We start from the raw sequence: 57,671 nt of genomic DNA on the forward strand, positions 1-57,671 counted from the left end.
CTGGTCAAACAATGCGATTGCGGGGCACCGAGCCAAAGGAACAAGCTTAAAAAAGCGGGTTGGTGCGATGATTATCGGGCAAGAGTTTTCTTTGGATGAATAGCAGTCAAAGTATGCTCGTGCCCTGGGAATTTGGGGAGTTACAGAGCGAGTGGCTTAAACAATACACGCATTTTACTCACGGTATTCCCCGTAGTCACTGTATTGCTAATATTATCAAAATGATAGAGCAAGATGCACTGGTTGAAGCCTTTTATGCCTGGATCAACCAGCGTCGGGTCAGGGCAGGAAAAAGTCTTATCGCCATTGATGGAAAAACCCTGAGAGGAACCTGTAAGGGGACATTATTTGAAGCCCTGCATGTGGTCAGTGCTTATGATGTTGAATCCGGTGTAGCCCTATACCATCAGGCAGCCGAAAGCAAAGCATACTTGTTGAGTAATGTTCGCCACAGAGCTTCCCGGAGAGGAATAGTTTCATTCATCATATAAGGCTACCTGTGTATAAGTCCTTAGGACTTATACACAGGTAGGTGTAGAAAGTCAAATAATTATTTTCCTTGATGCTCATCTAATTCCATGAAATTATGGATAATATTAAATATCTTGACAAATAAGTTGGTATTTATACAATGACGTCCTAAGGACGTCATTGTATAAATACTAATATGCTATTTTTAATACTGTCGGGTTGTCAATGCTAGCCCGCAGAACGGAGCAACAGTAAATCCTTAAACCACTTACTAGCAAATATTTGCTTGGATAAAGAAGAAAATTATGGAAGGTAAATTACAATCACTTTTCCTACACCTAAAAAATAAGACAGATTGAACATGAAACATAACGTGGAGAAATCATATTCAATCTGCCATCTGACTAATCTCGTACAGACTTGATTGGTATATCTTACTCATTATTATTACTCATTGAATAATTTATTCTAAAAACAATTCCAACTCCCTTTTAAAAGTTCGTCAATCTAATGTAAGTCCACTGGATAGAAATGCTAAATTTACGCACCAGATCATTTTGGTCATTAAGCTCATTGAAAATCGCATAGTCGAGTACACTGATTTTCCAAACAAATACTATGGGAATACCCTAAAATCCACATCATACCGCTTTTACCTCAAAGATATTTCTTAAAAGTACTCATCATCACAGTAATAGCAATCCCTAATAGGAGAGCTGCGGGTAACAATAATAAATTGGGATACACAGCCGATGGCCAGGAGAGATATAACAGACAGGGTACACAAAACGCCGGTTTCACAAACCGTTTGGCGTGATGATAGACAAAACTCGACTCATAAGCAGCACCATAACGTCTCAAGTCACGTCGACTTAGCCCTTCAACAACAGCAACACCTATAACCATCACAAACAATGGCAAAGACAACACCAGAATAGTGAGCCGGATAATAAAGGTTACGGTCACATATACCGTTGCCAGCAGGTACTTCCGCAAACTTTCCGCCAGTAATACACTCCAATCGCTCAACTCTCTCACCATCTCATAGTGGCTCCGAGCTTGTACTGTATGCTGTTGGTTAATCCAGTCCAGTGCACCACTGTCTACAAACACCCACTGATAACTCCATTTTAACCCGATACTGAGCGTAGTCGCGGGCTCTGATAACAGTAAGCTGCGGGTAAATTCTTTAGACAACCAACCGCTTTCCGTGATCATCACTTGCTGGCTGTGTCTCTCTCCCTGTTCCGTCCAGAAAAAGGCTATCCCAAGGTATTCAATCACCAAACTAAAAAACAACGATACCAGCAGGAAGCCAATGAGCATCCATGGCATATCCCACAGGACCGTTTTTAACGGACCTGATTTTTTCGCTGGCATCTGCTGCGATTTAGTGTTCTGTTGCGTCATCGTCAGCTTCCCCATCAGGCGTCAGCAACGCTGGATTTAACATCACATTGAAATCAATCTGACTGTCACTTGGCATTGATCCCGCTGACCACCAGGATTCACTGGTACGGTAATGTTTACGCATATCATCAGCGATTTTTTGCAGACTTATCGGCATCAGGTCATCATCATCGGCTGCTGGCAACGGCATGCGGATCTTCCATAACCGCCCCCCTTCAAGCAGAGCAAATGCCTGACCTTTCGGCAAGTTAATCACTTCGGCAGGCGTAATTAACGGCGTTCTGATCGTGCTAACCCGATCCTGAGTATTAGAGGTAAAATGACCGCCTTGCTCTGGACTGGAAATATCGGTAATCCCGGAGACCAAAGTTTTAGTGTACACTTCCACCTCTGGCAATTGACGGGTTAGCAGCTCGGCGGTGTTATTTTCCCTGACCCGCAGCATAACCAGAGTATTAAAATTTCCTGTTACCTGCGCCGCTTTAGCACTGCTGCCAATACGTGCTTCAATATCAGACAAAGTCTGGGTGTAAGCGGTTACCTCTATCCCGGCACCACCACCCTTGTTAATCAGCGGGATAAATTCATCGCCCATCAGCTCATTGAATTCATCACAATGTAAGCTAATGGGGAGTTTTCTCGTTTTACCTTCTGGTAAACCGTCATCCAGACCAAATTTGTAAATGTGACCCGCAACAGAAACTAAGTCCGCGAACATGGAATTACCCACTGCCGAAGCGACTTCTGCATCCGACAAAGCATCCAGTCCTACATAGACAATACCTTTCTTACGTATGACCTGTTGCCAGTCAAAGATGGGACGCTGATCGTTCATATCCGTGTAATCTGGTGCCAGCAGTGCAGCTGTTTTCCCCGTGGTCAGCTTTTCCAGTAATGGCAACAGGGATGCCACAATTTTGTCAAAATAGGTGCGATCATAGCGAACCGCACTGCGCAACCCGTCCAGTATCGGATCGTAGAGTTTTTTCCCCGCTTCTGAGCTTAGTGCCATTTCAATCGCCCAGATTTTCACTGCATTCGTCTGCCCCTGCATATTGCGTGGCAAATCGTCTTCCGTCAGCAGACCCAGACTTTTCTCTAACCTGCTCCCATAACACAGGCAGGCATTGCCTGATAATTTTTTCAGCATAAGTTTCATACAGTTCGCCAATATTGGTGACATAACGTAATATCAGGGTGTAATCTGGTCGCTGCCCCAGAGCCACCAAAGCACGAGTAACGATATTGACAAAACGCCAGGCAAACTCACGAAAAGCGGCACTGTTACCCGCCCCACTCAATTGTCCTGCTATACGAGAAGCGACTTCTGAAACCCGACCAAAACGCCCAACAGCATTGTAGCGAGCACTAATATCCGGCCAGCCCAGATGAAACACCTGGAACTCATCTTCCCGCCCGGCACGATGCGCTTCCGCCCACATGCGTTTTAGCAGGTCTGCATCCCCTTTCGGATCAAACACAATCGTGATATTACCCCGCCGGATATCCTGCGTGATGAGTAACTCTGCCAGCCGGGTCTTACCAACACGGGTTGTACCGAGGACCAACATGTGCCCGACCCGCTCACGCAAATCCATTGACACATTGACTTCATCCGGTTCAATGCCATGCAATGCTGGATTGCCCCCCACCGGCGGCAATGGCCTCACCGGGTTCCACGGGGAATCACGTTGCGTCAGACGACATAAAGAGGGCAATGGGTACTCAAACCGCTGCTCAAATGCCCTCGCTAATTGATAATACCGGGAAGGTTGAACATAACGTTCGACTTCCGGGCGCAGGGTATCCAGAAATCGTTGTGTATGTTTTTGTTGCCAAAGAAACCCTTTCCCCAGAAACAATCTCTGATGACTGACGGGTACCTGGTGGCTGGCCATCACATAACGGGGCAATCGCCGGATATTGCGCCGGTAGTTCAGTATATGTAACCCCTGCCGGAATCGGAGACCTGATAACATGCCAAAACCTGCCGCCATGACATAACTGACCGATGGTGACAATGCCACAGCCCACGGCGCTACGATACAGACACCGGCGGCAACCGCCGAAACAACAGCGGTATTCAACTCAACAGCCGGACGTAACCGTGCTTCAATCACATAACGATCGCTCATCTAGCCCGCCATAACACCACAATTGCCAACAACAATCCCAACAAAAGCACCGGGAAACTGTATGGCAACATCAGTTCGGATAGTATAGGGTGACGGGGCCACATCAACGCACCTGCTGAGTTAAACCGATATCGGTTATCAACACTGGGTAATGCCGCAAATTCAACCGCCGGGCCAAATCACTGCCGGAAGCGGGGGCTAATACTAATCCCTCTGCAAGCTGACGCAGTTCATCCAGTTGTGCTTTATCCCGCACACTGACCAGCAACCCCACCGCCTGCTTTTTCCGAAGGCCAACCAAATTTTCCTTCAACCACTGTTTTGACCGGGCATCATCCCCAATCATGAACAACGCTCCCATTCCTGGCAATTGCAACGGACGAGCGTCAACAGGTCCGGGAGACAATTCCGGCGTTTCCACCGGTAAAATGCCCCCTTCGGTCAAATCTGGCGGGGTCGCCTCCGTATTTGAAGAAGTCGTCGGTTCATTGTCCTGAGCGTTAATGGCATCAAAATACGCTGCTGTAGATTGTCCACCTAAATCAGCCACAATAGTCAGTGCAGCCTGAGAACAGGGCGTCAATATCATCATCATTAAAAATAAACGGCAGCGATAACGGATTAAGTTATGGATTAACATCTTCTTTATTTTTCCTTCGGTTCAATCCAGGTCTGTGTCGTATTAACTACAGCAATATTGGTGGACAAAACAGGATATCGGGTCTCTAGCGTACTCAGTTTACGTGCGACGATTTTCCGATACTTACTCGCGGGTTGACCGCCAGCGGGATGGTGATAACAGCCTGCCGCATTCAACCAACTACCCGGATTGGATTGATAACAGGTTTTCAGAATACGAGCTGCCACATGAAGATTAGTATAGGGGTCCAAGGCATCCCAATAAGAACGAAAATAATGGCCGTTCCAGCCTAAATTCACTTGAGTAATCCCCACATCAATACGTTTGAGGGGTACGCTGCGCATAAATCCCTGCAACGCCTGCCAGACCGCTTGTCGGGTTGCATAACGATAACCTTTTCCAGCCACATTGAGCGTCCACGGCCAGGGGCGTTCATGTTTCTCCTGTGGCAAACGTTTTGCCGATTCAGCCAGTGCCAACGCATAAAGCACTTCAGCAGGTACGCCATGCACCCGCGCAATCTGCTGGTACCCAGGCGGGACGACCTGTTTTACCGCCGCGGCCATACCTTCTGTCACCCAAAAGAGGCTGCCCGCAACAACGAGACTCAAAATGCCACCACACGCCATCCGTCATTCTCATGTTGTAGTACGACCGGCATTTTCCCCTGACCAAATTGTCGCCAGCGCCCTTTGTCATGATTAAGCGTGATTTTTCGGCTACGGACTTTTTCTGATGGAATATGATGTTTACCTGCCCAGGTACGTAAAACATCATCGTTGCTTTCGCTATCTACCAGGTAAATATCCACCTCACGGTCAGCGGACAAGGCAGCAGCCAGCCGGGCATCACAAGCCGCGCAATCCTCTTTCACAAATAACGCCAGCCGCCCTTGATTACCCTGTGCGATTCCGTCCCCCTTCCCTAAATTAACCGGCAAAATATTCGGCGCCAGACGCTTCCAAGCCGCATCCACCGCCCGCTGGAACGCCAGTTCCTTTTCAGTACGAACATATTCCTGCCTAACCCACAGTTCGGCATAACGTTGACGCTCCTGTACTGTTTCTGCCTCAATGCCCAATGCACTCAACGGATCGAGCCCAGGAGACTGAATGCCCCGTTGCCCCTGCATCAATTGCTGATAACGCTGAAACTCTGCTTCTGTCAGCCCCCACATTTGCGCCTGAATACGGTGGTTTTCAGCCTGCGTGACCTGTTGCTGAGTCGCTTTCATTCCCGTTTTTGTCTGTTCAGAGATAGCAACCTGTGCTGCCGAAGCTGACAGAGACATAACAACGCCAATCAGCACCACCCCCTTCCTCTGGCTGAAAAAATCTTTTCTCATCATTACCCTCCATTGACTGACAGGGTTTGACGATGCCCTTGTACCTGGAACAAAGCCTGATGATCGGAGATACTGACCAACGTCCATTCAAATGCACTTTCACCCGGGGTCAGTAAGCGCATTTGAGATATTTGAGAATGAGGATCTGTGTCTCGTGGAATAATAACGGCATAAACTTGTTCTCCCCGACGTTCAATACCAGAAAGCATGAAAGGAGCCACTATCCGTTTCTTTGTTCGAAGAATTTCCCGATCAGGTGTGCCCGCTTTTTTACCCGCATGCTTTTCCTGCTGAGATTTCCACGTGATTAATGCGTCAACGCGCATTTCCTGCTGTTTCACGGTATTTTTCAATACACTTACTGCTTCGGTAAGATCCTGATGCGCACGGCTTAAATCAGCCACTGACTGTACCAGCGGTTTCTGTTGGTCGTTGACGGATCTCTGTTGCGCTATCAATGCCTGATGAAACCGGTCATTTTGCATTTGCCAGTCCTGACAGGAGATAAAGCCGGTATCCGCTTTATCAAGCCGTTCGTGCAGATTTTGCACCTCATCAGGCAAATGCCGGAATGATCCATTTCGCATCAATGACTGAAATTCCACTAACTGATGATGTTGCTGCCGTACCACGAATGCCAGCAATGCGATGCTGACAATAACAAGCAATATTGACAGATATCTCAGACATTTTTTTAGCAACAACCTGGGTTGGGTCTTTTGAGAAACCGCCTGCCGCAAGCTGTCAATTTCAGCTTCAGACGTCGGCGACAGAGGAGGGATTTCAGTTGTCATACACAACATCCTTGTTTGTTTTATTTAGCGCTGTGCTTGGCGTACTTTTAGTATTATCGGGTTGCTTGACAAAACAACCGACACAGAAATGCGACTTATTCAGGTCGTGATTAGAGTCTAATCATATGATTACCCGATACAGGGAAGCATACTGGGCAAAACCAGAGAGGATGACGATAAAAAATTCAACATGAAAAAATGAAAATTACACTCCAATATAGAGCATAAAATCTGTGGGGCACTACATTGGCGTTTATGCCGCTATGGCTAATGTAGAACCATCAACCATATTCCAACTAGCTCATTAATTTTGATGCTGGGATACCAACGTTCAAATTGTGCCTTTTAGCTCGCCATTCAGAACGGCCATCCGAGGGGAGCATTTAAATGATTGCCCCACGGTTTTTTATGCTTTCATTAGTCAGTCCTGAATAATTTCCTCGATGTCCTGATCGTCGAGTTCAACCTTGCGCTCAACAAATCCCTCACCCTTATAATATTTAACTGGAAATACAGTCCTCATAATTTGTTACCCCTCTGATTTAAATTAGCTTACAGGTTAATTTTCATTGCCATTTATTAGCCTATACACTAATATAATTATAAAAGAGAGGCCATATGTTTAACGTAGTTTATCACCCGGAAGCTAGGGAAGAAGCCACGGCATTGCCCGTGAGGATTCGGGTTAAATTTGACCGACTTATCGGTAAGCTTGAATCTGACGCGCGATTATTGCGGGAACCGGACACTAAGCCCCTGGGCGATGGACTTTTTGAGATCCGCACGATGGGAACGGACATAGCCAGAGGTATCTGGGTATATCATAAAGGCAATACAATCATCATGCTCCGGGTTTTCATCAAAAAGTCACAGAAAACGCCAGCGAAAGAAATCGAACTCGCCAAAAAGCGGTTAGCGGAGGTACTTAATTAATGAAACTGGTAAGTCATAAAGAACTGCATAACGAGTGGATGCAGGATGACAAATATCGTGCTGCATGGCATGAGGAAGAACGCAAGGAGAAGCTCAGAGAGCTGCTTGCAGAATGGCGCAAACATGACAATCTGACAAAAGCTCAGGTCGCTGAACGGATGGGGGTTACACCTCCGGTTATTTCCCGCATGGAAAATAACATCACGAAAGCCAGCATCGATACGCTGACCCGTTATGCTCACGCCTGTGGTATTAAAAAGCCTGTCATCGTCCTCTACTGAATAGCCAATTAATGCTAATGTATGCATACATTAGCATTAATTAAGAAAAAATTATAACTTTTATAAAGTTCTACAGGAAATTCAATATATTGGAGAGCATAAAAATCTGTGGGGCAGTCGTTTAAATGCTTTCCACATCAGAATTAATGAGCTAGCCGGAGTACGGTTGATGGTTCTACATTAGCCATAGCAGCATAAACACCAATGTAGTGCCCCACACAATTTCATGCTCCCGTATCTGAGCAGGCCGCATCAAATGAGAACGAAACAGAATATCCCTGTCTGCCCGCAAAAATGCCCCCTCAAGTTCGCGAACAAATGCCGCATGAAAACACCGGGTCCGGCTTCGCGTCAGACGCCCTATCCTGTCAGTCGGGGACAGATGAATGATATAATACCGTTTTTTTCTGTGTCGGAAACCCGAACAGATAAATCCCCGCCAGGGCGTTAATCTACTCACCAGTGCAAAACAAGGACAACACAACACCACCAAAATAAAAATCAGATATACGCACATGTTACGTTTTTATTTACAGCAGGTAATGACATAGGCTGATTCGCTGCGTTGGTGACCCACAAATTTAAGTCCCGCCGCATAATATCCAGGCTTACATCGGTGTTCAGCGAAATCACGTCCGCCCCAGTTTCCATCCTGATAACATTGATTCTGCTGCAAGGTGGTCTCCGCTTTTGTCCACAGACCGGACTGGCAGGACAGTATGGCGCCTTTGCTGTCGCGGCTAACCAATCCGTTGGGTAAACAGGCCGTACCCGCCACAGCCACTTTATCAAGTTGTAAAAACTCCCCTGTTGACAGACGACCATCAGCCCGGAGGGTGCCGCCTTTGATTTGCCCCTGCGTATAAATGCTTTTATTATTGACGCTGCGAAGCCAATTACTGTCCGACATCATCCAACCACCACCATAAGTTTCATTTAACCAGCCTTTATTCTTTGTCGTCACAATCCAGCCATCGTGGCTACGAATATCCCCCTGAAACTGGCCGGCATTCGCCCGGATATCGCCACTAAAATATCCAGCCTGTGCATTCACGGTAGCCGTATTGTTCAGGTTGTTGCCTCCCATGTTAATGTCAGTATGCATTTTGTTCAGCTCCGGACGACCGGGGACAGCAAAACGGTACAATCGGTCACTCTCCTCACGAGCAGTAGATAACTCATCTGCGCTCAATAACACGGCCAGGTGACCTTCACCACTGTTTATCCCAAAATCCTTTAAAGGCACGGTCCATGTACTCATTGCGCCGGTAGCCGTCTTTCCATCCCGAATATATCCCCCCAATCCGGTAGAGATATCCATCGATATCAGGCGCAGGGCTTTATAAGGTAATTGGCTCCCTTCTTGTGTCACCACCATTGCCTGCAATAGTGCCGGATCCTGGGTATTGCGCACTACAGCGGTCTGATAGCGCTGTCCTGAACTGTTGGTGTCTTTGAATCCGGATGGCAACAGCCCAGTTTTTCTCAACATATCCGGGGTGATCATCACCGGTTGGGTTGTCGTTGCTGAATTTCGCAACCTACCATAATAACGGCCAATATAAGCTTTCGACGCGGCACTGAAACGACTGCTTTGCGCCGCCATGACCTGCCAGGACTTCATCTGTCAGATAATCGTTGTAAATGCGGGTTCCCAACGCCGACAGTACCAGCAATATCATGAGTCCGGCAGCTGTGCCCAGCATCATGTATCCCCTATCCGGCTCTGGCCCCCTGCTGCTGCCACAACACCCCTTTCTTTCTGTCACTATTAGATTACCCATATTGGCTGATATAATCGTTCCAACAACATGACCACACTCCCCAAGCTAAGCCAAGGTCCCAGCGGCCCGCCTTTCGTACCTTGATGAGGTAATTGTGCCAAATGCCACAGCACGAAACCGGATAAACCAATCAAGCAACCTATCAGTGCCGGTAACCCTGTCAGCCAGGCACACAGTGCCCCCATCAGCCAGACATCCCCCATTCCCAGTACTTCACATTGAGAGTACCGGTTCATCAGCTCACGTAACACTCCCGTCCCAGCAAGCATAAGCACCGTAGCCAAAAGAGTTATTGATACTGACGGCAACGAAATATTGATCAATACACCGGACACCAGACAAGCCAATGTAAACTGACGAGGAAGCCAGCCACTCAAAACATCCATAACCGATAATTGCAGCAAAAAACTCAGCAGCAACAGTGCGGCTATCCGCTCCATCAGCGGCGCTGGTGATAACAACATCAATGTGCCCGACACCACGTACAAACAGATAGCTATTCGTGGTGCCGGATGCACTGAACACATCAACAGACCGTATTCCTGCAAAAATTTACTCACCGGACTAAGCAGCACGCATCCGATGACAAATAACGTCATCATAACCAGAGGGGTATATTCTGTAGGAAAGCTAACCGCAATCAGTGTCTTCATTTAACCATTAATCGTAAAGATCAGTTTATTGGTCCCGGTACGACCGTTGTTCCTTGTGCATGCTGTACTGGCACTTTCCAGTGTCACCTTGCCATCAGCGTGATGAGTATTATTAATAGTGATCTCTGACGCACTTCCTCCCCGGCTCATCCCAGTCGCCAGTGAAACACAGGCAGACTGAGGGACTCTCTCGTAAGTTACCGTGAATCCATTATTAAATCCCCCCGTGCTGCTCGGTCCGACCTTTACCTGACCACCCCAGATATTCCACAGCGTGGCATTACCGACAGTCGTATCTCCGCGAACCGTCATACTCTTCGGTACGCCACCCAACTGAATCAGGACGCCGGTCATCTTGTCTGCATGACTAAATTCATACCCGCCGCTGCCTTTCATTAACCCCTGAGTACTGGAGATGACAGTTTGCAGATTCGTTGTTTCCACAACCGCATCCTTGCGGTCATACAACATATAAATGCCCCCCAAAACTACAGTAATCACGGCAATCACAACCAGAGCGACCGCGCCATTTTCCAAAATAGCCCAACCCCGTTCAGGGGAACGGACCATTCGGTCTTGTTTCTGTATCATCATGTACTGCATTGATTTATTCCTTATATAAAGGGTTCTTTACGGAGAAAATCGTTAAAAGGAGGTTTAATTTAAAGGGGTTACGGCATGATGTTAGCCATGTTCTGTATTTCCATAACGGCCAGCAGGATCAACATAAATGTCCCGACAACCAGCAACAGGGAACACAACATGACCAAATTGGCCCGCCTGTTCACCCGAACAATGGTTTGGTCCAGCCACCGCTCACCATAGCGTCCAATCATCTCAGGAGTACCATCACCTTCCGTCAGCAATGACAGAAAATTCACCGCTTCCTTTGACGGAAAGTCATAACCACAGTGATGCAATGCCCGGCCAAAGTGATCCCCTTCGCGGACACAATCAGCAATAGACTCCAGACGAATCTGTAACCAGGGAGATGCAAAGCGTTGCAGGGTAATTAACGCATCTAGCGTCTGAACCTGGGCACGCAAAAGGGAAGCCATGTTCAGTAAAAAAATGGCGCCCTGAATATCGCTATAGACCGACCAGGGGATAAGATGATCCGCGATGCGACGCAGACGGTTGACCCACCGCGGGAGCGAATACGCCACGCCCACAATAAAAGAGAGCAGTAAGACACCACACCACAGAAAAGCATGCTCAAAGAATGTCGCCATCCCGTTCAGCCATGCCAGCACCCCCTGCCAGTTTTCCGGATCTGCAATATTTTTTAGTGTTGGTACCAATTCTGTTGCGGTGATCACCAATAATCCTGCCATCAGTAACACCAACAGCAAGGGATAAATCATCATTCTGAGCGACACTATCAGAATACGCTGACGGCAACCTATCAGTGTAATGGCCTGACTCAATGCTTCAGGCAAATGACCGCTGCGCATACCCGCACTAATTAACGCCGCCTCTTCTACCGGTCCCCAAACAGCCAGCACATGTTCCAAGGTATTCGTTTGACTGTTATCAGTGAGCGCCGAGATGCAATCGTCAATGAGTTCAGCAAACGGATGCCAATGGGTATCGAAATGCGTATACACATCACGTATCTGCCGCAACGCTTTCAATAACGGTATCTTGTTTTCCAGTAAAAAACGCAACGCCTCATAGAAAATGATACGATAACTCGGTAAGAACGTGTGGCGAACTAACACATAGCGCAGACGGCTAACCCATGACATTTCACGCATCACACGGCTCCATCAGCAAATAATCATCTTCATCCAGCGGACAAACTAAGTCGGCTTCCAATGGATCAATCAGCCCGGCATTCAGCTTATGCAGTAGATGCTGGCAACGAGTTATTCCACTTAAATTCGATACCCAGTGTTGTCTCGCGGCCTCTTTGCCCTCAGTCATCAACAAGGTAAAAAATCGAGCATCTGGCCTAATGACTTCTGCCACCACGCTACGACCGGTCACTCCCCGGTTAACAATCCGTCCGCTCAGGGTAATCGTCTGGCAACAATGTTCACATCCTTCGGGATGACGAAAATACAAATTCTCTATGCAACAGGTACCGGGAGCATGGCAATAACGCATCAGATAAGCCCGTTGTTCCTCATCCAGTACCGCCTGTTTCTGTGCCCAAGGTACTCGACAGTACGGACATAATGTCTGTACTAAACGCTGACTAATCAACGCAATCAAAAGCTGTGCATCGGCAATCAACCCCGCATTCACCCCCATGGTTATCATGCGTTCAGGAATACCGACTGCGCTATTGGTATGCAGCGTCGTCATGACACTATGTCCCGTTTGCGCAGCATAAATTGCCGTTAGCATGGAAGTCAGGTCTCGCATTTCGCCTGGCATAACGGCATCAGGATCAAGACGCAGCGCAGAGGTGAGCGCCCGGTGCCAGGCAAGCCTGACCGCCTCTTCATCACTTTTGTCACACACGATGGGCGTTTGAATCGCACCGGCAATCCTCCCCTCCGGAGGGTCTTCAACGGTCAATAACCGCTTTTTACCTCTTGTCCTGTCAAGATACTGGCGACAAAAAGTGCGTAATGTCGTGGACTTCCCAGAACCGGTTGGTCCCGATAACACAATCAGGCCCTCGGGCAGTCGCAAAATACGGGAAACCAGTTTGATTTGCTGCGGCAAAAAACCTAATTGTGTCAGTGTAGGCACTTTGTCACCATCATCAGCAATCACACGCATCACAACATACAAACCATCTGCGGTTGGCGTATGGCTGTACCGGGCACCATACAAATGTACCCGACGCAGAAAATCCGCTTTAATCCTCCCGTCCTGCTGACGGCCGGGAAAAAATTGCGTTTCAGTGACATCACACATCGACAGGATGATTGTGGATGCGAGTGCCATTCCCTCCTCTTCCGACAGTTCATTGACGACTTCCAGCTCACCGTGAATACGCATTTCAATTCGGGTTAACCCTGGACTGATAGTCAGGTGAATATCTGACGCATTCAGTTTTTTTGCCAGTTCAAAACAGGTCAGTACCTGCTTCTGGCGTTCACTCACATCAGTTAAGTCCGACAGACACACGCCCTGTTCATTCGTCCGCTGATTTTGTTTCTGGCGGTTCGCCTGCAATTCTGACAAATTGACAAAGCGAATTTCTGCTTCTGGTATGGCTTCAAGTAATTGCATGACCCGAGTCTGGACCTGTGGATCGCCCCGACGATTGTTGTCAATTAATACCGTAGCCTGCTGTTCTTCACATAACAGCAACACAGCATCATTAACCTGGATGTTTTCTTTCATTCCCTGTCTTCCCTCAGAACGTGAGTACCGAACCATCACTTAGCGTGACCGCAGAAAGCGTGATCACCTTAACTTTGAACTGAGTGCCAAGCACTGCGTCACCGACAGCTAACTCCATCACACCGCGGCCCGGCAGGCTTACTTTCGCCCGCAATGCATGCCCCCGACCATAAATCTCCTGAACCACCGGACGGGTCACAGGTTGTCCCGCCGTTATCACGGGCGATACGGTCACCGGCAGATCGATATTATTATTGCCCGTCAACCCCAAAGGCTGACTTTCTGTCAGTTGGCGTTGTAATTTAGCCCGCTGCAATTCTGCTTCCAGCAGCAGATTTTTCGCGTGTAAATGCTCTAACTGTCCCACAGTCACACCCGCAGATGCCTCTGTAATCCCTATTACCGAAAGAGCGCTATCTTCTGTTGCCCATACGGGTGAACTGATAAAAATTAGCCCACTTAACACACTGATCCACAAGGCAGTATTATTTCCGGGCATAAATGTATCCCTCAGTCTGATAGGTTAACTGTCCCTGTGAGGTCAGGGTAAACGTGAGGCTGTTCATTCGCAGCCCTGTATCATCCAGTTCAGCAAATAGCCATGCTGGCATCACCCGACTACTGAAGCTGAACAGGTATTCTCGCCAATCCTGGGAAGGTATAGATTGCCCGTCGCCCGGTAATGCCGATGCGGGAGTAAGTTCATTTAACGTCAGAGGGATCTGCCATTGCTGGAAATTCGACACCATCTTCATCAACTGTACTGAAACAGCAGGCACCGTTTCATTGCGAACCGGCAAAGGTTTCCACGGCAGGAATACCCGGCCTTCTTTTGCGCCCTGAACCAGGTCAAAAACCGGTGACTGCTTAAATACACTCTGTACACGCTGAACAAAATGCGCTGCTGTACCGCCAGGCATAATCTCGTAGTGAAGGCGGACGCCATCTTTTCGGCATGAACCTGCCGTCAAGCGCCAACCCGCCAATAACACCGGGATCGTCCGACTGGTCATGACACAACGTGCCAAAAACGCGGGTAACAACGGCTTATCGGCCCACGGATGAGGTAAGTCAACAGGTTTTGGCGTTTCTTCAAACAATCGTGACGCCCTGACTTGAACGGTTTCAGTCATCGGTAATCTCTCATCGGGAGATTTTCCTGACTGCAACAACACTCCTACGACTATTAACAACATGATAAATACGGCCATCAACAATAATGGTGTCCGCCACCGCCGTTGCAGGCGACACATCCGATACTGATGAGCCGACAAAGCAGAAATTATTGAGCGCCAGTGGGCCGGATTATCAGGGTCAGATACCACCCGCCAGCTTTTATCTGGAGCCGGGTTAAACGTTAAAAAACGGGACAGTGCTGCATTGACACTCTCGCGGGTTCCGACAATATCGGCCATCACGGACGGCAAACCCTTCTGCGTTGCCAAAAATAACCATTGCCCTTCGCCCAAATCATAGATCCCGTACCCGTTTGGGCCGGAATGCGATAAAAAAGCGATGGCTAAAGAATACGGTGTGTGACGGCAATACAATTTCCTGATTATTCCCGTCCCCATCATACGAGTAGTCTGCTGACGTCTCCCCGAACGATTGCCCACGACCCGATGTACATCGGTGTATTGAGATCGACTGGCTACCGGACGAACACGTTGCCTTCTGCGGGGTCCCCGTTTTACTTTCACGTACGGTGACCAACGCAGGCCACCGATCCAACAATGGCGTCCAGCCTGTACAACCGTGACTTCGGGTATCTCACCGGGTATTTCTAAATCGATGCTTTTCATTGATTCATGCAGCCTTTCATTCCTCAATCCAGTAATACGGGGGTGATCAAAATAACCAACGTGCTGCGCTGATTCTCTCCGGACTGTCCTCCCCCAAGCAGGAAATTACCTGGTGTAAAGGTTCCCGTCTTAGTCACCCGAGTATCAGCCTGTTCAAATCCGGTGAGTACCAGCGCCTGCCCGGCACGTATATTCACTTTCTGACTCAGTGAACGCAGCCGGGTATACGGCATCTCGATATAAGAATTGCCTTCTTTAGATGTGAATGAACGGATAGTCGGCGGATCAGACAGGTTAAAAGCCACTTGTAACTGAACATCCCCATTACGCTGTATCAACGGCAACAAAGTCATATTAAACCCGGTAGTAATCATCCCGGGCGTCAGAGCTGTGGAGGCTCCCACATCCGTAGCCATCGTTGTACTGCTTTGAGCCACATACACCGTCTGATCAGCCATCTGTATCGGAATGGGGGTCAAATTAGTGGTCGCACTTCCTTGAGAGGTCACCACACTGACATTACCTTGCTCGCTCAACGCCTTTATCAGCAGGCTGGAACCGGAGAGTTTTGCCGCCTTCCCTGTGGCGCTTTCCAGAATACTGACACCCGCAGACGTTGCCCCACTGCCCATACCGCTAAAACTGCCGGATAACGTAGCCCCCAAATTATGCAATGAGTTATAAACTAATCCCCAGTCCAGTCCCATTTGCTCTTTACGGGTAGTGCTGACACTCAGCACCTGAACATTCAACAAAACCTGACGGTTAAGAACAGTATTTTGCTCTTCCACATAACGGGATACCGAATCCAGTACCGCCGGCGTGTCTGTTACCATCAGCGTTCCACTGGAGCTTGACAGCCAGAACCGACCCCGCTCGGGCGTCAACATATTCTCGACTGTCTTACGGATGTCTTCGTATAAATCACTGTTCAGATCAACCGTCGTTTTCTGTGAAGAGCTGGCCTCCCCAGAGACAGAATTGTTGACGTTACCACTACCCCCTGATGTCCCCATACTACTGGTTGAACCTGAGGCAACACTGGCATTACTGCTGGTACGGGTGTTGAGAACATTCAACTGAAATGTCCGGGTTTCGAATCGATAAAACACGACGGCCCTGTTATCCATCTTCCATACAATCCCTAACCGGCTGGCAATATTGTCTAAAAGCCCCGTTAGCTCCCCTTGCCAATTGAGACCCGTGAGGACTTCTGGCTCTCGACGCTCATCAGCATTAATTGAGTGTATATCTCGATCATCCAGCCAATCCAATGGCATACGCCCCTTATCATCAGCTGTCGGTAATGCCCTATTCGTCTGGCGCGTCAACCCACCCGCCGTGGTTGATACTCGTGATAAAACATCGGGCGCTACCGTGACCCGAATACCACAAAGTTGGGTAATGCGTTGCCCCAGTTCCGGTAATGTCAGCCCGACTTTACTGTTAATCGTTATCTGGCAGGACGGTAACTTTACTGACGCGACAGGCTGAACTACCGGTTTCAGATTCACCCAGGGTTTATCTACCCAGGTTACCCCCGGTTGTTTCAGGCTATGCTGTTGGTGCAAATGTTGTTGTACTACCCGACTTTGCACACTGGCCTCACGCGCCATATTATCCACTGTCGGCAAGGTACAACCGGACATTAGCGCCATGCCTGTTACCGCCGCCAGTGGAGCAAGGCAAGTACAAAGCCTGAGTGAACACCGTTTATTTTTCATCACATCCTGTCCGTTTTTTCAGTTGAAATACACCACATCACCATCGCTAATCCCGTCAGGAAGAGTGAATCCTATTGCTTGGCCAGATAAGCCATACAACCGTCCCTGCCGGACTTCACCAATCAACATGGACCCCTTAGTGCGTTCGCGCAGAGCGGTGACGAGACCGGGTATTTCCGGCACCCACACCCAGAGCCGGCCTTGACTGATAACATGCCGGATACGGGCATCAGGCTGAAAAGGCAGAATGAGCTTACGGAGATCCACCGTGCCATTTTTAGATGCATAGCCGCCACGCCAGTGATTAATGGCACTGGCTAATAGCAACATTTGATCTGCCAGTATCCGAGCTGTTGTGTTGTCATGATCGACGTGCAGTTGTTCTGCCTGTCGCAGCTGTATGCCACCTGCAATCAGCAAAAAAACCAAGGCAAACGCACTAATGACGTACCCCATTACGGCTTACCGGGTCACGGGTTTATCACTGACTGAAATCAGGCACTGAAGGCGACTGACTTCGGCAAACAACGGCTTCTCAGCCTGTCGGTAAAGATCAAACACTTGTACCAACAAGGACTCAAAGTTGCCTTTAAACGTCAGCGGCGCATCAATGCGGTAATCCGTCGGTGACGACCACACCACTACCCAATGTCCTCCTACCGGGCAATCCGTTGTATTAGCCCACCGCTCCAACGTTCCACGCAAAGTAGTTCCTGTTTCCGCACGCCAGATGTTGCCTATCGGTACCGTTGCCACGGGTGTACTGCCGCTGAGTAAGGATTTAACGGGCTGAGTGGGCAATACAGAAGAAATGGCAGTAGGTTTTCCTCCTGTCACAGGAGATTGAAGAATTTCTATTTTTTGTCTTTCAGCCATCGGCTGCTTCACCGGTAACGGAGTGGTTGATGTTCTGTTGGATAATGAAAGTGCCGATAACGCCTGTGAAGAAGATCTCTGCAACGGTACCCGCATTTTGGGTGGTGTTATCCGACCAACCGTTGTCTCAGAAAATTGACAATATTCATCACGTAAAACAAAACACACTTCACGATTCACCTCATCTACCCGGATACGCCATGCAGACCCGGCAACAATCTGTAACGCCTCATTGAGCCGTATCGGCCCAATTTTGCGTTGAATAGCCGGTAATGGCCTGCCTATCAATTTAACGAAATGGGTTGCGGCGGTATCACACAACGAATAACCGGTTCCAAATAGCAGATAGCGCAATCCATCACCAATGCGTTGTACCAATGGTACTGGCATAGTGATATTGATGATTTGATTGAGTGGTTCACGCTGCGCAGACTGGCTGCCTACACTCACCAAGGTATAGCGCTCATAGCGCGTAACTTCTGGTGTCAGAGAATAGATATCGGATACGGCGGGACGTGCCTGATGAGAACAGTGAAAACTTACACCGGATGCGGTAGTCTCCTGAGTTTGTCCGGCACACCAGCCAATACCATGACGGACAGCCAACTGAGTGAGAAAAAACAGGGTTTTTCATGAGCATTCCCATGCAGGTGATCTTAAATGCGGCTTACTGTGCGGGGATCCGGGACTACGCTCAATGCAAAACTCTTTTTGCAAAATCAAAAAAAACGCACCGATCGAAGTCAGTACACCAGATGAGTCAATTTGTCAGAGTTAAACGTTAATGCCAGAACGGATCTGCCCGCCAGTTATGAGCAAACCCAGCGCTACGCAGGTAAGGTTGAATCGCCGGGTATTGCTGTGTCAGATCATCAATCGTGTCAAAAAAGTCCAGGCTGGTAATACCGAGCGTTTTGATCATCTGATTCATGACTACCAGAGCATTATAAAGGCGATTCGTCTGTAGCGGCACAACCGTTAGAAGATGCATAATATCTTTTGGCGCAGGCAGATTGACGTTCCAAAGGCGGCTATGATGGGCACACTTGTTGCGAACATCACGTAGCACGGTAACCCAATTAGACAGAGTTGAAAATTTTCGCGCACCAAATTCAGCCGCTAATCTTTGCAGTGTGTTACTGGCCGTACCAGGCAGATTATAAAAATAGTGGTTATTGATGACTGAATAGATCTTCTGAAGCGCACCAATTGTCAGAAACTCACTGGCGATCCAGAATGGGGGAAGCTGTTTGAAATTGTCGTGCGTCTCGTTGAAATACTTAGCTTTATAATTATGGGCGTAGGCTTCTTTGCTGTTAAGGAATTCTGAAGCTATCCGGCTGCGAATAGCATCAAGTTTTTGCGTACCGTTCGTGGTTAAAAAGAATGTATTATCAAGATACCAGAACAGATTATTACTGTGCGCGGCGAGTGTGTGATCGAGACGGCTGCGTAATTTAACTTCCAGTCTGGCGATGACCTTAAAAAGGTAAGCGCGGAGTTCCTCATCAAACCGGTAAATCTGAACGCCATGCTCAAAGAACGCTGTCGGACGGTAATGCTTGCCGCCGGGGCTGGCCGAATCGAGGAACGGATGCAGGTAAATTTTGAAGTGGTGATAGCTTATCTGACTAAGAATTTGTTCTGCATCAGCAGTATTCTGAAACTGAAGATGCTTAGCCTGTAAATCGGCAACAAGATCCCCTGGTGAACGATACGGCTTTGGATAGAGGGTATAAGGCATGATTAGCAGTCATCCCTGAAGAAGAAAAAGAGGCAAAAAAAAAGCCCACGAACATCCCCTAGGGAACATTGCGAGCGTTGTTAGGGCTAATATTACGCCCGACGTAGATTTTGTCAACGCATTTTGACACTTCTGTCAGATTCGCATAGGGTTATTCTCGGTATCTGTGAGTAACCAGACTTTTGATGTGTCCTGAAATCCTCCCTACTTGGTGCAGCTACTGATGCGGCTGCATGCTCATTATCGCTATCTGGTTGAACAGATTAATGAACTTGAAGCCGCGCTGGAACAGGCGTTAAACCGTAATGAGGCAGGACAACAGCTTCTGACAATTCCTGACGTTGGTCCAATAACTGCTAGCGTTTTATCTTCTCAGTTAGGCGATAGCAAACAGTATGCTCGCAGCCGGGACTTTGCTGCATCGACTGGTCTGGTCCCTCGTCAATACAATACCGGCGGAAAAAAATACGCTACTGGGAATGTAAACGTGGCGATAAAAATCTGTGACGGTTGTTGGTTCAGTGTGCCCGAGTTTTTATCCAGCGCATCGACCATCAATCGGGACGTCTGGCCAGCTGGGTTAAAGCGAACTGGTCAGAAAACACGCTTGTGTAGTGGCTTGTGCGCTGGCAAACAAATTGGCCCGGATAGCTTGGGCTATCACGACACGACAAACTGTGTTCGAAAGGTAACGGTAATTGCCCTGCTTGAGCAGGGACGCTATCGTTAATTTAAGCAGTTACCCATCGGGTTTTGCGAAGACTGATTATTGATGACATGAACGACCTGATGAAAAACCTAAGCATAAAAATGGCTCATTGAAGTTCATCAGGTGCAGAACTCATTGAGGTGCGGGCATTCTTGTCCATAGAGACGCCGGATAGATTTAAACAAGCCTACCATTAATCAAAATCAGTGTTGCAAAAACGGGGTGACCATAGATTTATGCTCTCCTCCGCTTAGAGCGCTCACAACGGAAATAGTCATTTGCGTGCCTCATGTATTGTTGGTGGTTTTGTTGGTTGTTTAGTAAAGCAGGTTTGCGCCCAGCGAGCTTTTGGATCTCCATAGTAATATAACGGGAATATCTCGTAATTCTCCAAAGATCTCGTATTGTCCCACGGGTTACACACTTCCCAAACTGGATGTGACGGTGGTTGTGACTCCTTCATATTAAATCCGGCCGATATCACCACTACGTGACCCCCAGTATCACCCAAGGCGGGAACTTTCTTTGAGAAAAAAACGGCAACGACAAATGGCCGACTATTAAACAGTTCTCCTATACAAAGACTCGCATTAGCTTTTCCTTCTATTGCTTTCTCAAGCGCCCCTATTGCCCCTAAGGACTTGTCTGGCATTCCCTCCTTATTGCAATTATCACCACCTGGAAAATGGTTGTAGGGAGCTACACAAGATCCAGGGTTAAGCTGTCGGACTTCAGAATAAATCGGCTCTTGTAGGTAACGATACGGTCTCTGCGCATACCCTTTACGCCAGAAATCCGTGACATAGGGTTGTTTGTCGGCTTCTATGCTACGTTTGGAGGCAAAAAGCGCCACTCTCTTTAAAGAGAGGCATCTCGGTAAATTGCCATTTTGAATATCAATCATGTTGTCCTCACTTGTTGAAAATGCGACTCCAGTTTTAGAATTTCAGATCACCAATCACATTAGATTTTAAGCTCGTAAATTATAAAAAACATATATAAAAAAACAGCCACAATTAACATATTATGCCGTCATAGTTAATTTTAACATCGGATTAGTAGCTATTTTTGTATAAACATGGGGTTGCGAAGAGGCATATTTAAATGTAAATTGCTTTGTATTAACTTAAAATACATACACTACGTACAAACTTCATTATTATTAGTAAGTGTCAGTATATAAAAGCTCCTTTCATTGGGATCTTTTCTATCTACTTATTAGAATCCTTTGAAAGGATAGAAGTTATGAAATAGGCTAAATAATTGATCCTAATTGTGCTATATATTTGCCATACCATGACTACCTCCAGGAAAGGGGGATACGTTGTGCATAAAATGCTTAATTTTCCTGAGGAGTTCCCACATATATTGGAATCGGTGGTTACGTGTTATCGTTTCATGCAGGGCGTACCAAGGTTTCTCAATCAGATTCACCCATGGCGAATAAATGGGTTGGAATAACAATCTGAACTTCGGGTTATTTTTCAACCAAGCCTCTGTCTTACGGCTTTTATGGATAATGTAGTTATCCCGTATCAACGTGATATTTTTGGCTCTTTGGTAATGCTGTTTCAGCTTTTCCAGCATCGCAATAAACAACTCAGTGTTCTTCTTACTGCCTGAAACATAAAGCACTTTATCTATTCCGGCATGAAGCGCTCCCGTCAGATAATGCTTACAGTTGTTTCCGGGCGTGACCACTTTTTTCTGCTGCCCTTTAAGTGTCCAATCTGCGCCAATTTTCGGCTTGAGATCGATATCGCCTTCGGTAAACCAATTCACCCCTCGCCCAATAGAAGAACGCTCCGCCCCGGTAATATCACGGGTTTCTATAACCATTTTTCCTTTATGAAGCAGTAAGATAGCAATAAGTCTCCGTGCGTAACCTTTATCTGATATGCGTTGGATTTCTTTTTGCATTCTGCGTCTTTCGTCGCGGGGTATCGGAGCTATGATAGACATGACTCAGTCCTGTTAGTGATTTGTGATGTTTAGCCATCGATCAGATCACTAAATTTGGACTGAGTTCATTGATCTACTATTCAGAACAGTTAATTAGGTGTTTAGTTCTAGCTTCCAATAAGAGAGTTTATGCCCGCAAATTACGCTTGGATGGTAGGCCACTTGTTTTGGTGGTATACTCAAATAGGCATTACGGTCATTCGCTGGCTGTATAGTGTAAAGGCCATTATGATGTTCGCTAACTGTAAATTTCAGGGTATTACCATCAGGACTATCCACAGTCAAGGCATCATAAATACGGCCATCTACTACTATCTTTTCATAACCGTTTGCCAACCTAAAAAATTGCCCACGGATTAACGCGTCTAGTGCCCCTATCTGAGCTCCGTCAAACCGGTGTGATATAGCCCATACCACATGAATATTATTTCTCTCCTGAGATACTTCATCAAGACTAAACCCTCTAACTATACGATTTGAACTAGACTCTCGAACTCCGAGATATAAACCTGTTTCTTCGTTAATTAACCTGTAATACATAACATACTCCTTTTTAGATATTTATAAGATAAAATTCACATATCGTTATATATAGTGTGTTTAAGAAAAATCAAGAAACCATCGAATTTTTTACTTGTCATACACAATATAAGATTTATTTTATTTTTATACAAAATATAAACTTCATCAGAGCCATGTCAACAAATTACTAATTATTTCATTAGAGCTTATGTTCGGAGAACATAAATAAAGTGTGGAGTAAATCATCCAAATGATTCCTATTAAAGTTTGTACATAGTGTATGCATTTAAAGTTAATACAAAGCAATTTACATTTAAATATGTCTCTTCACAACCCCATATTTATACAAAACAAATAACTATTAATCCGAGAGCCAAATTAACTATGCTACCACAATATGTTAATATAGCGTCTTTTTTTATATGTGATTTTTATAATTTACGAACATAAAATCCAATATGATTCGTAATCTAAAATTCTAAAACTGGAGTCGCATTTTCAACAAGTGAGGACAACATGATTGATATTCAAAATGGCATTCTACCGAGATGCCTCTCTTTAAAGAAAGTGGCGCTTTCTGCCTCCAAACGTAGCATAGAAGCCGACAAACAACCCTATGTCACGGATTTCTGGCGTAAAGGGTACGCGCAAAGGCAGGAGCAAACGTTTTGGTGCTGGATCGCTGTGGCTGCAAGTATAGGCAGTTATTATGCGCGGAAACCGTATCGTTACCTACAAGAGCCGATTTATTCTGGTGCCCGACAGCTTAACCCTGGATCTTGTGTAGCTCCCTACAACCATTTTCCAGGTGGTGATAATTGCAATAAGGAGGGAATGCCAAACACGTCCTTGGAGGTGATAGGGGCGCTTAAGGAAGAAATAAAAGGAAGAGCTGATTTTAACCGTTGTGCACAAGAACTAGCTAATAATAGTCCATTTGTCGTTGCCGTTATTTTCTCAAAGAAAATTCCCGCCTTGGGTGATACTGGGGGTCATGCAGTAGTGATATCAGGCGGATTCGATCTGGTGCCACAATCATCGACAAATCCATATCCAGTTTGGGAGGTTTGCAATCCGTGGGACAATACGAAAACGCTCGAGAATGCCCATATATTCCCGTTATATTACTATGGAGATTCAGAAGCTGACTGGAGGCAAACCTGCTTTACTAAACAACCAACAATACATGAGGCACGTAAATGACTATTTCCTTTGTGAACGATCCAAGCGGAGCGGACAGTGTTATCGTTTCTTTTTTGCAAGGTATTATAGATGGAGGCTCGCTTAGCGAAGCTGACAAAAACAATAAAATAAATACCAACGACGTCTCATCGTCGAACCCGATTAAAATGTACTATGTCGATCACAATGAATTTGAAAAAACGAAATCTTTGACCAAAGCTGCCCACGCTACAGGTTGGAGGTATCTATTGTTGTCAGGCAGCTCTGCCGTGTCCGACCTCCATTTGAACATGCACGATGCAAATCTCATCGTCTCTTCGATGACCCTTGATGGCCCGATACCCATCTCGACAGTTGAGGCACTCCTTGCAGCGGAAATGGATAGTAGGGTTCAACAGCAAGGCTATGAAGTGCGGCAACTTAATTTACCTTGGTGTCATTTCGTGGCTCTATGGTTGCACAACCCAATTCACGACATTATCATCCCGCTTAAGCCAACATTAATCCGGGATATCGCGATCCACAAATTGTATGAGGTGGAAGAGATCTCAAACAAAATTATAGCGCAAATAGGTTGACTCTAAGATGCTAAACTATAATGCCCAGTTAAAAAAATGGGCATCTTTTAGTTTTTGGTCGGCGGAAAATAGGTGCAACCTTGATGTTGAACTCATTAGCTAATGGTTTCTGCATAAAATCACCCAAAGAATGTACTTCATGAGTTTAAAGTAGCTCACTCTGCAAAAAACGTGATTTGACATCAATACAGTAGTAATTCTGCCAGGTGTACACAGCTTTAATTCTGCGCGTAAACAGCTCCATGAAAGACTCCTTTCTTTACATTTTTACATAGTATTCACCCTGATAAAATTAGCCAAGATATTTTTTACACACGCAAAAAAAGTAAAACCCCCGCAGGCACTGTCTCTTGATCATATTTCATAGATCAAGAGACAGGCTCATCGGAGGGTGTCGCAAAAGGCCAGCATTAAAAATAAACCCACAGAGATTTATTGCCTGTTATTGGGACTGACAACCCATGGCAGGCTAAAAATAAGCCATAATATCAGAGCAACTGCCCTTGATAAGTTATACGCTATGGCGTACAAGGTAAATTCCACTTTGACTCCGGTTTGTCCATCCGTAAACACAGTTTATCTCGCGCGTCATCTTCCGGGTAACGTTTAATTTTTCTGCCCTTTTTCGCCTGAGTACACTTTTCTTTTTCCCGGCAATCGGCACAATTTGCTCCGGTATGGACCCGATGCTCACGGCTTTTTTCGGACGGTCTTACTGTACTGACATGAAGATGGCGTCAGGGAATGTCTCGGCCTATGTTAAGGCCAGCGATATTGCCATGCTTTATACGGTAACCGATCTCAACGGACTCAACCGTATTTCTCGTGCAGTATTGTCTAATGCTGCAAATATGATGGCGGGCTCTGTCAATTATTTTATGCCATTGGCTGATATTCATAAACCCGCTTTAGGGTTGACGATGTTTGGTATGACGACTCCGTGCATTAATCAGCTCACTGCCGCGTTAAATACTCAATACGATTGCCTGGCTTTTCATGCTACCGGCAATGGTGGAACAAGCATGGAGAAATTGGCTAAAGACGGCGAATTGGTTTGTGTTTTGGATATTACATTAACAGAAATTGCTGATCTATTATTTGGGGGTGTTTTGGGTTGCCCTGACACACGCTTAGACGTCATTGCAAAAAAAAGCATTCCGTGGATTGGCAGTGCTGGCGCTTTGGACATGGTTAACTTTGGTGCAAAGGACACGGTTCCAGAACGCTACAGCAATAGGCTATTTGTCGAGCATAATTCTCAGGTGACATTAATGCGAACCACACCCGAAGAAAACTATCAGCTTGGTATCTGGATAGGGAACAAACTTAATAAGTGTAATGGACCTATTCGATTTATTATTCCGGAAGGCGGATTCTCTACTCTAGATTGCCCTGAACAACCTTTTTATTTACCTGCATCAACACAGGCTTTCTGTCATGGACTAAAAAAAACAATAAAACAAACAGAATTGCGAAAAGTTATAAAAACACCTTTTCACATCAATTCACCACAATTTTGTGCTCTGGTAATACAGCAATTCAAGGAAATTACAGAACACCAAGGAATTTCTCATGAAGAAAAAATATAATCAGATTATTGAAGCTATAAAACAAAAAGTCGAACGTAACGAAACTATTATTGGAGCGGGTGCAGGCACGGGGCTTTCAGCGCGTTGCGAGGAAGCAGGCGGGGCAGACCTCATTATCGTATATAATTCTGGACGCTTCAGAATGGCTGGCAGAGGATCATTGGCCGGATTAATGCCATACGGTAATGCAAATGAAATTGTCAGAGAAATGGGTAATGAAATATTGCCGATAGTTAAGGAAACACCTGTATTAGCGGGTGTCTGCGGTACTGATCCATTCTGTAATTTATCTCTTTTCCTGGATGAATTGAAGGCACAAGGTTTTGCTGGTATTCAAAACTTCCCAACAGTAGGGCTTATTGATGGAAAGTTCAGAAAAAATCTGGAAGAAACAGGCATGGGTTATGCATTGGAGGTAGAGCTAATCCGCCTGGCGCATGAAAAAGGAATGATTACCACTCCTTATGTTTTCAATGCAAAAGAGGCTGAAGCTATGGCACAAGCAGGTGCTGATATCATCGTCGTACATCTGGGGCTAACCACTGGAGGTGATATTAGTGCTAATACATCATATGATCTGGAATCTTGTATACCAATCATTAATGCTTGTGCTTCGGCAGCTAAAACTATTCGAAATGACATTATTACTTTGTGTCACGGTGGCCCAATTTCGGAACCGGAAGATGTCGCCTATATTTTGGCTCATTGTCCCAATTGTCATGGGTTCTATGGTGCTAGTTCAATGGAGCGTTTGCCAACAGAACAAGCCATCAAACACACTATCCAGAAATTTAAAGAAATTAATCGGGGTTAGCGAGAATTATACTTAATCTATATGGAAATTTAGTACTATTTTTTTGCGGGTCTCCCTCATTGCGAGTACGAGTGTCTCTGGCGATGTGATCTTCATAATTATCCCTATAACGGATATACCCTATGGATTTCAAGATGCATCGCGACGGCAAGGGAGTGAATCCCCGGGAGCATAGATAACGATGTGACCGGGGTGAGCGAGTGCAGCCAACAAAGAGGCAACTTGAAAGATGACGGGTATAAATACAAAATATCCCCTGAAAGGGATGGCAAACCTGACCCACGTTACTGCAGGTCAGGCACATCACTGTGATTTTCCTTTATAGAAAGGAGAACCATCACAACTCACGCTTTGGACAATCAATCACGTCGAAATTTTTGCTGTAACAAACGTAAAATTCATCACGATTGATCTGAATGGTTTTTCCCTTCAATGATGGGTTATTTTTCTGGAGGAACTTAATTAACTGTTTATTAGATGGACGATCATTAGGCAATACCAATCCATCAAACAGTTCTTGCTGTTTACTGAAAAATTGATCTGGCGTTGTAAACGCACAAACACCATGTTTTTCCCACTCAGCTTGTAACAAATCTGCCCCCGGAGAAGCGCATAGATAAGGTTTAATCACCTGATAATCCAGTGGTGACAAATCCCCTTTGCAAAGACGTGGATGTTTTCTGACATCAGACCAATCACGGCACTGTGCCATTGATTTACTATCACAGGTTTGCGCCCACAAGCCGTGAATTACCCAACTAAATTTGTTTTCGGAGAAACATTGCAATTCAAACTTTTCATATTCACGCTGCGCTTCAGCAAGTTTGTTACTATTTTTCAGGCGCTCAATATTCTTTGCTTTGCTCTTACAAAATGCTGGAGAATAACTAATAGCCAGTTTGAAGTAATCTGTCGATGCGGTTGCGTTCTGACCATAACGGTCACCTTTAGCAACATAATCATAATCTTTCGGCGGAGTAGCAGGTAAGATACAAGACACCCCCTCTTCCAATGTTGATAGAGACTCCAACGAGTCAGTCACTTCTGGTTGCTTCACACAGCCCACAATCAGTAAAACGAATATTGCTGATAATAAATTAAAAAAACGCATCTTAATTCCTTTATGGGAAATTATTTCCCTGTTGATGGTAAACAAACAAAAACCTGCCAAAATTAAGGCAGGCGACTATTAAAATTATTTTTTTCAGTCAGATCAATTTGATACACAGCAAAACCGATCTCATCATTTTCCAAATATTTCACAGGATATTGAGAAAATGTTTTGATGAATCTCGCCGCTTTCTCACTTGGAGACGTTTCGAAACGGATATCCAATTTCTTGTCAGTTTTGATTGGCATAATCGACCAATTATTCTCTGCTTTGGTCGCTACTATCCCTTTCTGTTTAGACATTTTGGCAATGTAAGCAGCCAAAATAGCGCGGTTCTCATCCGGTGAAGCGAATGCAATGTAATCTTCGCCTGTGCCGGCAAATTTACCACCATAGGCGCGGTAGTTATTGGTAGCAATGAGAAATTTAGCGTGAGGATCGATCGGTTTACCTTGGTAAGTCAGCTCTTTGATACGATTCGCCCCTTGATTGATGAGCTGGCAATCAACGTCGTATTTAGCGGGCTGAGTCAGATCAATCTTATAATTTACGCCACTTATCATGTCGAAGTTATAAGTACGGAAGCCGCTCCAATTCAACAGATACTGCGGCTGAGTTGAATTTGGATCAATCTGGTTATACATGCCGGCCGAACACTCCAACCATTCAATCACATCAGCACCAGTGACCTTCACAACAGCCAATGTATTGGAATAGAGATACAAATCTGCTACGTTACGAAAGGTTAAATCACCTTTTTCAACTTCAACAAACTCTGAGGGTGCATTTTTACGCCCGCCAACTTTGAATGGTGCCGCAGCGGCCAGAACAGGAATATCTGCTAAATCGGGATCACCTTGAATAAAACGCCGCGTGTAATCAGTTTGTGCATCATTCACAATCTGCACTGTCGGGTCACTTTGAATCAAAGCCAAATAGCTATACATATTGGCAGACGCTTTGCCAATCAATTTACCTACAAAACCCCGCGTTCCCTGATGAGCTTGCCCGATAATTTTTGCCAACTCACTATCACGCTCAACCAGTGCCTTTTTATTCACTTTGTCATAAATCGGGCGCGCTTCCGCTTTTGCTTCCGTCACTTTCCATGCCCCGCCCCCGTTGTCGATAACCATATCAACAACACCTAAATGATCACCCCATTGGCCGGGCATAACAGCCGGAATACCGTTAACCGTACCTTTAGCAACATCAACGCCTTTAATGTTTGCAAATTCTTTACTTGGAAACACACCGTGTGAGTGACCAAACATAATCGCATCAATACCTTTAACTTCACTCAAGTAATAAACCGAGTTCTCAGCCATTGCCTTATAAGGCTCCTTGGAAAAGCCGGAGTGAGGAATAGCAATAATCAAATCTGCCCCCGCTTTTTTCATTTGAGGAACAAATTTTTTCGCGGTTTCAGTGACATCGTTAACGACAACTTTCCCATCCAGATTGACCTTATCCCAGATAGCAATCTGGGGCGGTACAAAACCGATATAGCCAATCTTGATGGTATGATTTTTACCCTCCCGGTCTTTTACCGGCGTATCAACAATAATATAGGGAGTGAAATAGTTCTTACCGGTTTTCGCATCCATGATGTTGGCATTGATATAAGGGAACTTCGCACCGGCAATGGCTTTTTTCAGATAATCCAAACCAAAGTTAAACTCGTGGTTACCAAAGTTACCCACGGTATAACCCATGGTATTCATTAACTGATGTGCTGGATGAGATTCCCCTTTTTTAAGACCTTTTGCAGCCACGTAATCAGCCAGTGGGCTACCTTGAATCAAATCACCGTTATCGACCAGAATGGAGTTAGAGGCTTCTGCTTTGGCTGCTTTAATTAAACTCGCTGTGCGTATCAAACCAAATTGTTCTGTAGGTTTATCCTTAAAGTAATCAAAATCAATCAGGTTACTGTGAACATCAGATGTTTCCATTACCCGCAAATCAACTGTTTCAGCATGGACATTACATGCGACCAATAAGGTTAATGTGGAGACTTTCAACACATTGTTAACCATTTCACACCTCTTTTTTAGGTAGTTCAGGAGGACTCAAAATCAGCTCTCCTTTAACTGTCAACTTACAAGTACAGATGAGCGTCGATTTCCACAATCATCTGTTTTTTATTTTCATAAGCTGGGTTGTCGCTGTGCGCATCATCATATGCCGTTTCAACGAACAAACTCAGGCTATTGTACTTAGAAATTGCAAAACGTTTATCTCAACCAACAAGATAAATCTGTTTTTTTATAGCTAGGGTACCTGCATTTTTATCACGCAAAGAGTCACTCGCAGACATACCACTTTGCCAAGATCTCACTCCTCCTATAACACTAACACCGTAAAATCTGTCTTCTAGACACCTTTAACACGGTTTAATTTAAGTTAAGTAAGAATAAAATATCTACAATGCTTGTATTTAATTATTAGCTTTATTTCTGGACAAAAATCTCTCTATTCCATTGAGCCGGTAAAATATTCAGGCTAATAAATACCGCTCATAATATTACCGTATAAAACAAACTTGTTAACAAATTGTAAATATTTTCAAGCAATCAATTATCATCCATATTATGGTTTCCTTATATAAACTTTTATGGTTTTTAATGACAAAATAATCGTTAATTTAGGTTATAATGATGAACACTTTTAATTAAAAATGAGTGATTCTATTAAAATTTCAATTTTTTGATATAACCCTCAACCAAACAATCTATTGTAACCATATAATAAATAAACACAAAAATCATTTTCGTGATAAAATGCACAATTACATCGTTAAAACAAAAAAATAATTAAAATTATTTGTGATAATAATCACATCATCAGGTAACTTTATCTTGTTAATTTTATTAATTACATTATTTATAAAAAAATAATTTAAACATTAAAAATTTAATAATTAATTCAAATATAAATTAATTTTAATTATGAAATAAGAAAACATCAAAAGTCATAAAAAACAACGTTATTAATTTTATATAAAACCAATCTATAAAATTAATTAAAATTATTTCTTACAAAATATATAGATATATTTAACATATTATAAAAAATAAAAAACATTTATTTTTAAAATAAAGAAAAAATAATAAATTAATTTAAAAACAAAATATAAAAATTAATTATCATATTGATTTAAAAGAAAAATAACCTAATGACTATTTTTAAAGTTATTATTTATCAATAACTTTGACACTGCTAGAATTACTATAAACGACTTTTCTGATCAGCATGACACATTCACCCATCGCCCCCACTATCTCACTCAATTCAGCAATGAAGAGAAAATAAAAAAATTTATGCTCCCCTCTTGACCAGAAACAATAATTACATTAATTTTATTTAACATTATAAAGAATATCATTGAACCTTATCATTTCAGCACTCACTTAGAGCCGAAAGAATTTAGAATAAGTTTATAGCAATAATTGATTATAGTAATAGTTAATTAGCTAGAACTCGCGTTAACTATTCATTAATTTTAAAGAGATTTTAAGGTTAATCGCTGACATCAAAACAAAAAACATAAAATAATATAACATTTTAAAGCATTTTTTCTCATCAGGATTACTGAGGATTTCCTGACAAGTTAATAACACCTCTACTGTCTTTATTCATCACCATTAACCCTAAGATAATCAAAACATTATGATGGAGGTAACTACAAATGAAATGGTATGTCAAGGAAGCCCTCGAAATTAATCAGGCTATACCATACGAGGAATCAATCAATATCGAAGCGGGTTTTGGACCAACAGGGCTTCCACACATAGGAACCCTTTGTGAAATCCTCCGAGCCAATCTCATCAAAACCGAATTGGAGAAAGCAGGCAGAACAGTTAATTTTTATCTCATTTCAGATGATTTGGACCCTTTCAGAAAAGTGCCTTTGAATATTCCAAATGCTGAACAATTAACGCCTTATCTAGGCCAACCGATAAGCAAGGTGCCGGACCCTTTCGGAAATTTCCCGTCATTCTCTGAAATGGCGGAATATCAACTCATGAAGCTCGCCACAGAATACGAAATAGAGTGTCAGCTAGTCAGAAACTCTTTAGCCTATCAAAATGGCGATTACAATGACGAAATCAAACTATTCCTACAAAATTTTTTGGTGCTAAACCAAATATGCAAGGAATCTACCGGATCTTTAAGACAAAGAACCTACAGCATGATCATGCCCATTTCTGAAAGAACTGGCGCCGTACTGGAACATATTATAGTAACCGACGTGAACCCTGCATCAGGAGAAATAACCTATTACATACCTGGCGATGAAGTCATTAATAAACCCGGTTATGAATATGGCGTAGAAATTCGAGAATTCTATAAAAATGAAATATTGGATCAAGAGCAAACTATTTCAGTACTAAACGGTAAATCTAAACTTCAGTGGAAAGCAGACTGGGGTATGCGCCTCCTTGCCAGAAACATTCATTTTGAAATGCATGGTGAAGATTTGCTGGCTTCTGCCGATGTTGCTCGCCAGATCGCGGGAGCATTAGACAAGCCAATTCCACGTTTTTACAAATATGGGCTTTTCCTTGATGATTCAGGTAAAAAAATATCGAAATCGAAAGGAAATAGTTTCTCTTTAGATGATATTCGCCATCTGCTTACACGAGACGCAATTCGCACTTACCTCTCAAAAGAGCCACAGAGATCGTCTAAATTTTATGTCGCGCTGGCACCACATCTAAATGATCAAGCTAATATTTCGCAAAAAGATGGAAAAAGACTATCTTTTTCAAAGATAGCAAGAATATTACACGCGTCAAAACCAGCAAATAAACTCGCGGCTGAAAACTTTCTGAATCGCTATAAAAGACCGGGAGAATCCATTTCAGATCAGGAATTTGAAATAAGTTATCATTATTATATCAGGACATGTAAAAATGAAAATCAAGGGTTACAAAACATTAAAGAAGAAAAGTATTTCTCAGCCATTGCCAATTCAATAAGTTCAGGAGAAATATCCACTAAAGATCAACTTTTCCAGCATATAATCAGTACATATAAAGACCATTTTTCAGATGATAAATCATCCCAAATATGGCCTATGCTCTACCGAGGGTTATTTGGTGATACCAAAGGCCCACGAATTAAAACATGGTTAGATTTAAATTGCATGCAGCATGTTTTAACCCATTTTAGCAGCCCATATAAAAACTCATACCAAAAAAATGAGGAAAATATCGTTAACAACGAAATTAACAAATCTCAAAAAGAGAGATTAATAAACAATAGCATCGAGGAGAACAAAACATATATGACTAAGTTATACAGTAAAATTAATTTCAGCGAAATCAGGAAAAAATGTGATGAACTTTCCTCCGCTTTACAGAAGAATAGTGAGGCGTTAGTTAAAGCACTCTCTGGCTATCAATGTAAAAACGTCACCGAAGATGAAATTCTCCGTTCAATAGATGTCTTGAATAATATTGAGAACAACAGAGAATATTTCAAAAAGAAAATTTATGGTGTGACATCATTCCTCCCGCTTAACCAACCCATTTACGCTTCTGTATGTTTTGGTTTTATCCCTTCACTTATGGCAGAAAATGTGTGCATACGCCCCCCGACAGCAATGCATACACATTACAAAAAATTTGAGGCGGTTATTAATTTATCCGAATTTTCTCCAACATTATCTATTTCTTATGAAGATAAAGAGTTATTTTTAAGTCAACGCGTAAAAATAACGGATGCAGTAATCTTTACGGGAACACCAGAGAATGCGCTCAAAGTACGTAAACATTTCAGAAAAAACACCTTATTTATTCTTAATGGTGCCGGTCATAACCCACTTATTATCTCAAAAGATGCAGACATTAATCTGGCTGTTGAAAGTGCAAAACGAGTTGTTCTTTACAATCAAGGGCAGGATTGTGCTGGTCCAAACGCCATATTAGTACACAATGATATATACGATTTATTCAAGCAACGATTAATCTCTGATTTGAAGAATATTGAAGATAGAGTTGGCCCTTATAGTGACTATAAAAATATTGTCGGTCCCAATAGCGATATTGATCACAGTATAAAAATTGCTTCAGTATTTAAAGTAAATAGACTCTATTGCACCTATGGAGGAGAGGTTAATCCCATCAATGGCATGATAAAACCAACGGTTTTCGAGAAAGAATTATCATTAGGTGGCAATTATAAAGAATTTTTTGCCCCTGTGTTCTTCTTACAAAGATATTATCAGGATCAAGATTTAATCCATTATTTTTCTGATCCTTTGTATTCTGCTAATGCTATGTATATATCTCTGTTTGGTACCAGTGACTATATCTATCATCAACTCAGCGAACACCTTCACTTACCAGATAGTATTCTGAATAATACTGACTTACATCTGGAAGAACACGGTTATCTTCCCTATGGTGGTCAAGGGCCGGCTGCTTCATGCCTTTGGTATGAAGGTAATAGGATTAACGGCAGTACGTTGCCACAACGTGATATATACCATTATTTAATTGAACCCTTTGATACCCTTCCCATGCCAAAGAGTGAAAAGCACCACTGCGTTCAAGCGGGAATTTAAGCTACTCCGGTAAGTCCTGACTTCAACGGATGACCTGACAGCGCCGTACTTTCATAAGTAAGTAAGCACGGCGTGTCTCCGCGTTTAAATATACCCGTTATCTTTCAAGTTGCCTCTTTGTTGGCCGCACTCGCTCACCCCAGTCACATAGTTACCTATGCTCCCGGGGATTCACTCCCTTGCCGTCGCGATGCATCTTGAAATCCATAGGGTATATAATAAAGTCATCAATCAGGATAATTGATACAAGATACTAGGGCTTATCCCTGTGATTCGCTATCATGCAACCTTATGTTGGTCATGCTCACCGATTCATTGAGCAAAAATATGGGGTAATTTTATGTTGTGGTTCAAAAATTTAATGATTTACCGTTTAAACCGGGAAATTTCACTTTCTGCGGATGAACTGGAAAAACAATTGAGTCCGTTAGCATTCACCCCATGTGGCAGTCAAGATATGGCGAAAACAGGTTGGGTGCCACCAATGGGTTCACACAGTGACGCCTTTACCCATGTCGCGAATAACCAAATTCTGATTTGCGCCCGTAAAGAAGAAAAGATGTTGCCTTCACCGGTTATCAAGCAGGCACTACAAGCAAAAATTGAAAAACTGGAAGGAGAACAGCATCGCAAACTTAAAAAAACAGAGAAAGACTCTCTGAAAGATGAAATATTACATACCTTGCTACCACGGGCATTTAGCCGATTCAGCCAAACTTATATTTGGATCGATATCGCCAATAATCTAATTATTGTTGACGCGGCCAGTGCTAAACGGGCCGAAGATAATTTGGCATTATTGAGAAAAAGCTTGGGTTCTTTACCTGTTGTTCCTCTGACATTTAAAGACCCGATAGAATTAACCCTGACAGAATGGGTACGTTCCGGTGATTTACCGACAGGTTTTGCTTTAATGGATGAAGCTGAATTAAAAGCTATTCTGGAAGAGGGTGGCGTGATCCGTTGTAAAAAACAAGATTTAGTTTCTGACGAAATCGCCACCCATATAGAAGCAGGCAAATGTGTCACCAAATTGGCGCTCGATTGGGAAGAGCGTATTCAGTTTATGCTGTCAGATGATGGTACTTTCAAGCGCATAAAATTCAGTGATACTCTGCGTGAACAAAATGATGACATTGATCGGGAAGATGTTGCCCAACGGTTTGATGCTGACTTTATTCTGATGACCGGTGAATTAAGTGCATTGATTAACAGCACCATTGAAGCACTAGGCGGCGAAGCAGAAAAATAACCTCAACCTTTAATGCTATTTGCCGCTTTGAACTATTTTTCAGAGCGGCATTCTTATGTCTTTCTCAACCTTATACTTTAATCAACAACAGTGGAGTGCAGATATGATATTTGATATCCCATTAGCCGAAAACTGGCAGATAATAGAGCCTGAAAATCGCGGCTGGTCTAAAGATCAGAAATACCATGTTGTTGATAAACAAGGTAAGCATTTGTTATTACGCTTGGCAGATATCAGCCAAGAAGATAAGAAAAAACAAGAATTCTTCTGGACACAACAACTATTTAGACAAAATATTCCCATGTCTGAACCCATTAATTTTGGCATTTGCAACAACGACCAGAGTGTTTATTCTTTGCTAAATTGGATCGAAGGACAGGATACTACTCATTGGCTGGAACAACATAATGAACAATTACAATATGAAGCAGGTTTACAAGCAGGAAAACATTTAAAAAAAATACATCAATTAACAATCCCATCTCAAACCATTTCTCCCCGCCAGGAAGCAGAAAACATTTATCAGGAAAAACTGGCCCGGTATGAACAATGTGGGATCAAGATCCCTCATGAAGCAGACTTTACTGATTTCATAAAGGATAATTTCTCTCTGCTTAATAATATATCCCCTGTGTTCCTACATGGTGATTATCATGTCGGGAATATGATAATCGATAATAAACATAAACTGTGGGTTATTGATTTCAATCGTTATCGTTTTGGCGATCCGGCCAAAGACTTTAGTCAGATGATGATATTTAGCCGATTACATAGCACGGCATTTGTTCATGGACAAATGGATGGTTATTTTGCAGGCCAACCAAGCCAAGAGTTTTTAAAAAGAATCGCTTTTCATACCGCCTATAACGCTTTCTTTAGTTTACTTTGGGCACAATCATTTGGAGAAAAAACAATTCAAAATTGCCTTAACCGTATTAATATGATCTGGCTCGATTATCAAGGATTTAAACGCAGTATGCCAAGCTGGTATAAGCCTTAAAACCAAATTGATGACTGAATCGGAACAACATCTGCATTCATTAATTATAAATCATTAGATTCGGTCATCATCAAACTATTTCAATTATATACCCTATGGATTTCAAGATGCATCGCGACGGCAAGGGAGTGAATCCCCGGGAGCATAGATAACGATGTGACCGGGGTGAGCGAGTGCAGCCAACAAAGAGGCAACCGGGTATAATAACGTTAAAACTAGTCACGGTAATCCAATTAGGTATTCAATGAATTCAGCTAAAAAAGGCTATCAGCCGCCTTTCTCGATTACAGCTAAAATGATCCAATTAATTGCTGAAATCAGTGAAAATATCGGGCGGTTAAGCACAGAACAGGAACAAATAACCGCTTTGCGATTGAGACGTATCAATCGGATACGCACAATTCACGGTTCACTGGCAATTGAAGGTAACTTACTTGATGCAAGCCAAATCACAGCCATTATTGAAGGAAAGCGAGTTATTGCACCGATCAGTGAAATACAAGAAGCGCGTAACGCTATCTTGGCTTATGAAAAGCTTAACCATTGGCATTTCACATCAGAGCAAAACTTACTGGAAGCCCATTATGTTCTGATGAAGGGATTGCTAGATAATGCCGGCAGTTATCGACACAGCGGCGTCGGTGTAATGGATGGAGAAAAAGTCATTCACATGGCTCCACAGGCAAACCGGATTCCAAAGCTGATGGGTGATCTTTTTCACTGGTTAGGCTCTACTGATATTCATCCACTTATTGCCAGTTGCATTTTCCATTATGAATTTGAATTCATTCATCCATTTGCCGATGGAAACGGCAGAATAGGCCGGTTATGGCAGACATTGATTTTAAGCCACTGGAATCCATTATTTGAATTTATTCCCGTTGAAAGTCTGGTTTATGAACATCAAGCTCATTACTATCAGGCAATTAATCTCAGTAGCCAACTTGTTGATTGTGCACCGTTTATTGAGTTTATGCTGCACATGATCCGTGATGCAATTCTGACATCTACCCATCAGGCTACCCATCAGGCTACCCATCAGGCTACCCATCAGGCTACCCATCAGGCTACCCAACAAGTTAAACAACTAATTATGGTATTGAAAGGGGAAATGAACCGTGGGCAACTGCAATCAGCACTTGGATTAAAAGATCGTAATTCATTCCGTCTGCGCTATTTGCAACCCGCTTTGGCAGCAGGATTAATTGAAATGAGCCATCCAGAAAAACCGAGCAGTCCATTACAGCGCTATCGTTTGACAGAAAAAGGGGTAAATTTAAAAGCTCACCACAAATAATGAAAAGTAACCAATTCCTACCTTATCGGTGGCTTCGATGTGAAAACCTGCATAAATAAAATTGAGCTATAATATCTACTGAAATATCAATGTATTAACAAAATAATTCAACCACACCAGCGAAACACTAACTCCCTTCACTATTTTGGCAAACTCATTAAGTGGACATGAACACCATAACTATAGTGCTTTAATGTCCACTTGAAATCCATAGGGTATAAATTAATGATGAATTAGCTCTAACGAATACAACGTTACCGTTGAAGGTTTAGCGCCTTTATCTACCAACGTCAATTTATTATTATCTATAGACACATTAATCTGGTTAGTCACCTCTGGTGGCGTTATTTTTTCCAGCGATCCACCTTGTTGAATACGATACGCTTTAACTTTAAATTTCTTGCAACCTATATGATCAATCACCACTGTAACGCCTTGGTCACTATGAGTATAATCGCGAGTTTTAGGTCTTAAAAGAGAATCTAGTGGAAGTTGTTGTACCGGATCTTTTTGCACTACCGCATTATTAGATTGGATGGTTGTCGGATCAACACCGCCAAACCATCTATTCTTACTACAGGTATCCGTTAATTGATCTAATGTTCGGCTAGCATCCAAATAGTATTGTCGATATAAATCCGCAGGAACGGGGGCTACATTACCATCAGAAAAACTCTTATCTACTTTATAATTTGCTGCAAGAATATTAATTTTATTACCTGATTTATTTTCAGCCGCTAAAACCGTTAAGCCGGTTGAAAAATCCTTTTGACCACTTAATATATAAGGTGTTTTTAATATTTTAGCAAAAAGACCAAAAGATTGAGCTGAATAGGTACAGAAATTTCTGACGCTTGGGTTTTTAGGATTAGGTTGATCATTAAACAAACCAAAAGATAAACCATCCCCACGATAATAATGAGCCAGGTCAACTTTGGTATATTGCATATAAATCAATGAGGAGGCGATATATGCTGCGTTTTTAGGACTCTGCACTTTGGTAAATGTATTTCTCGACCCAAAAGGACTAGAGTTCCACTCAGTACAAATACTCTCTGTCTTAGTAAAGCCATAAGTATGCAAACTTTTCTGAATCGTATTACCCATATCAATAATGTTTTGTGGATCTCCAGTATCAACGTATCCATGCCAGGAAAAGAAATCTAACGGTACATTATTATCCCGACAATATCGGAAAAATCCATCAATATAATATCCTCCTGCATGATTACTAAACGAAATACCTGCACCACCAACTTTAGCATCAGGATCAACCGCCTTAATTACTCTCACTATTTTTTCATATAATTGATAATACTTTTGTGGATCATCCGTATTCCAGAAAAACAGCAAATCAGGCTCATTCCAAATCTCCCAATAGCTTATTTTTCTCGGCAACCCAATGCCGGCATAGTTTACACCATAACGATTCACCAAAGCTTTAACTAATGCTGCATAAATATCAAAATCCTCTGGTATTTCATAACCGCCATCAAGTGAACGACCAATACGAAACAGAAGTTGTCGCTGAATATTATCTGGGTTCAGATCTGCTTGATTATTCAGAACATCACGCAGATAAGCATCCGTCATTTCATAATTGGCATCTTTTAATGCAAGATTCACATCATGATTTCTCATTCCGATAGCCGCATTAGGAAAAATACTTCTGACATTTGCAATATCAGCAACAAGCTTTTTAGCCGCGGGTTTCTTCTCCTCCGGCACATTGATAATCATTTGATCTTGATTATTTTTCCTATCCACCTGGAAATAATTATCCATATCCCCAATACCAAAGCCGTCATGCAGCCGGACATGTGTCACTCCCATCTGATTAAATTGATTATCTAAATCAGGGAAACCTGGCGCTATCGATTTAGGAAGACCATTGACGCCATTAACCGCTTTAAGACGTGAGTTATACCCTGCTGATAAATCTCGATGATTTTTATTAAATGAAAAAACTTTAGTCATAATACCCTCTATATTAATTAAGATATTGTGTCCCTATAAACAAAAATAATATCAAAGAATAAATACATTTATCTGATAACTCAATAACAATAAATGAATGGAAGACCTAAATAATAGTTAAATATCACTTTCAACTACACCTTAAAACTCTCAGCTATTACTTTGAATTTATTGAATTAAACAAACAATGACATTAACACAATTATTTACAAAAATAAAATTGACTCTGTGACTTATTTAACCGAAAAATCATTAAAAGAGAAAAAGATATATTAATCAACCAAGAGTGATGATAATAACAATGATAAAATAGCACACAATAAAACCATACAGAAAGTAGATTATATTTAAAAATATCGTACAAAAGATCATTGACCCATATTAAAAACATATTTCCAACTTTAACAAGTCACCATAAAATATAAAAACAATATAATTCAATTAATTACTATCAAAATGGCTCTTTTCAGAGCCTATCAGATTAAAATAATTCTATTTTTCATTGATTAATTGATCGGGGGAGATAATTTACTATAATATTTCTATTGCATATAAAGTCAATTATCATCTAGCTCTAATGAATATAATGTTACCGTTGCAGGCTTCGCTCCCTTATCCACTAGCGTTAATTTATTATTAGCTATAGACACATTAATCTGGTTAGTCACTTCCGGTGGTGTCATTTTTGCTAGCGATCCACCTTCTTGAATACGGAATGCTTTGACTTTAAATTTTTTATAACCTATATGATTAATTACCACGGTAACACCTTGGTCGCTATCAGCATAATCACGATTTTTAGCTCTCAACATATTATTATCCGGAAATGGCTTAACAGGTTCATGTTGTACTACCGCGTTATCAACGTGAACGGTTGTCGGATCAACGCCACCAAACCATTTATTCTTACTCCAAGTATCCGTTAATTGATTCAGTGTTCGGCTGGTATCCAAATAGTATTGTTGATATAAATAATCAGGGGCTGCATTACCATCGGCAAGACTCTTATCGACTTTATAATTTGCGGCAAGGATATTTATTTTATTTCCTTCGGTATTCTCGGCTGCCAAAACAGTTAAGCCTGTAGAAAAATCCTTATTACCACGTAAAATACAAGGTGTTTCGAACATTTTGCCAAACAGGTAAAAAGATTGAGCTGAATAGGTACAGAAGTTTTTAACACTTGGATTTTTAGGATTGGGCTGGTTGTTAAACAAACCAAAAGATGAGCCATCTCCTCGATAATAATAAGCTCTATCGACTTTTATATATTGCATATAAATAAACGTGGAAGCGATATATGCCGCATTTTTAATACCTTGCACTTTTGTATATGTATTTTTTGTCCCAATAGGACAAGAATTCCATTCAGTACAAAAACTTTCTGTACCGGTAAAACCATAAGTATGCAAACCTTTTTGAACCTTATTCCCCACATCAATAATGTTTTGTGGGTCTCCAGTTTCAACGTACCCATGCCAGGAAAAGAAATCTAATGGTACGTTATTATCTCTGCAATACCGTAAAAAACCATCAAGATAATCTTCTTGTGCTCTATCAACAAACCCAATACCAGCACCACCGACTTTAGCATCAGGGTCAACAGCTTTAATTATTCTTGCAATTTTGGCATATAATTCATAATATTTTTCAGGATCATTACTATTCCAGAAAAAAATTAAATCAGGTTCATTCCAAACCTGCCAATAGGTTATTTTCCTTGGCAAACCGATTCTGGCATAGTTTAATGCGTAGCGATTCACCAACGTGCTGACTAATATTGCATAAATATCAAAATCTTCTGGCATTTCATAACCACCGTCACCGGTACGTCCAATACGAAACATGATTTGTCGATGAATATTATCCGGGTTTAGCTCAGCTTGATTGTTCATAATATCGCGCAGATAAGCATCAGTCATTTTATAATTAGCCTCCTTTAATGCAAGACTAATATCATTATTTCTCATCCCGGCAGCCGCATTGGGAAAAAGGCTTCTGATATTTGCAATATCAGTAAGCAATTTTTTAGCCGCAGGTTTATTTTCTTCTGGGACATTGACAATAATTTGATTGCGATCATTGACTCTATCCACTTGGAAATAATTATCCATATCCCCAATACCAAAACCATCATGAAGCCGAATATGGGTAATTCCCATCTGATTAAATTGATCATCTAAATCAGGGAAGCCAGGGACCAAAGATTTAGGAACACCATTGACACCATTAACCTCTTTAAGCAATGAGTGGTGCCCTGCCAATAAATCTCGACGATTTTTATTGAATGAAAAAATTTTAGTCATAATAAACCTCTATATTCATTAATAATGATATTGCTATAAACAAAGTGATATAAAAGAATAAGTATATCTTTCTGACAACTCAACAATAATAAATGAACCGAATGGTTAGAGAATAGTTAAATATTATTTTTAGCTGTACTTTAAAATTACCGCCTATTAATTTTAATTTATTACATCAATTAACAATCACATAGATATAATTATTTCTGACAATAATCGATTCTGTGGTTTATTTAACAAAATAATCACCAAATAACCTATACTTCAATAAGAAGTTGATATTAATAACAACAGTAAAAAACACCCAATAAAATCATATAGTGAGTGAGTTATATTAAATAATATCGCATAAAATCATTAATATATAATCAGGAGAATTCGACTAAATAATCTCAACAAACCTCTTTTTCAATAACGACATAAATACGGTTAATTTTGCTAGCGGGCGAGCAAGCGCCCGCAGTAAATAATATTTGCCATCTCTATTTTCTCTTTGTTCCACTCAATGCCGTCCGGGACCAATATTGTTACCACCACGGTTTTATTGCACCAATAATCCCAATGTATGTGGTAATACAGTTCCCTCTCCCAATAGAGTTGATACAATAACTTCTCATTTAATCAGTAAAGAATAAAAATTCTTAGTCACATAACCGCCCGTTTCCAACTTTTTACAAACATATTTAAACAAAGCTTTCTGTGTTATTTTTCTTTTTAGGATTATAAAGTATTTTTCAGAAAAAATGTTCAATAATATAGGGTTTAATCCGGTCGATAATAGATAATTGTCCGAATTGTTCTAATTTTATAGGGTAAAATAAATAAAAATCACAACGCTACTTCTCCATATCAATATAAATCGCAATATTAATATGATAACTGATAACTGATAACTGATAACTGATAACTGATAACTGATAACTGATAACTGATAACAAAAGATTACCAAACAATAATCTAATAACCTCCAAAATTAGCTCAATGCAGATTTGCATTTTTCGCAAATCACTTATACATAAAATACATATTCAAAAAATAAAAAAAAGAATAGATTATAGAGAGTTACGTATAGTGAGGAAGTGATTATGAAAGAGCAAAATGTTTTATTAACCGGAGCAACAGGCTTTATCGGTGCATACATGCTTGACGAATTAATAAAAACAAGATCATACGGTAAGATCTTTGTCATAATTCGCAAGGTTGATAGCCTCAATCCAATCAGAAGGATTGAGGATGCATACAAAAAATTCTCGATAGAATATAAATACAACCTAAGAGATTCATCAAAGGTAGAAATAATAGAAGGAGACATTACAAAACCCAATCTTGGCCTTGCTCCTGAAATATGGATATATTTATCAAATGAAATTGATATTATCCATCATATCGCAGCGAGAGTGAACCATATCAAGCCTTATGACACTCTTAAAAGCGCTAATGTTGATAGTGTTAGAGACATCGTGGAACTATCTAAAATAGGGAAAAATAAAATAGTAAATTTTGTTTCCACCCTAGGATCAGCAGTAGCTCTGGATAGTAACGGAGAATATGTTGAGAACTTTCCTGATAGCAAACCACTATTTTCAGATATGGGATATCTTTTATCTAAATGGGAAGCTGAAAAGATTTTAAGAGAGCATCATAACAGTGGTGGTAAAACAAATATTTTTCGTCTAGGCTACGTTTCAGGTCACAGTAAAACAGGGATTTCACTATATAAAGATAATCAGTTCATGCTTTTTATTAAAAGTTGTATCCAAATGGGATATGCCCCGATTCTGAATCGTACTATTAATCTTACACCAATAGATAAAACAGTTGAATTCATGAACCTACCAATATTTTCTAAGGAGGGAGGACATGTCTTCAATCTATTTAACTATAAGGAATTAATCCACTGGAGCGAAATCATAAATTGGTTAAAGAGCTACGGTTATAGGATCGAGTTTTTAGAATTCTATGAATGGCAGAAAAAATTACTGCAAGATGGTGAAAATAGCCCACTATACAGGCTTTTTTCTCTTTACGGTGTTCCTGAAGCTCACGAAAAGATCTTGCGTTTTGGTCGTGAAATTAAGAAATTTCACTATGAACAGACAGATAAAATTTGCAGAAAAGAAACTATTAACTTCCCAATGGTTAAATACGACCTGCTAAAAACTTATATTGATTATCTTATTGAACAGGAATTTATTCCATCACCAATAATTGAAAACCATGTAGCCAAATGCTTAGTTAGCTAATCAATAAACCACCTTTCTATAGCTATAGTCGTAAAGCTATATAAATTGAAGAAAATAATTATGATAGAAGCTTATATATGTGATGCAGTAAGAACCCCATTTGGAAAATATGATGGATCATTATCTCAGGTCCGTGCCGATGATCTAGCAGCACTAACTATTCAAGGGCTTTTGACAAGACATCCCCAATTAGAAAGTATATACATTAATGACGTAATTCTTGGATGTGCAAATCAATCTGGAGAAGATAATCGCAATGTCGCACGAATGGCATTACTGCTGGCTGGCTTGTCTGAACAAGTACCTGGTACAACCATCAACAGACTCTGTGGATCTGGGCTTGACGCTGTTGCTATGGCGGCAAGAACCATCAAATCAGGTGAAGCAGATTTAATAATTGCAGGGGGAGTAGAAAGCATGACAAGAGCTCCCTATGTCATGGGGAAAGCACATAAAAGCTTTGCCAGAAATATGGAAATTGAAGACACAACGATGGGATGGAGGTTTATCAACCCTCGAATGAAAGCAATATATGGTGTCCACACAATGCCTGAAACCGCAGAAAATCTTGCTGAACGTTACTCTATTTCAAGACAGGAGCAGGATAAATTTGCTTTACAAAGTCAACTACGAACATCACTCGCACAGGAGAATGGATTTTTCAAGGATGAGATTATCCCCGTTATTCTTCCAGGAAAAGCCAGTGATACAATGATCTTTTCCAAAGACGAACATCCAAGGCAAACATCATTAGAGGCACTAACCACATTACGGCCAATCGTGAAAAAAGAGGGAACAATTACTGCTGGAAACTCCTCTGGAATTAATGATGGTGCCAGTGCCCTATTGATTGCCAGCAAAATAGCATGTGATAAATATCAGCTAAAACCTCTAGCAAAAATTCTTGTTACAGCAACAGCAGGAGTTCACCCTGAAATTATGGGAATAGGACCAGTTCCCGCAGTCAAAAAAGCCTTAGCTATGTCCAAAGCAAAAATTGAAGATATGGATATTATCGAAATCAATGAAGCATTTGCTGCACAAGCCCTAGCCGTAATGAAAGAATTTAATATTCGATGGGATGCTCCTCATGTTAACTGTAATGGAGGAGCTATTTCTCTAGGCCACCCACTAGGGGCATCTGGGGGGAGAATTTTGGCAAATGCGGTCTATCAACTACATCGGCAACAAGGAAAATTGGCTTTATGTACCATGTGCATTGGTGTTGGGCAAGGCATCGCAATGATCATTGAAAGGGTTTAATTATCTTTCTGCCAAGATTAGATCGTCTTGGCAAGCCTCTTTTGCAATAACGACATAAATACGGTTAATTTTGCTGGCGGGTGAGCAAGCGCCCGCAGTAAATAAATATCTTCTTTACGTCCATCTGGATCATCAAATAGAGGAATAAGTTTTTCAGAACGAATATCTGCTGATACCGCCCAATTAGGCAGAAGCGCTATTCCAAATCCACTCACTGCGGCCATTCTCAATGTTTCAAAGTCATCACTGCGAAAGATCCTGTTATCATCGTTGAAGTTAATAACACTGCGATAGCGTGACCAGCAAATACCTGCGGGGTCATGATGTTTATCAAGCAAATAGTGCTCACCCAGTTCAGTAAGTATTGTCGGTGTTCCATGCCTTTGAATATAGCCTGGGCTGGCACAAATAATCCAAGTTTGTGTGGCGATACGTTTGGAATAAAGTGTGCTGTCCTTTAACTCACCAATACGAATAACTATATCGAGACGATCCCTGACCGGATCAGTCAAACGTTCTGTTTGATCAAGTTCAACCCGAATTTTAGGATATCGAGTGAATAGTTCTGCTAGCATCGGAATAATATGTTGACGCCCAAACGTTGGCAGGCAAGCTACACGTAATGCCCCTTGCGGTTCGCCATTCAACGCCGCTAACTCAGCCTGAACATCAACAAGATCATTGATAATACCTTGCGCCCTTGAAAACAAAATCTCCCCTGCGTCAGTCAGCGATAAACCGCGGGTAGAGCGAAAGAATAGTTTTGTCTCTAACACCTGTTCAAGGTTGTCTATCTGACGTGTGATAGAGGATGCAGCCATACCTTGCAAACGAGCAACGGCAGAAAAACTCTGTGAGCGGACAACATGAATGAATGTTGTTAGCATATCGGTACGTAATAAATCTTTCATCGCAATTTTTACCTATACATTTCATATATTATAAATAATACGCAACATCTGGTAGCGCTATCATTTTTGCATTCTATGCAAAACAATTTCGTTCGCTCTCTTTATTCCCACGCTCTCAAGATAATGCCAAAATCATTTCATCATAATTCCGGCCAAATGCTGAGAGTTCCCATGTCAAATACAGCAATAAAACCAAATCCTATTTCTTCCGTTTCTCTTATCTTATTATCCGCTGCTTGTGGTTTTGCTGTAGCGAATATTTATTATAATCAACCATTACTGCCAATAATTGGGACAAGTTTTAACGTTAATGGTTCAATATCCGGCTGGATCGCGACACTAACGCAGATTGGCTATGCGGCGGGGCTTCTCTTTTTTGGGCCACTTGGAGATACGCTAAGCCGTCGCAAACTGATTTTCTGCCTCTTAATCGGCAATATAATCAGCCTTATCTTATGTGCCACAGCACCAAATTTTACATATCTTCTGGCAAGTAGCCTGATTGTGGGGCTAACTTCTATTTCAGCACAAATCATTATTCCCGCCGTATCCGGCTGGGTAATACCAGAAAAGCGTGGCCGAGCGGTAGGAAGTCTGATGAGTGGCCTTTTTGCCGGAGCACTGCTTGCCAGGGCATTGAGTGGTGCAGTCGGAGAGCATTTCGGCTGGCGTGAAATGTTTATATTGGCCGCTTTAATCGATATATGCCTATTTTTTCTGGTCTGGTTTGTGTTGCCAGAAATAGAAACACCACACACGATGACTTACGGCCAACTTCTTATTTCACTCGGTAAATTAGTAAAACAACAACCCCTTTTGCGTGAGGCCGCATTATCCGGTTTTCTCCTGTTCGCCGCTTTTAATACGCTATGGGGCTCGCTGGCCTTATTACTTTCCCAACCACCTTACGGATGGGGGAGTGATATTACAGGTCTTTTTGGTTTGACGGGCATTGTAGGAATGCTAGCTTCACCCATAATAGGTTCGTTGACAGATCGCTTCGGTGGAAAGGCCATTGTTGCCGCAGGCGCTTTATTAGTAACACTAGCCTTGTGCCTAATTAGCGGCACGAGCCACAGTATTCTATTTTTATTCGTTGGTATTATTCTGTTAGATCTTGGCAGCAGAGCGGGTTTAGTGGCAAATCAAATACGGTTATATACATTATTACCTGATGCCCGTAGTCGGCTTAATACCATATTTATGACCTGCTATTTCGCCGGTGGCGCAATAGGTTCCTCTTTGGGAGCTGTCGCAGCATGGCATTTTTCTTGGTATGGCGTCGCTTTCAGCGGCGGAGGATGCGCATTATTAGCCGCGCTGTGGGTTCTGTTTAATCCAAAGAGCCACAAGCAAATATGATTTTACACACTGTGCCCAAGCTATCTTTTGCGATAGATTGCCACCAGCCAGAAGATAACTGGTATCACGGTATTAACCAGTAGAAACACCCCCTACCGAAATAGCCATAGCCTTAAAGAGGCTTGAGGAGTTGAATGATGAGCATTAAAGGTGTCCCATATTCCGACGTTAAAGCTGAACTGCTTGCTGATCCAGAAGTTCACACCCTTTATATGGCTGAGAAAAAAGAAGAGGAGTTGAAGGAGCTTCTTCTTAACATGCGTAATCAGGCAGGATTAAACAGCACCCAGGTTGCCGAACGAATGGGGATCACTCAACCGCGCTTTCCAGCGCGGTTCTTCAATGGAAGAATCAGTGACAATTAATCTGATGAAACCGCTTCCATCCCTACCAAGCCCACTTTCAGATAGCCCGATTTACGCAAAGAATCCATCACACTCATTAGTGTTTCATAATCCACGGTTTTATCAGCCTGAAAGAAAATGGTTGTCTCTTTATTGGATTGGGTCGTCTGATCCAATACCGTCGCCAAAGTATCATAATCGACCTGTTGATCTCCGACATAAAGCTGGCGATCAGCTTTAACCGTCAAGAATACCGGTTTTTCTGGACGCGGCTGCGGTTTTGCCGATGAAGCAGGTAAATCCACTTTAATATCAACGGTTGCCAGTGGTGCTGCTACCATGAAGATAATCAACAACACCAACATCACGTCAATAAATGGTGTGACGTTGATTTCATGCAATTCGCCACTATCATCCAGATCTTCATTAAGACGTATTGCCATAAATCACCTTGTCTTGCTATTTGCTAAATCCAGATCACGGCCAAGCAGTAATATTGACTGTGCCGCCATGTCACCAACCCGACCCCGGTAAGCAACGATCACACGGGCGAAGATGTTATAAATCACAACGGCAGGGATCGCTGCGACCAAACCAAGTGCTGTCGCTAACAAGGCCTCCGCAATACCCGGCGCCACAACCGCGAGGTTAGTTGTCTGTGAGTGGGCAATACCAATAAAGCTATTCATGATGCCCCACACCGTACCAAACAGACCAACGAAAGGAGAAATCGCCCCAATGGTTGCCAGATAGCCATTACCACGCCCCATATGACGGCTGATAGCCGCAACGGAACGTTCCAAACGGAAAGCGGCACGCTCTTTCGTGCTATTCAAATCAGTGCTCTCAGAAGATAATTGACGTTCTGCCTGTACTTCACTCAGCAACAAGCGGCTGATACTGTGTTTGCTGAAACCTTCGGCAATTTCCGTAGCCTGATCAAGGCTATTCACGTCCGTTAAAGCGAATTGCTCTTTACGTAAACGACGGCCAGCCGCTATCAGTTCAGTACCTTTTGAGAAGAACAGAGCCCAAGTAATAACAGAAGCAATCACCAAGCCAATCATCACAGTCTTAACCACAACATCAGCGTTCTGATACATCCCCCAAATAGACAGATCAGTAGCAAAGCCACTGGAAAGGCTGGCTTCATCAGCAGGAACTTTAGGTGCAATCTCATCCGTTGCAACCGGCGTCACTTGGGTGCCTTCCGTCGCAGATGCCGTTTGCAGCGCAATCTGATTTGCAGGTGGTGCAGTTGCATCCGTCACCGCCGGGGGGGATGCCGGAATAGCCCCTGCAATCTGTACGGTTTTCGCCGTGTTATTGGTCTCTGTTGCAGATGCTGGTGCTGTATCAGCCAATGCCGAACCTGCCAGCCCGAGCGCTAATATTATTGAAGCAGTCAAATTTCGCATCAGTTGGCCTTTACTCCCTTTGCTATAAACCTTGTTATTTAGCAGTGAATTACTTTTCGTCATCTCACTAACCTTATTTATACTGAGTCTTTGCTCATCTTCACCAGATTGAATGAACATGCAGGCTGATAATATCAAACCTTAAGTGATTTGATAGTAATTATCATTATTGTTTAATAAAAAAGTATTACCCCTTCACAAAATAAAGTTAAACACCCCCTACTCACAGGTAATGAGATGAATTTTCGTCAAGTTGTTCTAATCCCTTTGTACAAAAAGGTCTAAATCTTTTAACGTGTTAACTCTATTTTTTTACACCATTTCAAAAATTGAAGTGTTCTAAGGTAGCAACGGATCATGGCAGAAAAAAAACTGGAAACTTCACTGGTCAATGCTGGTAGAAGCCAAAAATTTACTCAAGGCGCAGTCAATCCCATCATTCAACGAACATCATCGGTGATCTTCGATTCTGTCGCCGCCAAAAGACATGCGACGCAAAACCGGGACAAGAGCGAACTGTTTTATGGCCGCCGTGGGACACAGACTCATTTCTCTTTTCAAACAGCAATGGCTGAACTGGAAGGTGGCGCCGGCTGTATGCTTTACCCTTCTGGTGCTGCCGCGATTAGTCATACCATTCTCGCTTTTGCCGCCGCCGGTGATCATATTCTATTAACCGGTTCAGCTTATGACCCGACGCAAAGTTTCTGTGACAAAATATTGTCACGGATGAATATTACCACCGATTATTTCGATCCCATGATTGGCGAAGAAATTGCTGATCTGATTAAGCCCAATACCAAAGTGGTGTTTCTTGAATCTCCAGGCTCCATCACGATGGAAGTACAGGATATTCCCGCTATTATCCGTGCGGTACGGCGCGTCAATCCAGATATTGTCATCATGCTCGATAATACTTGGGCAGCAGGTGTGCTGTTTAAAGCGCTAGAATTCGGCATCGATATTTCGATTCAATCAGGCACCAAATATATTATTGGTCATTCAGACGCAATGTTAGGTATTGCTGTGGCTAATGAACGCTGTTGTGTACAACTGCGAGAGAGTTCCTATTTGATGGGACAAATGGCAGATGCCGATACAGTTTATATGGCCAGTCGTGGATTACGGACTTTAGCTATTCGCCTGAAACAGCATGAAAAAAGCAGTATTGAAATCGCACGCTGGCTGCAACAGCGAACCGAAGTCGCCGCAGTCTATCATCCGGCTCTGCCTTCCTGCCCCGGCCACAAGAATTTCATCCGTGATTTCAGTGGCAGTAATGGCTTGTTCTCTTTTCAATTGAAAGAGAAATTAACCCCACAGCAATTTACGGATTACCTGGATAATTTTCACCATTTTAAAATGGCATTCTCATGGGGCGGTTTTGAATCCCTGATCCTAGGTTATCAACCAGAAGAGATAAAAATGATGCGCCAGTACGGTGCGCCACAAAGAACGGGCACCCTGTTCCGCCTGCATGTCGGGCTGGAAAATGTTCAAGATTTGATTGATGATCTCACAGAGGGATTTAGTCGAATTTCGGTTGATTAATTTTATTGTTATTCAATGTAATAAACTGAAAAACTTAACGCTTGGAAGTCAACATGAAACAATAATATAGATATTGCCAGTACAATGCATTTGCATTACACTTCGTTGAACAGATTCTCAAATCAGCATAACGAGGTAGAAATATGCACGCATTACCAAGTGTTGAGTTCGAGGTTGGTGCAGAATCCAAACTTACCCGTCGCAGCCAGACAACCATCCCAACATCTGTTCGTAAAGCGCTTAAGCTAAAACCAGGTCATGACAGTATCGCATATAAGATTTTATCTTCCGGTGATGTACTTATCAGTCGTAAAAATAGTGAAGAAGAAAAAGATCTTGTCATGGAATCATTTCTGAACTTTCTGGCAAAAGACATTCAGAAATATCCTGAACAAGTACAACAATTAGATGAACAACTCATTAACCGGGCGAAGTCACTTATCGCTGGAATAGACATAGATCTGAACAACCCATTATCTGCTGACGATGAGTAAAGAACTATGTATGATCGAGTGTGTGTAATAAACGGATGGGCTCTTTTTGCTCATCCATGCTTTATAGAACAATTAAAACAAGCAATAGATAAGGTAGTACAACTTCAGCAAAAATATCCAAATGACTACTTGAAAAAAAATGATACAAAACGCCTGGCTGCAATCATAAAACTCGTTACTGAAATTATTCCCAATGACCCAGCTAATATAGCCTTTCGTTTAGGTGACACATTGGGTGGAAAAAGAAAACACTGGTTCAGAGCAAAATTTTTCCAACAATATCGCCTTTTTTTCCGTTTCCACGCCGAAAGTAAAATTATTATCTTTGGCTGGGTAAATGACGAGAGAACAAAAAGAGCATATGGTGATAAGCATGACGCTTACAAAGTATTTGGTGAAATGCTTAACGTTGGACATCCACCGGACGATTGGAATTCTCTTTTAAAAGAGTCTATTGATTCACCACATTTAACTGAATTTATTAATGATGAGGATATTCTGGATGTGGTTCGTGAGCGTACCAAAAATCCAGCAAAGCAGATCAGAATTAATCTAGATGAAATTTAACATCGATTTTGATGAGCGAGCCTTAAAATGTACTTTGAAAAGGTTGCGATGAATCGCTCCTTTTCTATTTTTTTAACTTTTATTTGATGGTTATGTGCCCCAATTGATTCATTAGTATCAGCCATTAATTTTCCCTTATAAGGGATAAAGCCAAGCCATGCCAAAGCTTTTACTGTAAACTGACTTTATATATACAGATGAAATAAATTTATTTTATATACCCTATGGATTTCAAGATGCATCGCGACGGCAAGGGAGCGAATCCCTGGGAGCATAGATCACGATGTGACCAGAGTGAGTGAGTGCAGCCAACAAAGAGGCAACTTGAAAGATAACGGGTATAACAGTTACAGGATAAGCAATGGAAGTACTAAACGAAATCATGCAGGCATTATGGCAGCATGACTTTTCTAAACTTGCCAACCCCGATGTTCTCTGGATTATTTATGGCATTCTATTCGTGACACTGGTTCTGGAAAATGGCTTATTACCTGCCGCTTTTCTGCCTGGTGATACTCTGTTAATCCTTACCGGTGCATTAGTTGCCAAGGGAGTCATGAGTTTTATCCCAACCGTTTTTATATTAACAGCGGCGGCAAGTATCGGTTGCTGGCTCGGCTATCTTCAAGGGTTATGGCTTGGTGATACCAAACGGGTTAAAGATTGGCTGGCACAACTTCCTATTCAGTATCGCCAACGAGCTAACGAGCTGTTTTTCAAACATGGTTTGGCCGCGTTACTGATTGGCCGTTTTTTGGCTTTTGTCCGCACTCTGTTACCAACATTGGCTGGTATATCCGGTCTTAACAGTAAACGCTTTCAAGTTTTTAACTGGTTGAGTGGCTTGCTATGGGTTGTCATCGTGGTCGGTTTTGGTTATCTCCTCAATCAGATCCCGTTTATTAAAAATCACCAAGATTTGGTGATGAATATTTTGATAATTTTACCCATAGTGCTGTTGTTAAGTGGTTTAAGCGCCTCTCTGTTAATGTACTGGCGCCACAAGAAAATATCGGCGATAAAACGTAAATAAAAGTCATCATGGTTTACAAACAGCAGCAGGGTTTTTATCCTTAACTTAATGTACCAATATTATATATACCCTATGGATTTCAAGATGCATCGCGACGGCAAGGGAGCGAATCCCCGGGAGCATAGGTAACTATGTGACCGGGGTGAGGGAGCGCAGCCAACAAAGAGGCAACTTGAAAGATAACGGGTATAGGCTAAGGGCTCAGCACTAAGTGATATTGTTGGTATCGATGCGCCACCAAACCGGTTAATTCATGTGTTTGGCCATGGACTGATCACAATACATGGCTTAGATCACGCCAATTGTATTACTTCCTTCAATTACGCTTAATATCAACTTAATATCAATCGCCATAATTTTAACTGATATTTTAAGTCTATCTTTTTATAGGAGTTAGTAATGGATAATCAACCTATTATCAGACTTGCTGATGGGAATCACATGCCACAATTGGGGCTTGGATCATGGGCCGCCGATGACCAGCAGATAGCAGAAACAATCCATGCTGCACTGGATATCGGTTATCGGGCAATTGATACCGCCGCTATCTACAACAATGAGAAAGGCGTAGGCAACGCGTTACAAGAAACAGATATCCCCCGTGAAGATATCTTTGTTACAACTAAATTGTGGAATGACAAACACCTTGATGCCCGTGCTGCCTTGGCAGAAAGTCTGGAAAAGTTGCAACTGGATTATGTTGACCTTTACCTCATTCACTGGCCTGCACCACCGCAAGATCAATACGTCGGTGCCTGGCAACAATTGATTGAATTACAGAAAGAGGGGCTTATTCGCAGTATCGGTGTTTCTAACTTCCAACCTGAACATATCCAGCGACTGATAAATGAAACCGGCGTTCATCCCGTCATTAATCAGATTGAGTTGCACCCGCTGTTACAACAACGTCAGCTTCATGCCTGGCATGCCACACATAATATCGTTACCGAATCCTGGAGCCCGCTGGCACAAGGTGGTGAAAACGTATTTGATAATCAACTGGTTCAACATCTGTCACAAAAGTATGGCAAAACACCCGCGCAGGTTGTTATCCGCTGGCACATTGATAACGGCATGATTGTGATCCCAAAATCAACCACGTTATCGAGAATTAAAGAGAACTTTGATGTGTTCGACTTCAAACTAGAAAAAGAAGATTTGACCGCGATGACTACGCTAGATATAGGTAAACGTCTGGGACCAACCCCTGAAATATTCGTTGATTTCAGTGAATTCATTCAGCTTCTTGAGCAAAATAATGCTAATAATCAGTGCTGAAAAACGGCTGATAAAATTGATAGGGTGATAGTGGGCAAAACAGAATTAAAACGTGCGCGGCATCAATGCCGCGCCCCAATTTTGCTGAGCTATTTTCATGGTTCTACCGATTATCACTCATCTGGTTTTTTCCATTATTGATTGGCCGGTATAGTCACTAACTGCCCAACAGAGCCGTGATCGGCCATTTCCAGAATCTGACTGTAATAGAGGAATGGGAAGTGTTCATAAGAGGGCTGGTTCATATAAACCAGCAACTCCACCCGCCCATCAACCCAAACTGTATCCTTCCAACCATAATCTTGCGGTTGAGGGGCCTCACCGTTGTGATTAATCACCTTAAACTGCACACCTTCAATATGGAATGGTTGTGGAGCAGAGGCATTTACGATCCAACGCTCCCACGTTCCTTGCTGGCTAGTAATATCCACCCGATTCATATCCCATAACGCACCGTTTATTCCAGGCGTATTATCATCAAGATAAATTTCCCGGTTACGGATTGCATTGGAAACTGGTGTAACATCATCAACCAGACGAGATGGGAGATTATCTGTCACCAGAGATAATAAACCGGTTGCTTTAATGGTCAGAACAGTGCTGGAAATCAACACGGTAGAGGATTCAAACAACCCACGTAACTTATCAAGTACCCCGGCTGATTCACCTGCGGTAACAACAACTTCATCCTCTTTGGACATATCAATTAATACCTCACGCCGTTCTCCTGGCGCAAGGGAGAGTTGCTGAACGGCTATCGGAGCAGGTAACAGCCCCAAATCAGTGCCTATCATATAGAAAGGACGGCCATCACCAATCTGTAACTGATATCGGCGGGCATTGGATGCATTGAGTAAACGTAAACGGATCCAGCCACGAGATACCTCAATAAAAGGATTCTGTACGCCATTAACTAACAGAGTATTACCGATAAATCCACTATCAGAGGCCGGCTGATACTCAGGAACTCCAAAGTTATCCAACCGTTTATCTTGAAGAATAACCGGGAAATCATTAACACCATAGTGTTTCGGCAACGGCAAATGGCGGCTGATTTCATCTTCTACCAACCACATACCAGCCAAACCTTTATAAACATGTGGTGCCATCCGATTAGGTGTATTGGCATGATACCAGCAAGTTGCCGCCTGCTGACGAATAGGCAACACTGGCGACCAGCCAGACCCCGGAGAAATCTGACGGGCAACCCCACCGGTCAACGTACCCGGTAATTGTAATCCGCTGACAGTCATCGAAACCGGCTCCGCTAACCGATTACTGTATATCAGTTTGACATCATCGTTTTTATGAACCCGTACAGTCGGACCAAGGTATTGACCATTAATTCCCCATACACTGGTTTTATATTGTCCATCAAAAGTCCAATGCGCTTTTTGTAAAGTCAGAAATAACGGCTGCCCACCACGGGATTCCAATAAAGGAGGAACCGGCAAAGCAGTCTGCTGATTTTTGCTGGCTCGAACCAATAGAGGAGCGGCTCCGATACACATCGCCAAGCCTGATACCTGAATAAATTGGCGCCGACTAAATGACATATTTTCTCCGCGACAAACCTAATTAAATTCCGGGTCTATATGTCTCAAAAATAGTTGAGACACTGCAATCATTCACCCCGGAAGCGAATAACTCATTATTGAAGTTATTAAAGCTTATTATCCTTTTGATTGCGCTTAACAAAAACATTATTTATCAAGCGCTCATCATAACGCGAATATGGAGGGAATTAAACTATCTGAATGCATTACACGAATCTCTCTCGGTCAGCGTCAGTACATGTCATTTCAAACTAATAATAAATTGTGGTCATAGACAACGAACAAAAATCCTCACATATACTAAATATGTGAGGATTAAAGTACGCTTAAAAGCTATCGCCTTTGTCAGGCCCGCATTTTATTATAGAGTGGCCTCAAATAACCGATTATGAGTACTTACCCTATTTCTCCATTGCAGCCAATTCTTCATCCAATGCATCTATTTTAGCTTTCATCACCTTATGACAATATTCTGCCAACTCACGCACCTGCTCTTTGGTATAGCCAGAAGTATCAATGGGAGGCAACATTTCAACAATGACGGAACCATTATTCCAACGATTCAGCTTAATACGTCCATTAGTGATGGAAGAAACGCAGACCGGGACAATCGGCACTCCCGCAGAGATCGCAGCATGAAAAGCGCCAGTTTTAAACGGCAATAAACCACGACCACGACTACGTGTCCCTTCCGGAAACATCCAAACAGAAAGACGACGATTTTTAATCTGCTCCACAACTTGGGTAATCGTGCCATGTGCTTTGGCGCGGTTAGCACGATCAATCAGAATATTGCCAGCCAACCAATAAAGCTGACCAAAAAATGGGATCAGCACCAACGTTTTTTTACCGACTGTCACTGTGCCCGGCTGAACCGCATTGG

Annotated in this window: 48 protein-coding genes and 4 pseudogenes (1 of these 52 running past the window's edge); 22 read left to right on the top strand and 30 right to left on the bottom strand. The window is 42.6% G+C overall.

All coding sequences use genetic code 11. The features are described from left to right. Positions 1-128: 128 nt before the first annotated feature. A pseudogene (locus tag AAC155_RS11930) lies at positions 129-425 on the top strand (ISAs1 family transposase); the annotation flags it as partial. Between the two features lie 703 nt (positions 426-1,128). Here the strand turns inward: AAC155_RS11930 and AAC155_RS11935 are convergent. The 6 genes and pseudogenes from AAC155_RS11935 to AAC155_RS11960 form a co-directional block, all read right to left on the bottom strand. Beyond that, positions 1,129-1,881 (bottom strand): TIGR03747 family integrating conjugative element membrane protein, encoded by a 753-nt coding sequence (locus tag AAC155_RS11935; protein ID WP_113042319.1) that lies wholly within the window; start codon positions 1,879-1,881, stop codon positions 1,129-1,131. Then, positions 1,862-4,016, bottom strand: a pseudogene (gene traD, locus AAC155_RS11940) (type IV conjugative transfer system coupling protein TraD). Before traD ends, AAC155_RS11935 begins: the two are co-directional and overlap by 20 nt. A gap of 103 nt (positions 4,017-4,119) precedes the next feature. Beyond that, positions 4,120-4,656, bottom strand: coding sequence for an integrating conjugative element protein (locus tag AAC155_RS11945; protein WP_011145426.1), 537 nt, complete (start codon positions 4,654-4,656; stop codon positions 4,120-4,122). Between the two features lie 5 nt (positions 4,657-4,661). Beyond that, the gene (locus AAC155_RS11950) at positions 4,662-5,285 is read right to left on the bottom strand and encodes a transglycosylase SLT domain-containing protein (RefSeq protein WP_387493067.1); all 624 of its coding nucleotides are present in this window, start codon (positions 5,283-5,285) and stop codon (positions 4,662-4,664) included. Beyond that, the gene (locus AAC155_RS11955; RefSeq protein ID WP_113042321.1) at positions 5,264-6,001 is read right to left on the bottom strand and encodes a TIGR03759 family integrating conjugative element protein; all 738 of its coding nucleotides are present in this window, start codon (positions 5,999-6,001) and stop codon (positions 5,264-5,266) included. The genes AAC155_RS11950 and AAC155_RS11955 overlap by 22 nt, the downstream gene beginning before the upstream one ends. 2 nt (positions 6,002-6,003) lie before the next feature. Then, complete coding sequence (locus AAC155_RS11960) at positions 6,004-6,795, bottom strand: hypothetical protein (protein ID WP_113042323.1); 792 nt, start codon at positions 6,793-6,795, stop codon at positions 6,004-6,006. Between the two features lie 618 nt (positions 6,796-7,413). Between AAC155_RS11960 and AAC155_RS11965 the strand changes: the two genes are divergently transcribed. After that, complete coding sequence (locus tag AAC155_RS11965; RefSeq protein ID WP_021326511.1) at positions 7,414-7,728, top strand: type II toxin-antitoxin system RelE/ParE family toxin; 315 nt, start codon at positions 7,414-7,416, stop codon at positions 7,726-7,728. Continuing rightward, complete coding sequence (locus AAC155_RS11970; RefSeq protein WP_021326512.1) at positions 7,728-8,009, top strand: helix-turn-helix domain-containing protein; 282 nt, start codon at positions 7,728-7,730, stop codon at positions 8,007-8,009. The genes AAC155_RS11965 and AAC155_RS11970 overlap by 1 nt, the downstream gene beginning before the upstream one ends. 526 nt (positions 8,010-8,535) lie before the next feature. Here AAC155_RS11970 and pilV read toward each other — a convergent pair. From pilV to AAC155_RS12025, 11 genes are all read right to left on the bottom strand, one after another. Beyond that, positions 8,536-9,633 (bottom strand): shufflon system plasmid conjugative transfer pilus tip adhesin PilV, encoded by a 1,098-nt coding sequence (gene pilV, locus AAC155_RS11975; RefSeq protein ID WP_390904718.1) that lies wholly within the window; start codon positions 9,631-9,633, stop codon positions 8,536-8,538. Between the two features lie 147 nt (positions 9,634-9,780). Further along, positions 9,781-10,446: a prepilin peptidase gene (locus AAC155_RS11980; protein WP_113042324.1), complete on the bottom strand. Its 666-nt coding sequence runs from the start codon at positions 10,444-10,446 to the stop codon at positions 9,781-9,783. Next, on the bottom strand, positions 10,447-11,049 hold the full coding sequence (locus tag AAC155_RS11985) for a type 4 pilus major pilin (RefSeq protein ID WP_113042326.1): 603 nt from the start codon (positions 11,047-11,049) through the stop codon (positions 10,447-10,449). A 68-nt stretch (positions 11,050-11,117) separates the two neighbouring features. Beyond that, entirely contained in the window at positions 11,118-12,203 is a 1,086-nt protein-coding gene (locus AAC155_RS11990) for a type II secretion system F family protein (protein ID WP_113042328.1), read from the bottom strand. Beyond that, positions 12,196-13,749 carry a GspE/PulE family protein gene (locus AAC155_RS11995; RefSeq protein WP_113042329.1) on the bottom strand — a complete coding sequence of 518 codons (1,554 nt, stop codon included), beginning with the start codon at positions 13,747-13,749 and terminating at the stop codon, positions 12,196-12,198. Before AAC155_RS11995 ends, AAC155_RS11990 begins: the two co-directional genes overlap by 8 nt. 13 nt (positions 13,750-13,762) lie before the next feature. Beyond that, on the bottom strand, positions 13,763-14,248 hold the full coding sequence (gene pilP, locus AAC155_RS12000) for a type IV pilus biogenesis protein PilP (RefSeq protein WP_113042331.1): 486 nt from the start codon (positions 14,246-14,248) through the stop codon (positions 13,763-13,765). Further along, the gene (pilO2, locus tag AAC155_RS12005; RefSeq protein WP_113042333.1) at positions 14,235-15,551 is read right to left on the bottom strand and encodes a type 4b pilus protein PilO2; all 1,317 of its coding nucleotides are present in this window, start codon (positions 15,549-15,551) and stop codon (positions 14,235-14,237) included. The genes pilP and pilO2 overlap by 14 nt, the downstream gene beginning before the upstream one ends. A gap of 23 nt (positions 15,552-15,574) precedes the next feature. Further along, positions 15,575-17,275 carry a PilN family type IVB pilus formation outer membrane protein gene (pilN, locus tag AAC155_RS12010; protein WP_113042334.1) on the bottom strand — a complete coding sequence of 567 codons (1,701 nt, stop codon included), beginning with the start codon at positions 17,273-17,275 and terminating at the stop codon, positions 15,575-15,577. 18 nt (positions 17,276-17,293) lie between these two features. Then, positions 17,294-17,731 (bottom strand): type IV pilus biogenesis protein PilM, encoded by a 438-nt coding sequence (pilM, locus tag AAC155_RS12015; RefSeq protein WP_110092018.1) that lies wholly within the window; start codon positions 17,729-17,731, stop codon positions 17,294-17,296. Between the two features lie 6 nt (positions 17,732-17,737). After that, entirely contained in the window at positions 17,738-18,757 is a 1,020-nt protein-coding gene (gene pilL2, locus AAC155_RS12020) for a PFGI-1 class ICE element type IV pilus protein PilL2 (protein WP_228900653.1), read from the bottom strand. 175 nt (positions 18,758-18,932) lie between these two features. Then, positions 18,933-19,895, bottom strand: a complete 963-nt coding sequence (locus tag AAC155_RS12025; RefSeq protein ID WP_113042337.1) for an Abi family protein — start codon at positions 19,893-19,895, stop codon at positions 18,933-18,935. Positions 19,896-20,094: 199 nt separating this feature from the next. On the opposite strand from AAC155_RS12025, the pseudogene AAC155_RS12030 reads away from it, so the two are divergent. Next, positions 20,095-20,587, top strand: a pseudogene (locus AAC155_RS12030) (transposase); the annotation flags it as partial. 291 nt (positions 20,588-20,878) lie between these two features. On the opposite strand, the gene AAC155_RS12035 reads toward AAC155_RS12030, so the two are convergent. The 3 genes from AAC155_RS12035 to AAC155_RS12045 form a co-directional block, all read right to left on the bottom strand. After that, entirely contained in the window at positions 20,879-21,508 is a 630-nt protein-coding gene (locus AAC155_RS12035) for a hypothetical protein (RefSeq protein ID WP_113042339.1), read from the bottom strand. Positions 21,509-21,882: 374 nt separating this feature from the next. Then, a complete protein-coding gene (locus tag AAC155_RS12040) occupies positions 21,883-22,566 on the bottom strand; it encodes an IS630 family transposase (RefSeq protein WP_113042340.1) in 684 nt (227 codons plus the stop codon). 93 nt (positions 22,567-22,659) lie between these two features. Beyond that, positions 22,660-23,106: a hypothetical protein gene (locus AAC155_RS12045; RefSeq protein WP_146748094.1), complete on the bottom strand. Its 447-nt coding sequence runs from the start codon at positions 23,104-23,106 to the stop codon at positions 22,660-22,662. A 498-nt stretch (positions 23,107-23,604) separates the two neighbouring features. Here AAC155_RS12045 and AAC155_RS12050 point away from each other — a divergent pair, with 498 nt between their 5' ends. Together AAC155_RS12050 and AAC155_RS12055 are read left to right on the top strand one after the other, a co-directional pair. After that, positions 23,605-24,291 (top strand): hypothetical protein, encoded by a 687-nt coding sequence (locus tag AAC155_RS12050; RefSeq protein WP_113042342.1) that lies wholly within the window; start codon positions 23,605-23,607, stop codon positions 24,289-24,291. Next, entirely contained in the window at positions 24,288-24,848 is a 561-nt protein-coding gene (locus tag AAC155_RS12055; RefSeq protein ID WP_021325903.1) for a hypothetical protein, read from the top strand. The genes AAC155_RS12050 and AAC155_RS12055 overlap by 4 nt, the downstream gene beginning before the upstream one ends. Positions 24,849-25,366: 518 nt before the next feature. Here the strand turns inward: AAC155_RS12055 and AAC155_RS24480 are convergent. Then, positions 25,367-25,504, bottom strand: a pseudogene (locus tag AAC155_RS24480) (hypothetical protein); the annotation flags it as partial. 30 nt (positions 25,505-25,534) lie between these two features. On the opposite strand from AAC155_RS24480, the gene AAC155_RS12060 reads away from it, so the two are divergent. The 3 genes from AAC155_RS12060 to AAC155_RS12070 all read left to right on the top strand — a co-directional run bounded on the left by AAC155_RS12060 (position 25,535) and on the right by AAC155_RS12070 (position 27,563). Next, positions 25,535-26,437, top strand: coding sequence for a Tm-1-like ATP-binding domain-containing protein (locus AAC155_RS12060; protein ID WP_229015641.1), 903 nt, complete (start codon positions 25,535-25,537; stop codon positions 26,435-26,437). Continuing rightward, the gene (locus AAC155_RS12065) at positions 26,421-27,251 is read left to right on the top strand and encodes a phosphoenolpyruvate hydrolase family protein (RefSeq protein ID WP_113042343.1); all 831 of its coding nucleotides are present in this window, start codon (positions 26,421-26,423) and stop codon (positions 27,249-27,251) included. The genes AAC155_RS12060 and AAC155_RS12065 overlap by 17 nt, the downstream gene beginning before the upstream one ends. Positions 27,252-27,434: 183 nt before the next feature. Then, positions 27,435-27,563: a hypothetical protein gene (locus tag AAC155_RS12070; RefSeq protein ID WP_262405147.1), complete on the top strand. Its 129-nt coding sequence runs from the start codon at positions 27,435-27,437 to the stop codon at positions 27,561-27,563. 25 nt (positions 27,564-27,588) lie between these two features. Here the strand turns inward: AAC155_RS12070 and AAC155_RS12075 are convergent, their stop codons facing one another. Together AAC155_RS12075 and AAC155_RS12080 are read right to left on the bottom strand one after the other, a co-directional pair. Then, the gene (locus AAC155_RS12075) at positions 27,589-28,362 is read right to left on the bottom strand and encodes a ribonuclease T2 family protein (protein WP_113042345.1); all 774 of its coding nucleotides are present in this window, start codon (positions 28,360-28,362) and stop codon (positions 27,589-27,591) included. 62 nt (positions 28,363-28,424) lie between these two features. Beyond that, on the bottom strand, positions 28,425-30,401 hold the full coding sequence (locus AAC155_RS12080) for a bifunctional 2',3'-cyclic-nucleotide 2'-phosphodiesterase/3'-nucleotidase (protein ID WP_113042347.1): 1,977 nt from the start codon (positions 30,399-30,401) through the stop codon (positions 28,425-28,427). Positions 30,402-32,053: 1,652 nt separating this feature from the next. Between AAC155_RS12080 and AAC155_RS12085 the strand changes: the two genes are divergently transcribed. The 4 genes from AAC155_RS12085 (at position 32,054) to AAC155_RS12100 (ending at position 38,485) form a co-directional block, all read left to right on the top strand. Beyond that, positions 32,054-34,936 (top strand): aldehyde dehydrogenase family protein, encoded by a 2,883-nt coding sequence (locus AAC155_RS12085; protein WP_113042349.1) that lies wholly within the window; start codon positions 32,054-32,056, stop codon positions 34,934-34,936. 340 nt (positions 34,937-35,276) lie between these two features. Next, positions 35,277-36,188, top strand: coding sequence for a recombination-associated protein RdgC (gene rdgC, locus AAC155_RS12090; RefSeq protein WP_113042351.1), 912 nt, complete (start codon positions 35,277-35,279; stop codon positions 36,186-36,188). 103 nt (positions 36,189-36,291) lie between these two features. Then, the gene (locus tag AAC155_RS12095; RefSeq protein ID WP_158536558.1) at positions 36,292-37,188 is read left to right on the top strand and encodes an aminoglycoside phosphotransferase family protein; all 897 of its coding nucleotides are present in this window, start codon (positions 36,292-36,294) and stop codon (positions 37,186-37,188) included. A gap of 244 nt (positions 37,189-37,432) precedes the next feature. After that, positions 37,433-38,485, top strand: coding sequence for a Fic family protein (locus AAC155_RS12100; protein ID WP_113042354.1), 1,053 nt, complete (start codon positions 37,433-37,435; stop codon positions 38,483-38,485). 222 nt (positions 38,486-38,707) lie between these two features. On the opposite strand, the gene AAC155_RS12105 is transcribed toward AAC155_RS12100, so the two are convergent. Together AAC155_RS12105 and AAC155_RS12110 are read right to left on the bottom strand one after the other, a co-directional pair. Beyond that, positions 38,708-40,462, bottom strand: a complete 1,755-nt coding sequence (locus AAC155_RS12105) for a GH39 family glycosyl hydrolase (RefSeq protein WP_113042356.1) — start codon at positions 40,460-40,462, stop codon at positions 38,708-38,710. Between the two features lie 557 nt (positions 40,463-41,019). Then, entirely contained in the window at positions 41,020-42,768 is a 1,749-nt protein-coding gene (locus AAC155_RS12110) for a GH39 family glycosyl hydrolase (protein WP_113042357.1), read from the bottom strand. A gap of 1,085 nt (positions 42,769-43,853) precedes the next feature. On the opposite strand from AAC155_RS12110, the gene AAC155_RS12115 reads away from it, so the two are divergent. Both AAC155_RS12115 and pcaF read left to right on the top strand, forming a co-directional pair. Beyond that, complete coding sequence (locus AAC155_RS12115; protein ID WP_105398999.1) at positions 43,854-45,011, top strand: thioester reductase domain-containing protein; 1,158 nt, start codon at positions 43,854-43,856, stop codon at positions 45,009-45,011. Between the two features lie 60 nt (positions 45,012-45,071). Further along, a complete protein-coding gene (gene pcaF, locus AAC155_RS12120) occupies positions 45,072-46,274 on the top strand; it encodes a 3-oxoadipyl-CoA thiolase (RefSeq protein ID WP_113042359.1) in 1,203 nt (400 codons plus the stop codon). 17 nt (positions 46,275-46,291) lie between these two features. Here pcaF and AAC155_RS12125 read toward each other — a convergent pair whose 3' ends face one another. Further along, positions 46,292-47,185: a LysR family transcriptional regulator gene (locus AAC155_RS12125; RefSeq protein WP_113042361.1), complete on the bottom strand. Its 894-nt coding sequence runs from the start codon at positions 47,183-47,185 to the stop codon at positions 46,292-46,294. 171 nt (positions 47,186-47,356) lie between these two features. Between AAC155_RS12125 and AAC155_RS12130 the strand changes: the two genes are divergently transcribed. Both AAC155_RS12130 and AAC155_RS12135 read left to right on the top strand, forming a co-directional pair. After that, entirely contained in the window at positions 47,357-48,547 is a 1,191-nt protein-coding gene (locus AAC155_RS12130; protein ID WP_228901907.1) for an MFS transporter, read from the top strand. 137 nt (positions 48,548-48,684) lie between these two features. Continuing rightward, on the top strand, positions 48,685-48,912 hold the full coding sequence (locus AAC155_RS12135; RefSeq protein WP_228901905.1) for a hypothetical protein: 228 nt from the start codon (positions 48,685-48,687) through the stop codon (positions 48,910-48,912). Here the strand turns inward: AAC155_RS12135 and exbD are convergent. Both exbD and exbB read right to left on the bottom strand, forming a co-directional pair. Continuing rightward, a complete protein-coding gene (gene exbD, locus AAC155_RS12140; RefSeq protein WP_113042367.1) occupies positions 48,909-49,334 on the bottom strand; it encodes a TonB system transport protein ExbD in 426 nt (141 codons plus the stop codon). The genes AAC155_RS12135 and exbD overlap by 4 nt on opposite strands. A gap of 3 nt (positions 49,335-49,337) precedes the next feature. Then, on the bottom strand, positions 49,338-50,309 hold the full coding sequence (gene exbB / locus AAC155_RS12145; protein ID WP_113042471.1) for a tonB-system energizer ExbB: 972 nt from the start codon (positions 50,307-50,309) through the stop codon (positions 49,338-49,340). Positions 50,310-50,666: 357 nt separating this feature from the next. On the opposite strand from exbB, the gene metC reads away from it, so the two are divergent. The 5 genes from metC (at position 50,667) to dkgA (ending at position 55,232) form a co-directional block, all read left to right on the top strand. After that, complete coding sequence (gene metC, locus AAC155_RS12150; protein ID WP_113042369.1) at positions 50,667-51,860, top strand: cystathionine beta-lyase; 1,194 nt, start codon at positions 50,667-50,669, stop codon at positions 51,858-51,860. Between the two features lie 143 nt (positions 51,861-52,003). Beyond that, a complete protein-coding gene (locus AAC155_RS12155) occupies positions 52,004-52,354 on the top strand; it encodes a type II toxin-antitoxin system PrlF family antitoxin (protein ID WP_112878296.1) in 351 nt (116 codons plus the stop codon). 6 nt (positions 52,355-52,360) lie between these two features. Continuing rightward, positions 52,361-52,921, top strand: a complete 561-nt coding sequence (locus AAC155_RS12160) for a type II toxin-antitoxin system YhaV family toxin (RefSeq protein WP_228901901.1) — start codon at positions 52,361-52,363, stop codon at positions 52,919-52,921. A gap of 361 nt (positions 52,922-53,282) precedes the next feature. After that, complete coding sequence (locus tag AAC155_RS12165; protein ID WP_113042371.1) at positions 53,283-53,954, top strand: DedA family protein; 672 nt, start codon at positions 53,283-53,285, stop codon at positions 53,952-53,954. Between the two features lie 399 nt (positions 53,955-54,353). Continuing rightward, entirely contained in the window at positions 54,354-55,232 is an 879-nt protein-coding gene (gene dkgA / locus AAC155_RS12170; RefSeq protein ID WP_113042373.1) for a 2,5-didehydrogluconate reductase DkgA, read from the top strand. 134 nt (positions 55,233-55,366) lie between these two features. On the opposite strand, the gene ftsP is transcribed toward dkgA, so the two are convergent. Both ftsP and AAC155_RS12180 read right to left on the bottom strand, forming a co-directional pair. Further along, positions 55,367-56,788, bottom strand: coding sequence for a cell division protein FtsP (gene ftsP / locus AAC155_RS12175; protein WP_113042375.1), 1,422 nt, complete (start codon positions 56,786-56,788; stop codon positions 55,367-55,369). Positions 56,789-57,189: 401 nt separating this feature from the next. Further along, positions 57,190-57,671, bottom strand: the 3' portion of a protein-coding gene (locus AAC155_RS12180) for a 1-acylglycerol-3-phosphate O-acyltransferase (protein ID WP_113042377.1). 247 nt of this gene lie beyond the right edge of the window; 482 of the gene's 729 nt are visible here — the last part of the coding sequence; its start codon lies off the right edge, out of view — the gene reads right to left on this strand; the stop codon is at positions 57,190-57,192.

Origin of the sequence: Photorhabdus sp. HUG-39 (assembly GCF_963878365.1) — a bacterium.
Taxonomy (GTDB): Bacteria; Pseudomonadota; Gammaproteobacteria; order Enterobacterales; family Enterobacteriaceae; genus Photorhabdus; species Photorhabdus kayaii.

Coding starts and splice junctions, on each gene's coding strand:
- dkgA (WP_113042373.1), top strand. CDS start 54,354: ATGGATAATCAACCTATTATCAGACTTGCTGATGGGAATCACATGCCA.
- AAC155_RS11985 (WP_113042326.1), bottom strand. CDS start 11,049: ATGCAGTACATGATGATACAGAAACAAGACCGAATGGTCCGTTCCCCT.
- AAC155_RS12160 (WP_228901901.1), top strand. CDS start 52,361: ATGTATGATCGAGTGTGTGTAATAAACGGATGGGCTCTTTTTGCTCAT.
- AAC155_RS11980 (WP_113042324.1), bottom strand. CDS start 10,446: ATGAAGACACTGATTGCGGTTAGCTTTCCTACAGAATATACCCCTCTG.
- AAC155_RS12035 (WP_113042339.1), bottom strand. CDS start 21,508: ATGATTGATATTCAAAATGGCAATTTACCGAGATGCCTCTCTTTAAAG.
- AAC155_RS11935 (WP_113042319.1), bottom strand. CDS start 1,881: ATGACGCAACAGAACACTAAATCGCAGCAGATGCCAGCGAAAAAATCA.
- AAC155_RS12060 (WP_229015641.1), top strand. CDS start 25,535: ATGCTCACGGCTTTTTTCGGACGGTCTTACTGTACTGACATGAAGATG.
- pilN (WP_113042334.1), bottom strand. CDS start 17,275: ATGAAAAATAAACGGTGTTCACTCAGGCTTTGTACTTGCCTTGCTCCA.
- AAC155_RS12055 (WP_021325903.1), top strand. CDS start 24,288: ATGACTATTTCCTTTGTGAACGATCCAAGCGGAGCGGACAGTGTTATC.
- rdgC (WP_113042351.1), top strand. CDS start 35,277: ATGTTGTGGTTCAAAAATTTAATGATTTACCGTTTAAACCGGGAAATT.
- AAC155_RS11945 (WP_011145426.1), bottom strand. CDS start 4,656: ATGTTAATCCATAACTTAATCCGTTATCGCTGCCGTTTATTTTTAATG.
- AAC155_RS12045 (WP_146748094.1), bottom strand. CDS start 23,106: ATGTATTACAGGTTAATTAACGAAGAAACAGGTTTATATCTCGGAGTT.
- metC (WP_113042369.1), top strand. CDS start 50,667: ATGGCAGAAAAAAAACTGGAAACTTCACTGGTCAATGCTGGTAGAAGC.
- pilV (WP_390904718.1), bottom strand. CDS start 9,633: ATGAAGTCCTGGCAGGTCATGGCGGCGCAAAGCAGTCGTTTCAGTGCC.
- AAC155_RS12125 (WP_113042361.1), bottom strand. CDS start 47,185: ATGAAAGATTTATTACGTACCGATATGCTAACAACATTCATTCATGTT.
- AAC155_RS12095 (WP_158536558.1), top strand. CDS start 36,292: ATGATATTTGATATCCCATTAGCCGAAAACTGGCAGATAATAGAGCCT.
- AAC155_RS12075 (WP_113042345.1), bottom strand. CDS start 28,362: ATGCGTTTTTTTAATTTATTATCAGCAATATTCGTTTTACTGATTGTG.
- AAC155_RS11990 (WP_113042328.1), bottom strand. CDS start 12,203: ATGCGTGAAATGTCATGGGTTAGCCGTCTGCGCTATGTGTTAGTTCGC.
- exbB (WP_113042471.1), bottom strand. CDS start 50,309: ATGCGAAATTTGACTGCTTCAATAATATTAGCGCTCGGGCTGGCAGGT.
- AAC155_RS11960 (WP_113042323.1), bottom strand. CDS start 6,795: ATGACAACTGAAATCCCTCCTCTGTCGCCGACGTCTGAAGCTGAAATT.
- pilM (WP_110092018.1), bottom strand. CDS start 17,731: ATGGGGTACGTCATTAGTGCGTTTGCCTTGGTTTTTTTGCTGATTGCA.
- AAC155_RS11995 (WP_113042329.1), bottom strand. CDS start 13,749: ATGAAAGAAAACATCCAGGTTAATGATGCTGTGTTGCTGTTATGTGAA.
- AAC155_RS12085 (WP_113042349.1), top strand. CDS start 32,054: ATGAAATGGTATGTCAAGGAAGCCCTCGAAATTAATCAGGCTATACCA.
- pilO2 (WP_113042333.1), bottom strand. CDS start 15,551: ATGAAAAGCATCGATTTAGAAATACCCGGTGAGATACCCGAAGTCACG.
- AAC155_RS12040 (WP_113042340.1), bottom strand. CDS start 22,566: ATGTCTATCATAGCTCCGATACCCCGCGACGAAAGACGCAGAATGCAA.
- AAC155_RS11950 (WP_387493067.1), bottom strand. CDS start 5,285: ATGGCGTGTGGTGGCATTTTGAGTCTCGTTGTTGCGGGCAGCCTCTTT.
- AAC155_RS11965 (WP_021326511.1), top strand. CDS start 7,414: ATGTTTAACGTAGTTTATCACCCGGAAGCTAGGGAAGAAGCCACGGCA.
- AAC155_RS12065 (WP_113042343.1), top strand. CDS start 26,421: ATGAAGAAAAAATATAATCAGATTATTGAAGCTATAAAACAAAAAGTC.
- AAC155_RS12155 (WP_112878296.1), top strand. CDS start 52,004: ATGCACGCATTACCAAGTGTTGAGTTCGAGGTTGGTGCAGAATCCAAA.
- AAC155_RS12135 (WP_228901905.1), top strand. CDS start 48,685: ATGAGCATTAAAGGTGTCCCATATTCCGACGTTAAAGCTGAACTGCTT.
- AAC155_RS12105 (WP_113042356.1), bottom strand. CDS start 40,462: ATGACTAAAGTTTTTTCATTTAATAAAAATCATCGAGATTTATCAGCA.
- AAC155_RS12165 (WP_113042371.1), top strand. CDS start 53,283: ATGGAAGTACTAAACGAAATCATGCAGGCATTATGGCAGCATGACTTT.
- AAC155_RS12050 (WP_113042342.1), top strand. CDS start 23,605: ATGATTGATATTCAAAATGGCATTCTACCGAGATGCCTCTCTTTAAAG.
- AAC155_RS11970 (WP_021326512.1), top strand. CDS start 7,728: ATGAAACTGGTAAGTCATAAAGAACTGCATAACGAGTGGATGCAGGAT.
- AAC155_RS12115 (WP_105398999.1), top strand. CDS start 43,854: ATGAAAGAGCAAAATGTTTTATTAACCGGAGCAACAGGCTTTATCGGT.
- AAC155_RS12130 (WP_228901907.1), top strand. CDS start 47,357: ATGTCAAATACAGCAATAAAACCAAATCCTATTTCTTCCGTTTCTCTT.
- pilP (WP_113042331.1), bottom strand. CDS start 14,248: ATGCCCGGAAATAATACTGCCTTGTGGATCAGTGTGTTAAGTGGGCTA.
- AAC155_RS12100 (WP_113042354.1), top strand. CDS start 37,433: ATGAATTCAGCTAAAAAAGGCTATCAGCCGCCTTTCTCGATTACAGCT.
- AAC155_RS11955 (WP_113042321.1), bottom strand. CDS start 6,001: ATGAGAAAAGATTTTTTCAGCCAGAGGAAGGGGGTGGTGCTGATTGGC.
- pcaF (WP_113042359.1), top strand. CDS start 45,072: ATGATAGAAGCTTATATATGTGATGCAGTAAGAACCCCATTTGGAAAA.
- ftsP (WP_113042375.1), bottom strand. CDS start 56,788: ATGTCATTTAGTCGGCGCCAATTTATTCAGGTATCAGGCTTGGCGATG.
- exbD (WP_113042367.1), bottom strand. CDS start 49,334: ATGGCAATACGTCTTAATGAAGATCTGGATGATAGTGGCGAATTGCAT.
- AAC155_RS12110 (WP_113042357.1), bottom strand. CDS start 42,768: ATGACTAAAATTTTTTCATTCAATAAAAATCGTCGAGATTTATTGGCA.
- AAC155_RS12080 (WP_113042347.1), bottom strand. CDS start 30,401: ATGGTTAACAATGTGTTGAAAGTCTCCACATTAACCTTATTGGTCGCA.
- AAC155_RS12025 (WP_113042337.1), bottom strand. CDS start 19,895: ATGCCTTATACCCTCTATCCAAAGCCGTATCGTTCACCAGGGGATCTT.